This window comes from Diaphorobacter oryzae DSM 22780 (genome assembly GCF_059568935.1).
The window spans coordinates 507,825-563,744 of sequence record NZ_JCANUL010000001.1 but is presented as its reverse complement, the minus strand read 5'-3'; the positions used below and the strand labels follow the sequence as shown (position 1 = coordinate 563,744).

General features: G+C 67.0%; 52 protein-coding genes and 1 riboswitch (1 of these 53 cut by a window edge). Of the genes, 24 read left to right on the top strand and 28 right to left on the bottom strand.

Features of this window, described 5'->3' with window-relative positions:
- Positions 1–56: 56 nt before the first annotated feature.
- Positions 57–1,196 carry a 3-phosphoserine/phosphohydroxythreonine transaminase gene (serC, locus tag BP68_RS02580; protein ID WP_496368785.1) on the bottom strand — a complete coding sequence of 380 codons (1,140 nt, stop codon included), beginning with the start codon at positions 1,194–1,196 and terminating at the stop codon, positions 57–59.
- A gap of 131 nt (positions 1,197–1,327) precedes the next feature.
- Between serC and asd the strand changes: the two genes are divergently transcribed.
- The gene (gene asd / locus BP68_RS02575; RefSeq protein WP_496368783.1) at positions 1,328–2,182 is read left to right on the top strand and encodes an archaetidylserine decarboxylase; all 855 of its coding nucleotides are present in this window, start codon (positions 1,328–1,330) and stop codon (positions 2,180–2,182) included.
- Positions 2,183–2,237: 55 nt separating this feature from the next.
- Here asd and BP68_RS02570 read toward each other — a convergent pair whose 3' ends face one another.
- Both BP68_RS02570 and BP68_RS02565 read right to left on the bottom strand, forming a co-directional pair.
- On the bottom strand, positions 2,238–2,714 hold the full coding sequence (locus tag BP68_RS02570; RefSeq protein WP_496368781.1) for a DUF1543 domain-containing protein: 477 nt from the start codon (positions 2,712–2,714) through the stop codon (positions 2,238–2,240).
- Between the two features lie 144 nt (positions 2,715–2,858).
- Positions 2,859–3,584: a glutamine amidotransferase gene (locus BP68_RS02565; protein WP_496368779.1), complete on the bottom strand. Its 726-nt coding sequence runs from the start codon at positions 3,582–3,584 to the stop codon at positions 2,859–2,861.
- Positions 3,585–4,158: 574 nt separating this feature from the next.
- Between BP68_RS02565 and BP68_RS02560 the strand changes: the two genes are divergently transcribed.
- Positions 4,159–4,311 carry a DUF3096 domain-containing protein gene (locus tag BP68_RS02560; protein WP_496368777.1) on the top strand — a complete coding sequence of 51 codons (153 nt, stop codon included), beginning with the start codon at positions 4,159–4,161 and terminating at the stop codon, positions 4,309–4,311.
- 68 nt (positions 4,312–4,379) lie between these two features.
- Here the strand turns inward: BP68_RS02560 and BP68_RS02555 are convergent, their stop codons facing one another.
- Entirely contained in the window at positions 4,380–5,906 is a 1,527-nt protein-coding gene (locus tag BP68_RS02555; protein ID WP_496368775.1) for a transglycosylase SLT domain-containing protein, read from the bottom strand.
- The gene (gene gloB, locus BP68_RS02550; protein WP_496368773.1) at positions 5,903–6,679 is read right to left on the bottom strand and encodes a hydroxyacylglutathione hydrolase; all 777 of its coding nucleotides are present in this window, start codon (positions 6,677–6,679) and stop codon (positions 5,903–5,905) included. Before gloB ends, BP68_RS02555 begins: the two co-directional genes overlap by 4 nt.
- On the opposite strand from gloB, the gene BP68_RS02545 reads away from it, so the two are divergent.
- Entirely contained in the window at positions 6,678–7,490 is an 813-nt protein-coding gene (locus BP68_RS02545) for a class I SAM-dependent methyltransferase (RefSeq protein WP_496368771.1), read from the top strand. The two genes, gloB and BP68_RS02545, sit on opposite strands and share 2 nt — an antisense overlap.
- 32 nt (positions 7,491–7,522) lie before the next feature.
- Positions 7,523–7,969: a ribonuclease HI gene (gene rnhA / locus BP68_RS02540; RefSeq protein WP_496368769.1), complete on the top strand. Its 447-nt coding sequence runs from the start codon at positions 7,523–7,525 to the stop codon at positions 7,967–7,969.
- Between the two features lie 12 nt (positions 7,970–7,981).
- Here rnhA and BP68_RS02535 read toward each other — a convergent pair whose 3' ends face one another.
- The 4 genes from BP68_RS02535 to moaA are packed head-to-tail and all read right to left on the bottom strand — an operon-like array spanning position 7,982 to position 11,556.
- Positions 7,982–8,314, bottom strand: a complete 333-nt coding sequence (locus tag BP68_RS02535) for a thioredoxin family protein (RefSeq protein ID WP_496368767.1) — start codon at positions 8,312–8,314, stop codon at positions 7,982–7,984.
- 26 nt (positions 8,315–8,340) lie between these two features.
- Positions 8,341–9,699 carry a molybdopterin molybdotransferase MoeA gene (moeA, locus tag BP68_RS02530; RefSeq protein WP_496368765.1) on the bottom strand — a complete coding sequence of 453 codons (1,359 nt, stop codon included), beginning with the start codon at positions 9,697–9,699 and terminating at the stop codon, positions 8,341–8,343.
- The gene (mobA, locus tag BP68_RS02525) at positions 9,696–10,358 is read right to left on the bottom strand and encodes a molybdenum cofactor guanylyltransferase MobA (protein ID WP_496368763.1); all 663 of its coding nucleotides are present in this window, start codon (positions 10,356–10,358) and stop codon (positions 9,696–9,698) included. The genes moeA and mobA overlap by 4 nt, the downstream gene beginning before the upstream one ends.
- A 55-nt stretch (positions 10,359–10,413) precedes the next feature.
- Positions 10,414–11,556 (bottom strand): GTP 3',8-cyclase MoaA, encoded by a 1,143-nt coding sequence (moaA, locus tag BP68_RS02520; RefSeq protein WP_496368761.1) that lies wholly within the window; start codon positions 11,554–11,556, stop codon positions 10,414–10,416.
- Positions 11,557–11,702: 146 nt separating this feature from the next.
- On the opposite strand from moaA, the gene BP68_RS02515 reads away from it, so the two are divergent.
- Positions 11,703–12,545, top strand: a complete 843-nt coding sequence (locus BP68_RS02515; RefSeq protein WP_496368759.1) for a type IV pili methyl-accepting chemotaxis transducer N-terminal domain-containing protein — start codon at positions 11,703–11,705, stop codon at positions 12,543–12,545.
- A gap of 77 nt (positions 12,546–12,622) precedes the next feature.
- Positions 12,623–13,456 (top strand): type IV pili methyl-accepting chemotaxis transducer N-terminal domain-containing protein, encoded by an 834-nt coding sequence (locus BP68_RS02510; protein ID WP_496368757.1) that lies wholly within the window; start codon positions 12,623–12,625, stop codon positions 13,454–13,456.
- Between the two features lie 82 nt (positions 13,457–13,538).
- On the opposite strand, the gene BP68_RS02505 is transcribed toward BP68_RS02510, so the two are convergent.
- From BP68_RS02505 to BP68_RS02495, 3 genes are all read right to left on the bottom strand, one after another.
- Positions 13,539–14,102, bottom strand: coding sequence for a DUF2889 domain-containing protein (locus BP68_RS02505; RefSeq protein WP_496368755.1), 564 nt, complete (start codon positions 14,100–14,102; stop codon positions 13,539–13,541).
- Between the two features lie 78 nt (positions 14,103–14,180).
- Positions 14,181–15,614, bottom strand: coding sequence for an aldehyde dehydrogenase family protein (locus BP68_RS02500; RefSeq protein ID WP_496368753.1), 1,434 nt, complete (start codon positions 15,612–15,614; stop codon positions 14,181–14,183).
- Between the two features lie 106 nt (positions 15,615–15,720).
- Positions 15,721–17,805, bottom strand: coding sequence for a sodium-translocating pyrophosphatase (locus BP68_RS02495; RefSeq protein ID WP_496368751.1), 2,085 nt, complete (start codon positions 17,803–17,805; stop codon positions 15,721–15,723).
- Between the two features lie 277 nt (positions 17,806–18,082).
- On the opposite strand from BP68_RS02495, the gene ppa reads away from it, so the two are divergent.
- Positions 18,083–18,613, top strand: coding sequence for an inorganic diphosphatase (gene ppa / locus BP68_RS02490; protein ID WP_496368749.1), 531 nt, complete (start codon positions 18,083–18,085; stop codon positions 18,611–18,613).
- A gap of 219 nt (positions 18,614–18,832) precedes the next feature.
- Positions 18,833–19,342, top strand: coding sequence for a chemotaxis protein CheW (locus BP68_RS02485; RefSeq protein ID WP_496368747.1), 510 nt, complete (start codon positions 18,833–18,835; stop codon positions 19,340–19,342).
- A gap of 64 nt (positions 19,343–19,406) precedes the next feature.
- On the opposite strand, the gene BP68_RS02480 is transcribed toward BP68_RS02485, so the two are convergent.
- Positions 19,407–20,627 (bottom strand): GNAT family N-acetyltransferase, encoded by a 1,221-nt coding sequence (locus BP68_RS02480; RefSeq protein ID WP_496368745.1) that lies wholly within the window; start codon positions 20,625–20,627, stop codon positions 19,407–19,409.
- 113 nt (positions 20,628–20,740) lie between these two features.
- Between BP68_RS02480 and BP68_RS02475 the strand changes: the two genes are divergently transcribed.
- Positions 20,741–22,405: an NAD+ synthase gene (locus BP68_RS02475; protein WP_496368743.1), complete on the top strand. Its 1,665-nt coding sequence runs from the start codon at positions 20,741–20,743 to the stop codon at positions 22,403–22,405.
- 71 nt (positions 22,406–22,476) lie between these two features.
- Positions 22,477–22,815, top strand: coding sequence for a P-II family nitrogen regulator (locus tag BP68_RS02470; protein ID WP_496368741.1), 339 nt, complete (start codon positions 22,477–22,479; stop codon positions 22,813–22,815).
- Positions 22,816–22,840: 25 nt separating this feature from the next.
- Here BP68_RS02470 and BP68_RS02465 read toward each other — a convergent pair whose 3' ends face one another.
- The 6 genes from BP68_RS02465 to BP68_RS02440 all read right to left on the bottom strand — a co-directional run bounded on the left by BP68_RS02465 (position 22,841) and on the right by BP68_RS02440 (position 26,398).
- The gene (locus BP68_RS02465; protein ID WP_496368739.1) at positions 22,841–23,434 is read right to left on the bottom strand and encodes an LOG family protein; all 594 of its coding nucleotides are present in this window, start codon (positions 23,432–23,434) and stop codon (positions 22,841–22,843) included.
- A complete protein-coding gene (locus BP68_RS02460; RefSeq protein ID WP_496368737.1) occupies positions 23,427–23,822 on the bottom strand; it encodes a diacylglycerol kinase in 396 nt (131 codons plus the stop codon). Before BP68_RS02460 ends, BP68_RS02465 begins: the two co-directional genes overlap by 8 nt.
- Positions 23,823–23,904: 82 nt before the next feature.
- Positions 23,905–24,483, bottom strand: coding sequence for an RDD family protein (locus tag BP68_RS02455; RefSeq protein ID WP_496368735.1), 579 nt, complete (start codon positions 24,481–24,483; stop codon positions 23,905–23,907).
- A gap of 27 nt (positions 24,484–24,510) precedes the next feature.
- Positions 24,511–25,344: a DUF3106 domain-containing protein gene (locus BP68_RS02450; protein WP_496368733.1), complete on the bottom strand. Its 834-nt coding sequence runs from the start codon at positions 25,342–25,344 to the stop codon at positions 24,511–24,513.
- A gap of 26 nt (positions 25,345–25,370) precedes the next feature.
- Positions 25,371–25,832: a DUF3619 family protein gene (locus BP68_RS02445; protein ID WP_496368731.1), complete on the bottom strand. Its 462-nt coding sequence runs from the start codon at positions 25,830–25,832 to the stop codon at positions 25,371–25,373.
- Positions 25,829–26,398, bottom strand: coding sequence for an RNA polymerase sigma factor (locus BP68_RS02440; protein ID WP_496368729.1), 570 nt, complete (start codon positions 26,396–26,398; stop codon positions 25,829–25,831). The genes BP68_RS02445 and BP68_RS02440 overlap by 4 nt, the downstream gene beginning before the upstream one ends.
- A gap of 285 nt (positions 26,399–26,683) precedes the next feature.
- On the opposite strand from BP68_RS02440, the gene BP68_RS02435 reads away from it, so the two are divergent.
- From BP68_RS02435 to BP68_RS02405, 7 genes are all read left to right on the top strand, one after another.
- Positions 26,684–28,477: an acetolactate synthase 3 catalytic subunit gene (locus tag BP68_RS02435; RefSeq protein ID WP_496368727.1), complete on the top strand. Its 1,794-nt coding sequence runs from the start codon at positions 26,684–26,686 to the stop codon at positions 28,475–28,477.
- A 141-nt stretch (positions 28,478–28,618) separates the two neighbouring features.
- Positions 28,619–29,110, top strand: a complete 492-nt coding sequence (ilvN, locus tag BP68_RS02430; RefSeq protein ID WP_015013659.1) for an acetolactate synthase small subunit — start codon at positions 28,619–28,621, stop codon at positions 29,108–29,110.
- A gap of 56 nt (positions 29,111–29,166) precedes the next feature.
- On the top strand, positions 29,167–30,183 hold the full coding sequence (gene ilvC, locus BP68_RS02425) for a ketol-acid reductoisomerase (RefSeq protein ID WP_496368723.1): 1,017 nt from the start codon (positions 29,167–29,169) through the stop codon (positions 30,181–30,183).
- A gap of 177 nt (positions 30,184–30,360) precedes the next feature.
- A complete protein-coding gene (pssA, locus tag BP68_RS02420) occupies positions 30,361–31,194 on the top strand; it encodes a CDP-diacylglycerol--serine O-phosphatidyltransferase (protein ID WP_496368721.1) in 834 nt (277 codons plus the stop codon).
- Between the two features lie 222 nt (positions 31,195–31,416).
- Positions 31,417–33,078 (top strand): 2-isopropylmalate synthase, encoded by a 1,662-nt coding sequence (gene leuA, locus BP68_RS02415; protein WP_496368719.1) that lies wholly within the window; start codon positions 31,417–31,419, stop codon positions 33,076–33,078.
- A gap of 34 nt (positions 33,079–33,112) precedes the next feature.
- Positions 33,113–34,654 (top strand): 2-isopropylmalate synthase, encoded by a 1,542-nt coding sequence (locus tag BP68_RS02410; protein ID WP_496368717.1) that lies wholly within the window; start codon positions 33,113–33,115, stop codon positions 34,652–34,654.
- A 114-nt stretch (positions 34,655–34,768) separates the two neighbouring features.
- Positions 34,769–35,857, top strand: a complete 1,089-nt coding sequence (locus tag BP68_RS02405; protein ID WP_496368715.1) for a serine hydrolase — start codon at positions 34,769–34,771, stop codon at positions 35,855–35,857.
- A gap of 13 nt (positions 35,858–35,870) precedes the next feature.
- On the opposite strand, the gene BP68_RS02400 is transcribed toward BP68_RS02405, so the two are convergent.
- The 4 genes from BP68_RS02400 to hemH form a co-directional block, all read right to left on the bottom strand.
- Entirely contained in the window at positions 35,871–36,038 is a 168-nt protein-coding gene (locus tag BP68_RS02400) for a hypothetical protein (RefSeq protein WP_496368713.1), read from the bottom strand.
- 27 nt (positions 36,039–36,065) lie between these two features.
- Complete coding sequence (locus tag BP68_RS02395) at positions 36,066–37,163, bottom strand: YeeE/YedE thiosulfate transporter family protein (RefSeq protein ID WP_496368711.1); 1,098 nt, start codon at positions 37,161–37,163, stop codon at positions 36,066–36,068.
- An 89-nt stretch (positions 37,164–37,252) separates the two neighbouring features.
- On the bottom strand, positions 37,253–38,197 hold the full coding sequence (locus BP68_RS02390; protein ID WP_496368709.1) for a sulfurtransferase: 945 nt from the start codon (positions 38,195–38,197) through the stop codon (positions 37,253–37,255).
- 124 nt (positions 38,198–38,321) lie between these two features.
- Positions 38,322–39,365 carry a ferrochelatase gene (gene hemH, locus BP68_RS02385; protein ID WP_496368707.1) on the bottom strand — a complete coding sequence of 348 codons (1,044 nt, stop codon included), beginning with the start codon at positions 39,363–39,365 and terminating at the stop codon, positions 38,322–38,324.
- 75 nt (positions 39,366–39,440) lie between these two features.
- Here hemH and BP68_RS02380 point away from each other — a divergent pair, with 75 nt between their 5' ends.
- The gene (locus BP68_RS02380) at positions 39,441–40,211 is read left to right on the top strand and encodes an HAD family hydrolase (protein WP_496368705.1); all 771 of its coding nucleotides are present in this window, start codon (positions 39,441–39,443) and stop codon (positions 40,209–40,211) included.
- Between the two features lie 137 nt (positions 40,212–40,348).
- On the opposite strand, the gene BP68_RS02375 is transcribed toward BP68_RS02380, so the two are convergent.
- Both BP68_RS02375 and BP68_RS02370 read right to left on the bottom strand, forming a co-directional pair.
- On the bottom strand, positions 40,349–41,173 hold the full coding sequence (locus BP68_RS02375; protein WP_496369058.1) for an alpha/beta fold hydrolase: 825 nt from the start codon (positions 41,171–41,173) through the stop codon (positions 40,349–40,351).
- Positions 41,173–42,495 carry an O-acetylhomoserine aminocarboxypropyltransferase gene (locus BP68_RS02370; protein ID WP_496368703.1) on the bottom strand — a complete coding sequence of 441 codons (1,323 nt, stop codon included), beginning with the start codon at positions 42,493–42,495 and terminating at the stop codon, positions 41,173–41,175. The genes BP68_RS02375 and BP68_RS02370 overlap by 1 nt, the downstream gene beginning before the upstream one ends.
- A gap of 98 nt (positions 42,496–42,593) precedes the next feature.
- On the opposite strand from BP68_RS02370, the gene BP68_RS02365 reads away from it, so the two are divergent.
- Both BP68_RS02365 and aroC read left to right on the top strand, forming a co-directional pair.
- On the top strand, positions 42,594–43,049 hold the full coding sequence (locus BP68_RS02365; protein ID WP_496368701.1) for a CBS domain-containing protein: 456 nt from the start codon (positions 42,594–42,596) through the stop codon (positions 43,047–43,049).
- A 128-nt stretch (positions 43,050–43,177) separates the two neighbouring features.
- A complete protein-coding gene (gene aroC, locus BP68_RS02360; protein ID WP_496368699.1) occupies positions 43,178–44,278 on the top strand; it encodes a chorismate synthase in 1,101 nt (366 codons plus the stop codon).
- 65 nt (positions 44,279–44,343) lie between these two features.
- Here the strand turns inward: aroC and nrdR are convergent, their stop codons facing one another.
- The 3 genes from nrdR to BP68_RS02345 form a co-directional block, all read right to left on the bottom strand.
- Positions 44,344–44,793 (bottom strand): transcriptional regulator NrdR, encoded by a 450-nt coding sequence (nrdR, locus tag BP68_RS02355; protein ID WP_496368697.1) that lies wholly within the window; start codon positions 44,791–44,793, stop codon positions 44,344–44,346.
- A 24-nt stretch (positions 44,794–44,817) separates the two neighbouring features.
- On the bottom strand, positions 44,818–46,062 hold the full coding sequence (glyA, locus tag BP68_RS02350; RefSeq protein ID WP_496368695.1) for a serine hydroxymethyltransferase: 1,245 nt from the start codon (positions 46,060–46,062) through the stop codon (positions 44,818–44,820).
- Positions 46,063–46,096: 34 nt separating this feature from the next.
- A riboswitch (ZMP/ZTP riboswitch) is annotated at positions 46,097–46,254 on the bottom strand.
- 42 nt (positions 46,255–46,296) lie between these two features.
- Positions 46,297–47,115, bottom strand: coding sequence for a lytic transglycosylase domain-containing protein (locus BP68_RS02345; protein WP_496368693.1), 819 nt, complete (start codon positions 47,113–47,115; stop codon positions 46,297–46,299).
- 737 nt (positions 47,116–47,852) lie between these two features.
- On the opposite strand from BP68_RS02345, the gene BP68_RS02340 reads away from it, so the two are divergent.
- The 4 genes from BP68_RS02340 to ftsH all read left to right on the top strand — a co-directional run.
- Positions 47,853–51,614: a DUF748 domain-containing protein gene (locus BP68_RS02340; protein ID WP_496369056.1), complete on the top strand. Its 3,762-nt coding sequence runs from the start codon at positions 47,853–47,855 to the stop codon at positions 51,612–51,614.
- A gap of 272 nt (positions 51,615–51,886) precedes the next feature.
- A complete protein-coding gene (locus BP68_RS02335; protein ID WP_496368691.1) occupies positions 51,887–54,550 on the top strand; it encodes a DUF349 domain-containing protein in 2,664 nt (887 codons plus the stop codon).
- 190 nt (positions 54,551–54,740) lie between these two features.
- A complete protein-coding gene (locus BP68_RS02330) occupies positions 54,741–55,403 on the top strand; it encodes an RlmE family RNA methyltransferase (RefSeq protein WP_496368689.1) in 663 nt (220 codons plus the stop codon).
- Positions 55,404–55,556: 153 nt separating this feature from the next.
- Positions 55,557–55,920 carry the beginning of an ATP-dependent zinc metalloprotease FtsH gene (gene ftsH, locus BP68_RS02325; RefSeq protein WP_496368687.1) on the top strand. Its footprint extends 1,556 nt past the window's final position, so only the first 364 of its 1,920 coding nucleotides appear in the window; it begins with the start codon at positions 55,557–55,559; the stop codon falls past the right edge of the window.

Sequence of the window (55,920 nt, the reverse complement as noted above, 5' to 3'; positions counted from 1 at the left end):
ACAGCTCCAGGCTCCGGGTCGCTGCCACGCCAATGGCCGATATGACCCGCATCGGTTCATCCCTCGCACCGTTCGAAGTCGCGAAGATATGCCACCAGCGCATCGACTCCTTCATCGGTCATCGCGTTGTAGAGACTGGCGCGCATTCCCCCCACAGAGCTGTGACCCCTGAGTTGCAAGAGTCCCCGCTGGGCGGCGCCGTCCAGAAACGCAGTCTCACGCCGCTCATCCGCCAGGAAGAACGGCACGTTCATTCGTGAGCGAACGGCCGGCTGCACCTTGTTTTCATAGAGACCGCTGGCATCAATGGCCGCGTACAGCTTGTTTGCCTGCCGTTCGTTGCGGGCGCGCAGCGCGGGCACGCCGGTCAGATTCCCTTCCCGTTGCCTGAGCATCCATTGCGCCATCAGACCGACAAGGTAGATTCCCCAGGTCGGGGGCGTGTTGTACATCGACTGATGACGTGCGACCAGCTCGTAGTCGAAGGCGCTAGGGCAAATGGATAGCGCGCGCCCAAGCAGTTCCTCGCGGACGAAGACCAGTGTCAGCCCGGCGGGGCCCAAGTTCTTCTGTGCGCCGGCGAAGGCCATTCCCACACGACTCCAGTCGAGAGGGCGCGAGGCAATGTCTGAGGAGCAATCCACGACGAGCGGCGCACGTGAGCCCAAGGCCGCCAGGTCGGGCAACTCGGGAAACTGAACGCCCTCGATGGTCTCGTTGCTGCAAATATGCACATAGGCCGCATCCGTGCTGACCCGCCAGGCCGAAGCAGAGGGAATGTCGGTGAAACCCGCCGGTTCCGAACTGGCCGCGACACGGGCGGCGTGGACGTACTTGCCCGCTTCGCTGCGGGACTTCTTGCTCCAGCTACCCGTCAGCACGAAGTCGACGACCCCTGCCTGGGACAGATTGAGGGGTGCGATCGCATTCTCACCAATGCCGCCGCCCTGAAGGAACAGGATGTGGAACTCGTCGGGCACTTCGAGCAGCGTGCGCAGATCTGACACCGCCTGCTCGTAGATCGAGATGAACTCGTTGCTTCGGTGGCTCATCTCCATCACGCCCATGCCGCAGCCGTTCCAGTCCAGCATGTCATTGGCCGCCTGTCGGAGCACCTCTTCAGGCAGCACTGACGGCCCCGGACTGAAGTTGAACGGTCGCCTCCATGCGACAAGTCCGGTGTTCATGTGATTCATGGGATTCCGCTTCCTTTCAAGCTCAAAAACCTCGATGCGACAACTGCATATTGCATGCTTGTTTATATTGTCATGTGACATAGTGTGTTGTGTCTAGGTACAATTGTGGCAATCCATGAATCTTTTGCCCAATGACTATGTCGGTCCTGCTGCAGCGCCACGCCCCCATGCACCTGTTGACGCGATGTGCTGGTCGCTTGGCGCAATGCCGCCACCCCTGGGTCGCGCAGTTGCTGATACGCACGTTCGTGCGCTGGCACGGCATTGACCTGCATGAGGCCATGCGCAGTGACCCGTGTTCTTATCGAGACTTCAACGACTTCTTCGTCAGGACGCTGCGGCCGGGCGTTCGCCCTTTGGCCGCGGCGGATTGGACGAGCCCCGTGGATGGAACTGTGAGTCAGATGGGGCGAATCCAGGCGGGGCAGATGATCCAGGCCAAGCAGCGTGCATACAGCGCAGCGCAACTGTTGGCGGATGCTTCCCTTGCGCATCAGCTTGAAGGTGGGAGCTTCACCACCGTATACCTGAGCCCACGTGACTACCATCGGGTTCACATGCCTTGCGAAGGGCGGTTGCTGGGTATGCGCCATGTGCCGGGCAAGCTGTTCTCCGTCAGACCAGAGATCGTGCAGGGCATTGACGGATTGCTAGCCCGCAACGAACGGCTCGTTTGCTGGTTCGAGCACCCTTGGCATGGCGTCTTCGCCATGGTGCTGGTAGGCGCCGCCATCGTCGGCAGCATCGGCACCGCGTGGCACGGGGTCGTAGCGCCCCCCAGGCATGCGCGCATCCAGCAATGGAATTACGCCGATGCGGATGCTTGCTCGCCGCCCATGCATTTCGCCCAGGGGGAAGAGATGGGGCTTTTCCAGCTGGGCTCCACCGTCGTCCTGCTGATGCCGCAAGCGGCATGGCAATTCGATGCCCAATGGCAGGTGGGAGAGGCGGTGCGGCTCGGACAGGCGATCGCCAGGCTGGCCTGAGCCGCGCGCTCAGGACCTAGCGGCTATCGCCGGAGGGCAGGGGAAGACCAATCGGTTAATAGCCCTGCCATGCGGGAGCGGCTGGCTTGCCATGCGGGTTCTCCTGCAAATGCACATGCCATGGCCCCAGACAATCCAGCAGCAAGCAATCGTCCACGCTGGCCAGGTTGTCCTTGTGCCGAGTTTGTGCACCGGCGAGCAGGCATTCCAGGGCCCGCTGCTTGGCTTGTGCGGCATCTTCGGCGACGAAGAGCCCAAACGCATGCTGCTCCACAAGGGTTTCCGGCAGGTATCCGCCGACATTGACGAAGTACAGGTGCTTGCCGCTTTGCGCCGGCGCCTGTGACAACCGTATGTCATGCCCGTCCGCCCAGGTGATGACGCTATAGCCGTCAATATGCAGCTTGTGCTTGTTGCCGAACCAGGCCTCGCGCAGAAGGGGCCATGCGTCCCGAGGACAGCGGACAGCGGCAAACTGCACGTCATGCACTTCAATATTCGACCTTCCGGCACCGCCGCCCAGGTAGAACATGTGCAACTCCGTGGAGGTCTGTGGCGAGCCGGCTTCTCTCAAGGTCATGGCCACGCCTCATCGCAGATGAGCGTGGATAGCAGGCGGCTGGACCTTTCCCGCTTCGTTGTGATGAGCGGCAAAGCTCCTCCGTACGTTCCCTGGTCAAACATAGCGGACTTCTTTTTTCGGCGTGCTCTCGATTCCATCAAGCCACGCTTGGAACACCTCGATGGAGGCCGTGGCCAGACGTTCCCGCACTTGCCGTGCCTGGGCACGCAGCGTGCGTGGCTCCATGCCGGCTTGCCCGAGCTCGCAAGCATGGCCGACCAGCCAATGTTCGATATGGCGGGTGTCGGCCTCCAGGTGGAACTGAAGCCCCAGCACCGTGTCGCCCATTGAAAATGCCTGGTTCGTACCGATCGCCGTGCCGGCCAGCCGCACGGCGCCAGGGGGAATGTCGAACTGGTCGCCATGCCAGTGCAGCACCGGCGTCTGCCCCAGCGCGGCCAGCACGGAATGCCGGCCCAACTCCGTCAGCTGGAGCGGACTGAACCCGATCTCCTTGGTGCCCAACGCGTAAACACGGGCGCCCAGGGCGCGGGCCATCAGCTGTGCGCCCAGGCAGATGCCGAGTATGGGTCTCTGGCTGGCGAGCCGGCCCCGCACCAGTGCGAGTTCGTCCGATAGGAATGGGTAGATCGCCTCGTCAAAGGCACCGACCGGACCGCCCAGCACCACCAGCAGGTCCGGCGCCTGCGCGTCCAGTCGGCGCAGGTCGTCCACAGGTGCATCGACATACTGCACGGCATAGCCCCGCTCGCGCAGCAGGGGCCCCAGCGTACCCAGATCCTCAAAATGGACATGGCGGATGGCAAGGGCGGTTTTCATGGTCGATATGGCTCCTGGATATGTGCGATGGACCAAGTTGGCGAGCCAATTTATATCTCTGAGATGGCTCGATGCTTCAGGCCATTTCTTCCTGGAGGCGCAGACCAATTGTTCGGGTGCGCCCCAACAGTCGGTACCAAGGAAGCTCAGGCCCTTGGCTCGATCAAGGCCGTGTGCCCGGAAACTCCAGAAGGTCGCGCTCCACCTGTGCGCGGCGACCGATGACCAATGCATGCCCAGCGTGCGGACACTCCACGTCGTTTGCAGGGCGAATGGCCTTGGCGGCCATGCGTCCACTCGGAACGCCCAGTGTCGTATCCCGGACGGTCGTATGGTCGTCTGCGCTGAATGCAGGCGGTAGCCCACACATGATGTCTTCAAGTCCACTGTGCGCTTCGGACATGAGGGCGCCGTACACTCGCCGGTTTGCTTCTTGCTGAGCGCCCGCTCCACAGGACAGGCAGGGCCGTGTGCTCCTGGCCCTCGCAGTGCTCAAGCTGCCGACAGCCTGTCCGGGTCTTGGCTGCTACTCGTTCACAACACGCTCAAACCAACAACAAGGATCTTCTGCACCATGTCGCTCCATCTCAGCCTTGGCCCCCTGGTCTCCCTGATCGCCGGTATCCTGATCCTCATCAGGCCCAAGCTGCTGCACATCATCGTTGGCCTGTACCTGGTCGTGATGGGCGTGCTGGGGCTGCTGGGGATCCACACATTGCGGCTGTGAACCGTGAGGGGCGGCTGAGCTGGCCGCCTCCTCACGCCGGGCACTGTCCCGAGGGGCAGCGCGAGGGCTCAGCGCTTGCGCTTGGAGGGCGTGCCGCCCTTGCGCGAGGGGCTGGCCTGGGCCGTTCGGGTGGATGAGCGGCCGGAGGGCTGCTTGGCGCTGGCCCGCGTCTTGGAGGCGGTGGTCAGGCGCACGGGCAGGTACATCACCACGCTTTCGCCGGCCCTGAAGCTGCTGGAAGTTTTCACGTCGTTCCAGTCGGCCACATCGGCGGCGCTGACCCTGTAGCGGCGGGCGATGCTGGCCACGGTGTCGCGCTTGCCGGCACGCACCGTGGTGCGGCGCGTGACGCTCTCGGGCGTGAAGGCGATCTGTCCGTTGTCGGCCAGGTGGCTGGAAACATCCTGGTGCGTGGTAGCGGCGCGCGGCACCATCAGGGCCGATCCGGCCTTGATCATCATGCGTGGCGGAATGCCGTTCACCTGCCGCAGGTCGCCCTCGCTCATGCCGGTGCGATGGGCGGCGGCGGACACGCTCATGGTGCTGGGCACGGTCCACACCGTCCAACTGGCGTACTGGCCTTCGGTGTAGGCCTCGAGGTTCTTGCGAAACACCTGCGCGTTGTCCCAGGGCAGCAGGATTTGCGGCATTCCCGCGGCCAGGATCACGGGCCGGTGCAGCGAGGGGTTGAGCGCCCGGAAGTCCTCCAGGCGAATACCTGCCAGGTTGGCGACCAGCGACACGTCGATGTCGCGCGTGATCTCCACGCTCTGGAAGTAGGGATGGTTCTCGATCAGCGGCAGTTCGGTGCTGAACTTTTGCGGGGCCGCCACGATGTTCTTCACCGCCTGCAGCTTGGGCACGTACATGCGCGTCTCGGCGGGCATGCTCAGCTCGGTATAGCTCGTACCCAGGCCCTGCTTTTCGTTGCGGGCGATGGCGCGCGCCACGCTGCCTTCGCCCCAGTTATAGGCGGCCAGCGCCAGGTGCCAGTCGCCAAACATGCCATAGAGCTTCTGCAGGTAGTCCAGCGCGGCGCGGGTGGAGGCCAGCACGTCGCGCCGGTCGTCGCGGAAGGCGTTCTGCTTGAGGTCGAAGTAGGTGCCGGTGGCCGGCATGAACTGCCACATGCCGGCCGCCTTGGCGCTGGAGACGGCCTGCGGGTTGAAGGCGCTCTCGATATAGGGCAGCAGGGCCAGTTCGGTGGGCATGCCGCGGCGCTCCAGCTCTTCGACGATGTGAAACAGGTACTTGCTGGAGCGCTCGGTCATGCGCTGCATGTAGTCGGGGCGGGTGGCATACCACTGCTCCCGGTCGCGCACCAGGTCGGTTTCCAGGTCGGGCATGGCGAAGCCGCGGCGGATGCGGTCCCAAAGGTCGGCGGGGGCGCTGATGCCGGCCACGGCGTAGCTGCCGGCGGCTCCTGCCGTGATGGGCCGCAGCGGGCCCGAAGGGTACACCGGCGTGTGGCTGGCGGTGGTTTCGTTGGTGCTGCCGGGCGAGGTGCCGGCGGCGGAATCGCCCGGGGTGCCGGTGGTGGCGCAACCGGTCAGCCACAGCAGGCTTGCCAGCCACAGAATGTGCAGGATTCTCATTGGAACTCGTTCTTCCATTGGCGCAGCGCGGCCAGCACGGCCACGGGTTCGCGAAGGTCCACGTGTGCGTCATAGCCACGGGCCGCCTGGGCGACCGTGGTTTCGCGCGTGCGCAGAAAGGGATTGATGGCGCGTTCCGTGGCCATGCGCGAGGGCAGCGTAGGCTGCCCGGCGCGGCGCAGGGATTCGCAGTCGGTGATGTACTGGAGCAGTGCCGCGTTGCAAGGTTCCACGGCGCGTGCAAATTTCAGGTTCGACAGCGTGTACTCGTGGGCGCAGCACACGCGGGTGTCGCCGGGCAGGGCCGCCAGCGCATCGAGCGACGCCTGCATCTGCGCGGGCGTGCCCTCGAACAGGCGCCCGCAGCCGCCCGAGAACAGCGTATCGCCGCAGAACAGCAGCGGCGTGCCGTCCACATCGGGGCAGTAGTAGGCGATGTGGCCCGCCGTATGGCCGGGCACGGACAGCACTGCAAAGTGCAGGCCCAGCACCTGGACCGCATCGCCGCCGCTCAGGCGCGTGATGGGTTCGGGCATTGGCTCATGGGCGGGGCCGTACACCGCGGCGCCGGTGGCTTCCCGCAGGGCGGGCACGCCGCCGACATGATCGCCGTGGTGGTGCGTGACTAGAATCGCCTGCAGTGACAACCCCATGTCGCGCAGCGCCTGCAGCACCGGCGCTGCATCGCCTGGGTCCACCACGACCGCATGGTGCGCGTCGTGCAGCATCCAGATGTAGTTGTCGGTAAAGGCGGGCAATGGCAGCAAGGTCATGAGCGGCGAAATTATAGGTTTGCACCGTTGGTTCGACTCTCCACCGGGCCGCTACCTGATGGCCTGGGAGCAGGAGCGTTACGACGAGCTGGTGGCCGACATCTTCGGCTACCACGCGCTGCAGCTCGGCATGCCGGGCTTGGCGGGCCTGCGCAGCAACCGCATGCCGCACCGCTGGCTGGCGGTGGGCGAGGGCGAGGCGCAACTGCTGAGGCAGGGCGGGGTGCCTGCCGGGGCAGACGCAGTGGCGCCGGCACTGCTGGCGGAGTCCGTGGCCCTGCCGTTTGCCGAGGGCAGCCTGGATCTGGTGGCCATGCCCCACACGCTGGAGCTGAGCGTGGACCCGCACACCGCGCTGCGCGAGGTGCAGCGCGTGCTGGTGCCCGAAGGCCGCGCCGTGATCAGCGGCCTGAACCCCTGGAGCCTGTGGGGTCTGCGCCAGCGCCGTGCGCGGCTGTACCAGCGCTGCGGCGCGGGCTGGCAGCCGTACCTGCCGGACGTGGGGGAGTTCTTCGCGCCGGGCCGCCTGCGCGACTGGCTGCGCCTGCTGGGCTTCGAGCTGGAGTCCGTGAGCTTTGGCTGCTACCGGCCCGCGGTGACCAGCCAGCGCTGGCTGCAGCGCTATGACTGGATGGACGGCCTGGGGGCGCGCTGGTGGCCGATACTCGGGGCCGCCTATGTGATCGTCGCGGTCAAGCGCGTGCAGGGCATGCGCCTGCTGGAGCCGTCCTGGCGCAAGGCGCCGCAGGCGGCTGCCGCGCAGGTGCAGGTGGCGCGGCGCCAGCGCGCCGGCGCCGACAACCCGCCCTGAAGGGCGGGCTTTTTGTTTTTTGGGAGCTTTTTTTGAATCAGGTGGTGATCTATACCGACGGTGCGTGCAAGGGCAATCCGGGCCCCGGCGGTTGGGGGGCGGTGCTGCGTTCGGGCACGCTGGAAAAGGAACTGTTTGGCGGCGAGCTGGGAACCACCAACAACCGCATGGAACTGATGGCCGTGATCCAGGCGCTGGGGGCGCTCAAGCGCCCCTGCCAGGTCGCGCTGTACCTGGACAGCCAGTACGTGCGCCAGGGCATCACCGAGTGGATCCACGGCTGGAAGAAGAAGGGCTGGCGCACGGCCAGCGGCCAGCCGGTGAAGAACGTGGAGCTGTGGCAGCGCCTGGACGAACTGGCGCACCAGGCGGGTCACCGCATCGAGTGGCACTGGGTCAAGGGCCATGCGGGCGACCCGGGCAACGAGCACGCCGACGCGCTGGCCAACAAGGGCGTGGAGCAGGCACTGGGGCGCTGAGCGCGGGCGCCTTCAGGCGCCGGCCGTGATGCTGTGCACGGCCTCCAGAATGCTCTGCGCCGTCTGCGGGCGCACCAGGCGCGCGGCCTCTTGGCCGTCGCGCAGAAAGACCAGCGTGGGCCAGAGCTTCACGCCGAAGCTGCGCCCCAGGCGCTGGCCGGGGCCGTCTTCCACCTTCAGGTGCTGCACCTCGGCGCGGTCCTGCAGCGCCTGCGCGATGAGCGGCTGGGCGCGCTGGCAGTGGCCGCACCAGGGCGTGCCGAACTCAATCACGGCGGCGCCCGGGAGCCGGTCCACGGCCTCGCGCGTGGGCGGGGTGGCCAGGTGGGTGGCGGCAAAGGGCATGGCGATCCTTGCGTGGGGCGCGCGCCTTATATCGCGCCGTCGAACATCATCACATCCACCAGGTCGCCCGGGGCCACATGGCCCTGGCCGTGGTGCAGCACGATGAGGCCATTGGCCTGCACCATGGAGCTGAGCACGCCCGAGCCCTGGTTGCCGGTGGTGCGCACCTGCAGCGAACCGTCCGCCGCCGTGGTGACCAGACCGCGCTGGTACTCGGTGCGGCCGGCCTTCTTGCGCATGGCCTCGGTGCTGGTGGCGCGCAGCAGGGGCGGCGCGCCGCGCGTGCTGCCCATCATGCGCAGCAGCGCGGGCCGCACGAAGGCGAGGAAGGTGACCATCACGGCCACCGGGTTGCCCGGCAGGCCGAACAGCACGCTGCCGCCCGATGTGGTTACATTGCTATTATTTTGGTAGCTATTCGCGCTTGATGGATGGGCGTCAGGTGCCGATTTGGCTTGTATTTCTGGCCGGATGCGGCCCACGGCCATGGGCCGGCCCGGGCGCATGGCGATGCGCCAGAAGGCCACGTCGCCCAGTTGCTTCATCATGCTGCGCGTGTGGTCGGCCTCGCCCACGCTCACGCCGCCGCTGGTGATGACGGCGTCGGCCTCGGCGGCCGCACGGCGGAAGGCCGCCAGCAGCAGCGCGGGCTCGTCGCGCACCACGCCCAGGTCGATCACCTGCACGCCCAGGCGCGTGAGCAGGCCGAACACCGTGTAGCGGTTGCTGTCGTACACCGCGCCCTCGCGCGGCGGTTCGCCCAGCGTCAGGATCTCGTCGCCCGTGGAGAAGTACGCCACGCGCAGGCGGCGGTACACGGTCACCGTCTTCAGGCCCAGACTGGCCACCAGGCCCATGGCGGCGGGCGTCAGAAGCTCTCCTTTTGGTAGCGCCACGCGGCCCTGCAGAAGGTCCTCGCCCCGCAGCCGGCGGTTGTCGCCACGGCGCAGCACGTCGGCGGCGATGCGCAGGGTGCCGTCGGCTTCGGTGGTGGTGAACTCCTGCGGCACCACGGTGTCCAGCCCGGCGGGCATGATGGCGCCGGTCATGATCTTCACGCACTCGCCCGCGGCCACGTCGCCCGCCCAGGCCGTGCCGGCGAAGGCCGTGGGGCCCACGGGGCGCAGCAGCAGCGGCTGGCCGGCTTGCAGCTGCGCGCCGTCGAAGGCGTAGCCGTCCATGGCGGAGTTGTCGTGCGGCGGCACGCTGATGGGCGACACCACGTCCTGCGCCAGCACGCGGCCCAGGGCGTCGAAGATGCCGACCTGCTCGGTCTCGGTGACGGGTGCCACCAGGCGCTCCAGAAAGGCGTTCACGTCGGCGGCGCGCAGGGACTGCGGGTCGTAGCCCTGCAGTTCGGCGGCGATCTGGTCAATGGTCTTCATGGGGTAGGGGCCGTGGGCCGGGCTGGAGGGCGGGCGTGCAGCCCTTCCAGGGCCTGCAGTTCGGCCAGGGTGTTGGCGTTGTAGAAGGCGTGGCCGTCGTCACCCGGCTGGTCGAAGGGCTCGACGGCGCAGGGGTGCAGGGCGGTCCAGCGGTGGATCGTGCGCCCGCCGTCGCCCGTGAAGCGGGCCAGGCTCTCGCGCAGCGACGCGCGCAGCAGGCAGAACACGGGCTGGGGGCGCACCTGCATGGCGCCACTCTCGTCGGCTTCGGGGGCGGAGGCGATGGCGATGTCGGCGCCCTCGCGCTCGGCGGCCCGGGCCAGGCGCGCGGCCAGGTCGGGCGGGAACAGCGGCGTGTCGCAGGGCACGGTCAGCAGCCAGGGCGTTGTGCAGCGCTCCAGCCCCGTGAGGAAGCCCGCCAGCGGACCAGCGTAGCCGGCCAGGCCGTCGGGCCAGACCGGCAGGCCGAACGCCTCGTAGGCCGGCAGGTTGCGGTTGGCGTTGATCGCCACATGGCCCACCTGGGGCAGCAGCCGCGCCAGCGCGTGCTGCGCCAGCGGCAGGCCGCGAAAGGGCTGCAGGCCCTTGTCCACCCCGCCCATGCGGGAGCCCCGCCCGCCGGCGAGAAGGAGGCCTGTGATGTCGTGGGTGTCGATCATGGGGCGTGTCGAGGACGGCGGGGGGCTGCGGCGCCGGTGCGGCGCCCCGGCCCGCTCAGCCGCCGATGTAGCTCATTTCCACGCGCCGCTGGCCCTGGCCCGCGTCGGGCGGCAGGCTGGCGCGCAGTTCGGAATAGCGGTCGCCGCGGCCCTGCCAGATGTGGGCGAGGGCGGCGCTGACCTGCGCATCGCTGGCGTTGCCGCGCAGCAGGCTGCGCAGGTCCCAGCCCTGCGAGGCGAACAGGCACAGGTACAGCCGCCCCTCCATGGACAGGCGGGCGCGGTTGCAGTCGCCGCAGAAGGCCTGGGTGACGCTGCTGATCACGCCCACCTCGCCCAGCGACGGGTCGTGGCGGCCGTCGGCGCCCGTGTAGCCCCAGCGCTTGGCGGTTTCGCCGGAGGACTGGGCGGCCAGGGGCACCAGCGGCAGCTCGGACTGCAGGCGTGCGATCACCTCGGCCGAGGGCAGCACCTCGTCCATGCGCCAGCCGTTGGTGGCGCCCACGTCCATGTACTCAATGAAGCGCAGGGTGATGCCCGTGCCGCGGAAGTGGCGCGCCATGGCCAGGATCTCGTGGTCGTTCGTGCCGCGCTTGACCACCATGTTGACCTTGATGTGGGCCAGGCCCGCGGCCTGTGCGGCCTCGATGCCGGCCAGCACCTCGGCCACGGGGAAGTCCACGTCGTTCATGCGGCGGAACACCGCATCCTGCAGGCTGTCCAGGCTCACGGTGACGCGCTGCAGGCCCGCGGCCTTGAGCGCGCGCGCCTTGCGCGCCAGCAGCGAGCCGTTGGTGGTGAGCGTGAGGTCGGGCGTGCGGCCGTCCAGGGTGCGCAGCTCGGCCAGCTGGGCGACGAGGTTCTCCAGGCCCTTGCGCAGCAGGGGCTCGCCGCCCGTGAGGCGGATCTTGCGCACGCCATGCGCCATGAACAGGCGCGCCAGCCGCGTGATCTCCTCGAAGCTCAGCAGGTCGCTGTGCGGCAGGTAGCGGTAGTGCTTGTCGAACACTTCCTTGGGCATGCAGTAGCCGCAGCGGAAGTTGCAGCGGTCGGTGACGCTGATGCGCAGGTCGCGCAGCGGCCGCCCGAACATGTCTTGCAGCAGTCCGGTGGCGGGCATGGCATCTGCGCCGGCGGGCACGGTGGGCAGCAGCGCCATGCTGCGCTGGTCCACGAGAGGAATGACACGTTCAGCCATGGCCAAATTGTGCCCCATGGACGCCGTAGGGGTATGGCGAGAGGCGGGCAAATTGATGTGTGTCAATCCGCTGTCGCAGGCGGGACAGCGCTGCCATTTGACAAGGGTCAGTGGCGGTGCAGGGGGGCAATTTGAGAATCGGACGCATGCACAACCCTTGCCCCCACCCCACCCCTTCTTCCTCCGCCTCCTGCCGCCGGGGCCGCCGCACCGCCGTGCGCGCGCTGGCCACCGTGCTGCTGGTGCCGGCGCTGCCGCTGTCGGCCCAGGCGCGCATGGCCCTGGCCACGGCCATCAACCGCACCGCGCGCTTTCGGGCGCTGTCGCAGCGCGCGGCCAAGGCCTATGGCCAGCTGCACCTGAACGTGGCGCCCGAGCGCGCCCGCGAGGTGCTGGAGCACACGCGCCGCCAGGTGCGCTCGGGGTTCGAGGACATGGACCGCCAGAGCTGGCCGCCCGAGGTGGCGCGCCTGCTGGGCGACGTGCGCCGCAACGCGGACCGCCTGGATGCGCTCACCGCCCAGGCGCCCTCCAAGGAGGGCTTCCATGCCGTGTCGGCCCAGGCCGACCAGATGATGGCGGCCGCCAACACCGCCACCGAGGCCCTGGAGCGCCTGGCCCAGGCGCCCACGGCGCGGCTGGTGAACACCGCCGGGCGCCAGCGCATGCTCTCGCAGCGCCTGGCCAAGAACTACGCGCTCACGGCCGCGGGCCTGGACGGCCGCGCCGTGCGCGAGCAGGTGGCGGGTGACGCCGACGAGTTCCAGCGCGCCCTGGCGCAGCTGACCAAGGCGCCCATCTCCACCCCCGCCATCCGCTCGGCGCTGGAACTGGGCCAGGCCCAGTGGCTGTTCTTCGACGCGGCCCTCAAGCGCCAGCCCGACGCGCGCGGCCTGGAGGCGGTGGCCACCACCAGCGAACGCCTGCTGGAGGTCATGGACAGCCTCACCTCGCTGTACGAGGTCGCCCTGCAGGACGTGCTGGGCTGACCCCGCGCACCTGACGCACCCGGGTGCAGCGCACCGCGGCCACGCATGAATTTCGCACAACCATTGGAGACCATCGCATGCCCCTGCCCAGCCATTCCCTTGTGACCACCGCCGCACGGCGGCGCGCCTTCCTGGCCCTTGGCGCCGCAGTGGGCGGCGGGCTGGCCCTGGGCGGACCCGCCTGGGCCGCGCCCCGGGCGCCGCTGGCCGCCGCCATCAACCGCGCCGCGCGTTTTCGCGCGCTGTCGCAGCGCATGGCCAAGGCCTATGCGCTGCTGCTGCTCGACGTGGAGGCCAAGGGGGCGCAGGCGGCACTGGGCACGTCACGCAAGCTGGCGGCCGCGGGTTTCGAGGAGCTGGACCGCGGCGGCTGGGGCGCCGAGGTGGCCGCGCTGCTCACCCCGCTGCACCGCAGCTTCGACGCCTTCGACGCCGCACTGGCGCGCCCCCTCAGCCGCGAGGGGCTGGCGGACGTATCCCGGCATTCCAACCAGGTGCTGGTGGCCGCGGATCTGCTGACCGAGGCGCTGGAGCGGCAGTCCAGCTCCGCGGGCGACAGGCTGGTAAACCTGGCCGGGCGCCAGCGCATGCTGTCGCAGCGGCTGGCCAAGAACTACTGCCTGGTGGCGGCGGGCCTGGACGATGCAACGGTGCAGGAGCAGCGCCGGCTGGACGTCGAGGAGTTCCGCCGCACGCTGTCCGCGCTGGCCCAGGCGCCGGCAACTACCGGCGCTATCCGCGCCGACCTGCAGGCGGGCGAGGCGCAGTGGGTGTTCTACGAGGCTGCCCTGGTGCGCACGCCCGACCCGCGCGGCGTGCGCAACGTGGCCATGGCCAGCGAGCGCATGCTGGAGATCATGGACGGCATGGTCGTGAAGTACGAGGCGGCGGCCACCGCGGCCGCGGCCTGACGGGCAGGTTGGATGCAAAAACAGCACCTGGTGCTTGTGCATCAAGCGTTGGGCGCTATTGTTTTGGGAGTGTTTCGCGCGTTCAGGCCGCCGTCTTGGCCGGCAGCGGCGCGCGGCCGTGGAACTGCGGGTAATGCACCTTCACGCCATCGCCGTTGAAGTCCCAGCCCGTGCACTGACCCAGGTGGCGCGGCGGCTCGTCGCCCTCGCTCTTGAACGCGGCATGGATGGTCTGGAACGTGGCCGTGGCCAGGTTGAACAGCAGCTCGCGCAGGTGGGTGCAGCTGGCCACGCCGCCCAGGTGCGTCTGGATGGCCTGGCGCCAGCCGCGCACCATGCTGCAGCCCACCATGGCCTGCAGGGCGCGCTGGGCCTCGGAGCAGCCGGCCAGGGGATGGGAGTCCATGGCGGACTCGATGGCGCGCACGACCAGATGGCGGTCCACCGTCACGCGCAGCCACAGGTGGTGCACGGGCTCGCCCGCGCGGCGCACCCGGGCGGGGTCGCGCAGCGAGGGCAGGTCGTGGGTCTTGCTGTCGTGCAGCTCGCCCTCGATGTCCCATAGGCCATCCTCGCGTTCGAAACCCTGGTAGGTGACGCGGCGGACATGCTGGGCGGTGCGGGGAACGGGAGGCGACAGGGGCATGGGAAAAACGCGGGAAACAAAAAAGGCGGGACAAACCGGGGCGGGCCGGCACCGCGGTGCCACGGCCCGCCACGAAGATCAACCGTGGCGGATGGCCACGGTCTTGAGCGTGGTGAAGCCGTAGAGCGCCTCGAAGCCCTTCTCGCGCCCGTGGCCGCTGGACTTCACGCCGCCGAAGGGCAGCTCCACCCCGCCGGCCGCACCGTAGTTGTTGATGAACACCTGGCCGCTGGCGATGCGCCGCGCCATGCGGAACTGGCGCGCGCCGTCGCGCGTCCACACGCCGGCCACCAGCCCGAAGGGCGTGCCGTTGGCCAGTTCCACCGCGTGGTCTTCGTCATGGAAGGCCATGGCGGCCAGCACGGGGCCGAAGATCTCTTCCTGCGCCAGGCGGTGCTGCGCCGGCACGTCACGCAGCAGGGTGGGGGCCTGGTAGAAGCCGGTGTCGGGCGCCTCGTCCACCACCGTGCCCTGGGCCACCAGGGGAATGCCGGCGACCTGCGCGTCGGACAGAAAGTCCCACACGCGCTGCTGCTGGCTCTGGCGGATCAGCGGGCCCAGGTTCAGGTCCATGGCCGCGGGGCCCACGCGCAGCGCCTCGAAGGCCTTGCCCAGGCGTTCAAGCAGGGGCTCGTAGATCAGCGAGTCGATCAGCACGCGCGAGCCGGCCGAGCAGGTCTGGCCGGCGTTCTGCACGATGCCGTTGACGATCATGGGCACGGCAGCGTCCAGGTCGGCGTCGGCAAAGACGATCTGCGGGCTCTTGCCGCCCAGCTCCAGGGTCACGGGGCAGTGGCGCTCGGCGGCGGCCTGCTGGATCAGCGTGCCCACCGTGGGGCTGCCGGTGAAGCTGATGTGCTGGATGCCCGGGTGGCGCGCCAGCGCGTCGCCCACCTCATGCCCGTAGCCGGTCACGATGTTCAGGGCGCCGGCCGGGAAGCCCACCTCGGCCGCGAGCTGGGCCACGCGCAGCAGGGACAGGCAGGCGTCCTCGGCCGGCTTGACCACGCACACGTTGCCGGCGGCCAGCGCGCCGCCCACGCAGCGGCCGAAGATCTGCATGGGGTAGTTCCACGGCACGATGTGGCCGGTCACGCCATGGGGCTCGCGCCAGGTGAGCACGCTGAAGCCGTCGGGGTAGGGGATGGTCTCGCCGTGCAGCTTGTCGCAGGCGCCGGCGTAGAACTCGAAGTAGCGCGCCAGCGCATGGGCGTCGGCGCGGGCCTGGCTGGTGGGCTTGCCGCAGTCGCGCTGCTCGATGGCGGCCAGCTCTTCGGCATGCTCGGTGATCTTGTGGGACAGGCGCATCAGCAGGCGGCCGCGCTCGGCCGGTGCCAGCTTGCGCCACACGCTTTCGTAGCACTGCTGCGCGGCGCGCACGGCGGCGTCGATGTCCTCGGGCGTGCCGCGCTGGATCTCGTCGTAGGGCTGGCCGTCGGAGGGGTCGATGACGGCGATGGTGCGCCCGGAGGTCGAGGCCACGCCCGCATTGGCAATGTAGTGGAGCTGCATGCCCTGATTGTGCGGCAGGCGCGCGCGGCGCGCTGGGCTGAAGCCAAACTGGCCTCTGGCGCCCAGTGGTAAAGCGCTGGCAGCTCTCTTTTTGATAGCTTTCTGTTCAGCCCGCGTGGAACTTCACCACCAGCGGCACGATGAGCAGCGCCACGATGTTGATGATCTTGATGAGCGGGTTCACCGCCGGGCCGGCCGTGTCCTTGTAGGGGTCGCCCACGGTGTCGCCGGTCACGGCGGCCTTGTGCGCGTCGCTGCCCTTGCCGCCGTGGTGGCCGTCCTCGATGTACTTCTTGGCGTTGTCCCAGGCGCCGCCGCCGGTGCACATGCTGATGGCCACGAACAGGCCCGTGACGATGGTGCCCATGAGCAGGCCGCCGAGCGCCTGCGGGCCGAGCGCCAGGCCCACGACGATGGGCACGGCCACGGGCAGCAGGCTGGGGATCACCATCTCCTTGATGGCGGCGCTGGTCAGCATGTCCACGGCGCGGCCGTATTCGGGCTTGGCCGTGCCGTCCATGATGCCGGGAATGTCGCGGAACTGGCGGCGCACCTCCACCACCACGCTGCCGGCCGCGCGACCCACGGCCTCCATGGCCATGGCGCCGAACAGGTAGGGAACCAGCCCGCCGATGAACAGGCCGACGATGACCATGGGGTCCGACAGGTCGAAGCGCACCGCCATGCCGTAGCTCTCCAGCTTGTGCGTGTAGTCGGCGAACAGCACCAGCGCCGCCAGGCCCGCCGAGCCGATGGCGTAGCCCTTGGTCACGGCCTTGGTGGTGTTGCCCACGGCGTCCAGCGGGTCGGTGATGTCGCGCACGCTGCTGGGCAGCTCGGCCATCTCGGCAATGCCGCCGGCGTTGTCGGTGATGGGGCCGTAGGCGTCCAGCGCCACCACGATGCCCGCCATGCTGAGCATGGACATGGCGGCCACGGCCACGCCGTACAGGCCGGCCAGCATGTACGACACGATGATGGCCGCGCACACGAAGAGCACCGGCCAGGCCGTGGAGCGCATGGATACGCCCAGCCCGGCGATGATGTTGGTGCCGTGGCCGGTGGTGGAGGCCTGGGCGATGTGGCGCACGGGCGAGTACTGGGTGCCGGTGTAGAACTCGGTGATCCACACCAGCGCGGCCGTGAGCACCAGCCCCGTGGCGCAGGCGCCGAACAGGCGCGCCTGCGCCCCCGTGCCGCCCAGGGCGTTGTCGGGAATCACCCAGGCGGTGACGAACCAGAAGGCGACGAGCGAGAGCACGCCCGCAATGGCCAGGCCGCGGTACAGCGCGGGCATGACGTTCTTCATGCCCGGGCCGGCCTGCACGAAGAAGCAGCCGATGATGGAGGCGATGATGGAGACCGCCCCCAGCGCTAGCGGGTAGGCCACGGCCGCCACGGGCGCCGTGCCGACCAGCAGCGCGCCCAGCACCATGGTGGCGATGAGCGTGACGGCGTAGGTCTCGAACAGGTCGGCCGCCATGCCGGCGCAGTCGCCCACGTTGTCACCCACGTTGTCGGCGATCACGGCGGGGTTGCGCGGGTCGTCCTCGGGGATGCCGGCCTCCACCTTGCCCACCAGGTCGGCGCCCACGTCGGCGCCCTTGGTGAAGATGCCGCCGCCCAGCCGCGCGAAGATGGAAATCAGCGACGAGCCGAACGCAAAGCCGATGAGCGGGTTGAGCAGCGCCGGCAGATTGGCCGTGGGGGTTAGCCGGCCGTTGCCCACCAGCACCCACGCGAAGGCCGTCACCCCCAGCAGGCCCAGGCCCACCACCAGCATGCCGGTGATGGCGCCGCCGCGAAACGCCACGTCAAGCGCCGGCCCCATGCCCCGCGTGGCCGCCTGCGCCGTGCGCACGTTGGCCCGCACCGAGACGTTCATGCCGATGAAGCCGCAGGCGCCCGAGAGCACGGCGCCGACGACGAAGCCCACGGCGGTGGTGGCGTCGAGGAACACGCCGATGAGCACGGCCAGCACCAGGCCCGCCAGGGCGATGGTCTTGTATTGCCGCGCCAGATAGGCGGATGCGCCGGTCTGGATGGCGGCGGCGATCTCCTGCATGCGGGCGTTGCCCGCGTCCTTGGAAAGAATCCAGCTGCGGGCCCACAGGCCGTAGGCCACAGCAATCAGTCCGCAAACCAGAGCCAGGATGAGAGGGGCAGTCAGCGCTGAGGTGGTGCCAGCCATGCGTGTATCTCCATCGGTTGTCAGTTGCACGGAAAGGAAACACGCAACGCGGGCGGTGGTGCTTCCGCAGCGTTGCTTCCTCGCCATGACCGGCACCGCAGCGCGCGGGAGACGATTGGCCAACGCAGCCAATTTACTGCGAAACATCTGTTTGCAAGCCGGCTGCAAGGAGCATGGGCCTAAAATCAGGGTTAATCCCGACCGAATACATGGGGCACTTTCGATGGTGCGGCCCGTGCGGGACCCGTGTCATTCCAACCACTCGCTTACTACAACCATGTCGCTGAACAACGTCAAGCCTGGCAAGAACCTTCCCGAAACCTTCAACGTGGTGGTCGAGATTCCGGCAGAGTCCGATCCGATCAAGTACGAGGTGGACAAGGAGTCGGGCGCCGTCTTCGTGGACCGCTTCCTGACCACGGCCATGTACTACCCCTGCAACTACGGCTACGTGCCCCAGACCCTGTCGGGCGACGGCGACCCCGTGGACGTGCTGGTGATCACGCCGTACCCGCTGCTGCCCGGCGTGGTCGTTCCCTGCCGCGCGCTCGGCATCCTCAAGATGGAGGACGAGGCCGGCGTGGACGGCAAGGTGCTGGCCGTGCCCACCACCAAGATTCTCAAGATGTACGAGAACTGGAAGACCGTGGAGGACGTGAACCCCATGCGCCTGAAGGCCATCAGCCACTTCTTCGAGCACTACAAGGACCTGGAAGAAGGCAAGTGGGTCAAGGTGCTGGGCTGGGAAGGCGTCGAGGCCGCCCACAGGGAAATCATGGACGGCATCGCAAACTACGCCAAGGGCTGAGCCCCAGGCGGCCGCCGTGGCCGCCGGTCTGTCAAAAAGCCTGCAGGCTCCTGGCCCGCAGGCTTTTTTGTGTCGCCGCCAGCGCGTGCCGCCACCCCGGTTTTGCACAATTGTCAGCATAGGTAACATCCGACTGCTATGCTGCCGGGGTTTGCAGCGCCGAGCGCCGGCACGGGCCGGCCCGCGCGTTCGCCCGAGACCATTTCCCTAGGAGTTGCCATGTTGTCTTCCACCGCCCAGCGTTCTTCCTCCGGCAATGCCAATGGCAGCGGCGCCGCGGAATACCTGACCTTCCGCCTGGGCCAGGAGGAGTACGGCATCGACATCCTGCGCGTGCAGGAGATCCGCTCCTACGAGCAGCCCACGCGCATGGCCCATGCGCCGGACTTCATCAAGGGCGTGATCGACCTGCGTGGCGTCATCGTGCCCATCGTCGATTTGCGCCTGAAGCTGCACTGCGCGACGGCCGAGTACACCGACTTCACCGTGGTCATCATCCTCAACGTGGGCGGCACGGTGCTGGGCGCGGTGGTGGATGCGGTGGCCGACGTGGTGGCCCTGCCGGCCGACGCGATCAGGCCCGCGCCGCAGTTCCAGAGCCAGGTGGATGCCTCGTTCGTGCGCGGCATCGCCTCGGTGGGCGAGCGCATGCTGATCGTGGTGGACATCGAGTCGCTGCTCAGCAGTTCCGAAATGGGCCTGGTGCAGCAGGCGGCCGTCGCCGCCTGAGGGCCCGCTCCCCGGCTTCAGCAAGGCGCGCCCACCGGGCGCGCTTTTTCTTGGTGCCAGGGCTTCAACCCGCCTGCCGGAAGGGGTTGCGCGCGCGCAGGTCCTCCAGGTAGTGCGCCATACCTTCGCCCTCGCGCGCCAGAAAGCGGTCCACGGCGTCGGCGAAGGCCGGGTGGGCCAGCCAGTGCGCGCTGCTGGCCTGCACGGGCAGCAGGGCGCGGGCCATCTTGTGTTCGCCCTGGGCGCCGCCCTCGAAGCGTTGCACGCCCTGCGCGATGCACCAGGCGATGGGCTGGTAGTAGCAGGCCTCGAAATGCAGGCAGTCCACGCGCTCCAGCGCACCCCAGTAGCGGCCGTAAGCAACAATGTTTTGGTCTTTTTGGCCTGTGGCGCTTGATAGATAAGCGCTGATAGCTATCAAACTGCTAGCGATTGGGCGGCCCGCGCGTTCCGCCACGAACAGCACCCAGGCCTCGGGCATGTGCCGCTGCATCTGCGTGAAGAACGCGCGCGTGAGGTAGGGCGGGTTGCCGTGTTCCAGGTAGGTGCGTTCGTAGCAGCGGTAGAAGAAGTCCCAGTCGGCGGCCGTGATCTCGCCGCCACGCAGCACGCGGAACCGCACGCCGGCCTCCGCCACGCGGCGGCGTTCCTGCCGGATCTTCTTGCGCTTGTCCTGCGACAGCGAGGCCAGGAAGTCGTCGAAGTCGCGGAAGCTGCCGCCGTCGGCGCCGTGGATTGCGGGGTGCCGGTTGTGCCAGTGGAACTGCACGGTGTGGCGCAGCATGAGCCCGGCCGCGCTTGCGGCGGCCACATCTTCCTCGCCAGCGAACAGCAGATGCAGCGACGACAAGCCGGCCTCGCCCGCCCAGGCCAGCAGAGCCTGCAGCAGCGCGGCCCGTGCAGCACTATCGCGCGCCAGCAGCCGCGTGCCGGGCACGGGCGTGAAGGGCACGGCCGCCACGGCCTTGGGGTAGTACGCCAGGCCGTGGCGCGCGTAGGCATCGGCCCAGGCCCAGTCGAAGACATATTCGCCGTAGGAATGCGCCTTGACGTAGAGGGCGCAGGCCGCGCACAGGGTGCTGCCTTGCCACAGGGTCACGAAGCAGGGCGTCCAGCCCGTGCGCGGCGTGGCGCTGCCGCTGGCCTCCAGCGCGGCCAGGTAGGCGTGGCGCATGAACGGCGTGGCCTGCGCCTGCATGTCCAGCAGGGCATTCCAGGCGGCGGCATCGACCTGGGTGGCCGAATCATGCAGGCGAAGTTCGTAGCGGGGGGCGGGGGCGGACAAGGGCGGCGGACGGGCGTGGAATGCGGGGCGCCCATCATGGCGCCAAAGCCGTTGCCCCGCGGGGCATGGGGGCACCGGGTGACATAATGGATCGAGTCTTTTCATCTCCCCGTATGCCATTCGTCATCAGCATCGCCCAGCTCAATTTCGTGGTGGGTGACGTGCAGGGCAATGCCCAGAAAATCATCCACGCCGCGCGCCAGGCCCATGCCGCCGGCGCCCGCCTGCTGCTCACGCCCGAGCTGGCCCTGTGCGGCTATGCGGCCGAAGACCTGTATCTGCGCCCGGCCTTCCTGACCGCCTGCGAGCAGGCGCTGTCCGAGATCGCCGCCGCGACGGCCGAACTGCCGGGCCTGGCCGTGGTGGTGGGCCATCCGCAGCGCATGCGCCACGCCGTGGGCGAGGCCGACCACAGCCTGTGCCACAACGCCGCCAGCGTGCTGCGCGCGGGCCGCGTCGAGCAGACCTATGCCAAGCAGGAGCTGCCGAACTACGGTGTCTTCGACGAGCGCCGCTATTTCGTGCCGGGCCAGAGCAGCTGTGTGTTCGAGGTCGAGGGTGTGCGCATGGGGCTGCTGATCTGCGAGGACGCCTGGTTCCCCGGCCCCGCCCGCCGCGCGCGGGAGGCGGGGGCGCAGATGCTGCTCACGCTCAACGCCTCGCCCTACCACCTGGGCAAGGGCGCCGAGCGCGAGCAGGTCATGCGCGAGCGCGTGCGCGAGACGGGCCTGCCCCTGGTCTACGCCCATCTGGTGGGCGGGCAGGACGAGGTGGTGTTCGAGGGCCGATCGTTCGCCCTGGCGGCCGACGGCAGCGTGGTGGCACGCGCGCCGGGATTTGAAGAAAAATTGCTGTTTGCGCAGGTGGATAAAGCGCAAGCAGCTATCAATATTGAAGCAGAGGTGGCGCCGCAAGAAAGCTGGGAGGCCGAGCTGTGGTCGGCCCTGGTGCTGGGCGTGCGCGACTACGTGGGCAAGAACCGCTTTCCCGGCGTGCTGCTGGGGCTGTCGGGCGGCATCGATTCGGCCCTGGTGCTGGCCATCGCCGTGGACGCCTTGGGCGCGGACAAGGTGCGCACCGTGATGATGCCCTCGCCCTACACGGCCGACATCAGCTGGATCGACGCGCGCGACATGGCCGAGCGCCTGCAGGTGCGCTACGACGAGATCGCCATCGCACCGCAGTTCGAGGCCTTCCAGGCCGCGCTGGCGCTGCATTTCGCCGGCCTACCCGAAGACACGACCGAGGAGAACCTGCAGGCGCGCATCCGCGGCACGCTGCTCATGGCGCTGTCCAACAAGTTCGGCAGCGTGGTGCTCACCACGGGCAACAAGAGCGAGATGGCGACGGGCTACTGCACGCTCTATGGCGACATGGCCGGCGGCTTTGCCGTCATCAAGGACGTGGTCAAGACCCGCGTGTTCGCGCTGGCGCGCTGGCGCAATGCCCATGACCCCTACGGCACGGGCGCCAACCCCATTCCCGAGCGCATCATCACGCGGCCGCCCAGCGCCGAGCTGCGCCCCGACCAGAAAGACCAGGACAGCCTGCCGCCTTATGAGGTGCTCGATGCAATCGTCGAGCGCTACATGGAAAATGACGAACCCATCGACGACATCGTGCGCGCGGGCTTTGACCGGGCCGACGTGGAACGCGTGACCCGCCTCATCAAGATAAACGAGTACAAGCGCCGCCAGGCGCCCGTGGGGGTGCGCGTCACGCGCCGCAGCTTCGGCAAGGATTGGCGCTACCCCATCACCAACCAGTTCAGGGCCTGAGCCGCCGCCACGTTGCTGCGCTGCCCGGGGCCATGCCCACCGCCTTTACCCACCATTCAGGAGTTCCCGCCATGCAAATGATCACCGCCGTCATCAAGCCCTTCAAACTGGAAGAGGTGCGGGAGGCGCTGGCCGAATGCGGCGTGACGGGCCTGACCGTGACCGAGGTGAAGGGCTTCGGCCGCCAGAAGGGTCATACCGAGCTGTACCGCGGTGCCGAATACGTGGTGGACTTTCTGCCCAAGGTGAAGATCGAGGTGGTGGTGCGCACCGAGGACGTGGACCGCTGCGTGGACGCCATCGTGAATGCCGCGCGCACCGGCAAGATCGGCGACGGCAAGATCTTCGTGACCGCCGTGGAGCGCGTGGTGCGCATCCGCACGGGCGATCTGGACGACGCGGCCGTGTGACGACGCGGCGGGCGCCGCCGTCTGTTCAGATCACGCTGCGCAGCGGAATGGCCTCGGCGTTGGCGCCCGCGTCCTGCACCAGCGAGGCGAGCAGGGCATCGGGCTCGCTCCCCGTGCGGATCAGTCCCATCTGCCACTCGCCCATGAGGCCGCTGCGCACGGCGTGCTGCAAGAAGCCCAGCATGTCGGTGTAGTAGCCATCGGTGTCGAGCAGGCCGATAGGCTTGTCGTGGTAGCCCAGCTGGCGCCAGGTCCAGACCTCGAACAGCTCCTCCAGCGTGCCGATGCCGCCGGGCAGGGCCACGAAGGCGTCGCTGCGCTCTGCCATCATGGCCTTGCGCTCGTGCATGCTCGTGACGATGTGCAGCTCGTCACACTGGTGGTTGGCCAGCTCCTTGTCCACCAGGGCCTGCGGGATCACGCCCACCACGCGGCCGCCGGCCTGGCGGGTGGCCTCGGCCACCGTGCCCATGAGGCCACTGCGGCCACCGCCATAGACCAACTGCCCGCCATGCTCGCCAATCCAGCGGCCCACGGCCACGGCGGCCTCGGTGAACAAGGGGTTGTTGCCCGGGCGGGAGCCCAGGTACACGCAGATCGAAAAAGCGACGTCAGCCATGAAAAAACCTTTGATAGAGCGCTGCAGCCCAGATGCCGGCGCACAGCAGCAGGCTGAGCAGCACGGCGGCGCTGCCCATGTCCTTGGCGCGTTTGGACAGGTCGTGCAGTTCGAGGCCGATGCGGTCAATCGCCGCCTCGATGCCGGAGTTGAGCAGCTCGGTGATCAGCACCAGCACCACGGAGCCTGCCAGCAAGGCCACCTGCACCCAGTCCTGCCCCAGCCAAAGCGATAGCGGCAGCAGCACGGCGGCCAGTAGGACTTCTTGACGGAAGGCCTTTTCCCCCCAGCCCGCGCGCAGGCCCACCAGGGAATAGCCCGTCGCATGCCATAGCCGGTTCAGGCCGGTGCGGCGCTTGTGGGGGTGGACGGTCGAGTCGTTGGGCATGTGTTGGAGATGGTCGCGCCGGCAGCAGGTGTTCTGGGTGGGAACGGGGTTGTGCCCGCGCGGGAAAGGGAAAACCTGCCCGCTATTTCTTCTTGCGTGGACGTGGCGGCACCTCGTGGTGCACCAGGCGGGTGCCCGCCAGCGCGTCGTGCCAGAACTGGCGCTGCGGGTGGAAGCGGCTCAGCAGGGCCCAGACGGCTACCCAGCCCAGGACGAGTACGGTGGATTCTCCGCCCGACAGATGGAACGGTGCGATGGCCGCAAGTGGCGGCAGGAACCACAGCCAGCTCAGCACGTAGCGCAGCAGGGCGCGTGGCTGGCTGATGGCGCGGCCCTGGCGGTCCACCATGCGGATATGCCAGGTTTTCATGGCCAGGGTATGCCCCCGGGACCAGAACCAGACGAAGTAGATGCCGAAGATGACGAACAAAAAAGCCTGCAGCGCATGGCGGTTGTCCAGCGCATGGCGCGTCTGCGTCAGCGTGCCGAACAGGTAGCCGGCGATGAACACCACGCCGAACATCAGCATGCCCTCATACAGCCAGCAGGCCATGCGCCGGCGCAGCGGCGGCGCCATGCCGCTGCTGGTCATCGGGGTCTGCGCGGATGGGGCTCCGGCGGAAGGTGGCAGGGCGGTGCCTGGCTGGCTGGAGGCGGGCATGCGATGCGGGAACAGGTCGACGGGCGTTTACTGGGGCGGGTGCAACGGCGTGAGGTCGTGCAGCGGCTCTTCCTTCACCTCTGGCTCGGAGGCGGGTGGCAGCGGCGGCAGCGGCGCAGGCACGGCCGATGGGGCTGGAATCGCCATGGTTTCTACCACGACCGGTGGGGGCGGGGGCGGTACGGGCAGGGCCTGGGGGGAGTGGAACTCCGCAGGTGCCTGGATTTTCGGCGGGTTGAGCACGGCGGGCGGCGCGCTGGTGGCCGCTGGCACGCGTGCCAGCTTCTTGGGCGAAACCGGGCGTACGGAGGTGGCGGCGCCCGTGGGCCTGGGGGCGGCCTTGGCCGCCAGTCGTTTCTTTTCCTCTGCGCTCAGGGCCTGGTATGCCTCCCACTGGGCGCGCTTGCTGTTGGGGGTGAGCTTGCTGGCTGCCGCGTAGTTCAGCCGTGCCTGGCTGCGCTGCTGGGCACTCAGGCTGGCCCAGTCCGTGATGCGGTCGAGCATCTTGGCTTGCTCTTCCGGGGATAGCGCATGAAAGCCCGCCGCCAGGGTCAGCCAGTTGCGCTTTTGCACCTCGCTCAGCACGCTCCAGCGCTCGGCCAGCGGGTAGAGCGCTTCCTTCTGGGCAGTGTTCAGCGCGCTCCACGGCGGGCCTGCCTCCGGCTGGGGGGTTGCCCGGGCTTCGCCATGGACCTTGTGCTTGCCCCCGCCCAGCGCCTCCACGGGGACGGGAGTGCTGGGCGCGACGCGCACATAGGCCGCCATCTTCCAGCCAGCCACCGCCAGCAGACCCAGCAACACAAAAGCCAGCAGGATTGCTGGCGACTTGTGGGGGGGGGCGTGCGGAGGCGAGACGTGCATGCAGACGGCGGCAAGTGGGTAGGGTGTTACTGGGTCTGGGTGTCAGACTTGAGGAACTGAAGGAAGCCCGGATCGGCGTAGGCCGAGGGGGGCAGGTCGTCCGTCAGCAGAGCGGCGTCCACCTCGGCAATTTCCGTGGCTACTGTCTCATCTTGCACCATGTTGATGAAAACCAGACCCGCGAACAGGGCTGTCAGCGGAACGGCGGACACCAGTGCGCGCCACCAGTTGCCGCCCTCGCTGCCCCAGCCGCCCAGGGTGGCGGTGGAGCCTTGCGAGGTGACCTGCGTGGCCACCGGGGCGTGCCTGACGGTCTGGGCCGCGGGCATCTTGCGCTTGCCCAGGGCCTGCATGCGGGCGGCGCGCAGGCGTTCGGTGATGTCGTAAGGCAGATCCGCACTGCCGTGCGTGAGGCGCGTGGCGATGCGGCGCGCGTACGCGTCGGCCGCCTGGGATGCTTCCATGGTGGGTTCTGAGGTGCGGTTCATAGCACGATTCCTTTGGCCTTCAGTGCCTTGCTGAGGGTTTGGACGGCACGGAAACAATGTGTCTTGACGCTGCCTTCTGAGCAACCCATGGCGGCAGCCGTTTCCGCGACGTCCATTTCTTCCCAGTAACGCATCAAAAATGCCTCGCGTTGACGCGCGGGCAATTCCTGGATTTCCGCTTCGATGCTGCGCAGGACTTGCGTGCGCCGAACGGCATCTTCCGCGCTTTGCGCCAGTTCGCCCTCGGGCGCGGCGGCGTGGACCTCGAGAAGATCGAAATCGGCGCCATCCTCGCCGGGGCCCTCGAAGTCGCTGAGGCTGGAAAACAGCGCGTTGCGGGTCTTTTGCCGACGAAACCAGTCCAGGGTGCAGTTCGTGAGAATGCGCTGAAACAGCATGGGCAGTTCGCCCGGCGGCTTGTCTCCGTAGTGCTCCGCGAGCTTGAGCATGCTGTCCTGGACGATGTCCAAGGCGGCTTCCTCGTTGCGGACGTGGTAGAGCGCGCGCTTGAAGGCACGCTTGTCCACGCTTTTGAGGAAGTCGGAAAGCTCTTGTTCTGTAGCCAAGGAACGAAAGGCCCCTGAGGGGCGGGCTGAAGCGTCAAAGGGGCACGCGGCGCAGGCTGAAGCCGGCCATTATGGCATTGGCGCGGTTTTTTTTGCGTATGGCCGCGCCAGGCGGTGTGTGCAGTGCAATAATCGGCCCTGCAATTCAAAAAGGCAAACGGGTCCCGGTCCGGCGTAGCACTCATAGCGCCCATGGCCGAGGCCTCAAGTCCCAAGGCGGCTTCACAAGAGCACGCACGAGGGGCACCCAAGGTTTTTCGTTAGAGAAATTCGCAAAGGTTGATCATGGAAATCTCTAAGGCCGAATTGACTTCGGCGGCCGCTGCATCGCACGGCAACAATCCCTCCGCATCGGGCTCCCAGGAACTCATGGGCGCCGAAATCCTCGTCAAGGCCCTGCAGGCCGAGAACGTCCAGTACATGTGGGGCTACCCTGGCGGTGCCGTGCTCTACATCTACGATGCGCTGTACAAGCAGGACACCATCCAGCACGTGCTGGTGCGTCACGAGCAGGCTGCCGTGCACGCCGCCGATGGTTACGCCCGTGCCACGGGCGAGGTGGGCGTAGCGCTGGTCACGTCCGGCCCCGGGCTGACGAATGCCGTCACGGGTATTGCCACGGCCTACATGGATTCGATCCCCATGGTCATCATCTCCGGCCAGGTGCCCACGCCCGCCATCGGGCTGGATGCCTTCCAGGAGTGCGACACCGTGGGCATCACGCGCCCCATCGTCAAGCACAACTTCCTGGTCAAGGATGTGCGCGATCTGGCAGTGACGCTGAAAAAGGCCTTCCACATCGCGCGCACCGGCCGGCCCGGCCCCGTGGTGGTGGACATTCCCAAGGACGTCTCGTTCAAGAAGACTGCCTACCAGGGCTACCCGCAGAGCGTGGAAATGCGCTCCTACAACCCCGCGAAGAAGGGGCACGGGGGCCAGATTCGCAAGGCGTTGCAGCTGCTGCTGACGGCCAAGCGCCCCTACATCTACACCGGCGGCGGCGTGCTGCTGGGCAATGCCTGCAATGAACTGCGGACCCTGGTGGATATGCTGGGCTACCCGGTTACCAACACGCTGATGGGCCTGGGCGCCTATCCGGCCAGCGACCGCAAGTTCCTGGGCATGCTGGGCATGCACGGCACGATCGAGGCCAACAACGCCATGCAGAACTGCGACGTGCTGCTGGCCGTGGGTGCGCGCTTCGACGACCGCGTGATCGGCAACCCCAAGCACTTTGCGCAGAACGACCGCAAGATCATCCACATCGACATCGACCCTTCCTCGATCTCCAAGCGTGTGAAGGTGGACATTCCCATCGTGGGCGACGTGAAGGATGTGCTGACCGAGCTGATCTCCATGGTCCGCGAGACGACCACGCGCCCCGAAGCCGGCGCGCTCGCGGCCTGGTGGGACCAGATCGAGGGCTGGCGCAGCCGCGACTGCCTCAAGTACGACCGCGGCAACCAGGAGGTCATCAAGCCTCAGTATGTGGTCGAGACGCTCTGGAACATGACCAAGGGTACGGACACCTACGTCACGTCCGACGTGGGCCAGCACCAGATGTGGGCCGCGCAGTACTACCGCTTCGACGAGCCGCGCCGCTGGATCAACTCGGGCGGCCTGGGCACCATGGGCGTGGGCATTCCCTACGCCATGGGCATCAAGCTGGCCAAGCCCGATGCCGAGGTGTTCACCATCACCGGCGAAGGCTCGGTGCAGATGAACATCCAGGAGCTGTCCACCTGCCTGCAGTACAACACGCCGATCAAGATCTGCTCGCTGAACAACCGCTACCTGGGCATGGTGCGCCAGTGGCAGGAGATCGAATACTCCGGCCGCTACAGCCACAGCTACATGGACGCGCTGCCCAACTTCGTGAAGCTGGCCGAGGCCTACGGCCACGTGGGCATGCTGATCGAGCACCCTCGCGATGTGGAGCCCGCGCTGCGCGAGGCGCGCAAGCTCAAGGACCGCACCGTGTTCCTGGACTTCCGTACCGACCCCACCGAGAACGTGTTCCCGATGGTGCAGGCCGGCAAGGGCATTACCGAGATGCTGCTGGGGTCGGAAGACCTTTAAGCACAATCGGCCTCCAGCGCTTGTTCATCAAGCGCAAGAAGCTATCAAATGGATAGCATTCACTTTTGACGAATCTATTGCCTGCCGAGCCTGCGCATTACCGTGCGCGGGGGAGGGCAGCGAAAAGAGGAATCTGCACCCATGAAACACATCATTGCCGTTCTGCTCGAGAACGAACCCGGCGCGCTGTCGCGCGTGGTCGGCCTGTTCTCGGCCCGTGGCTACAACATCGAGTCGCTCACCGTGGCGCCCACCGAGGATGCATCGCTGTCGCGCATGACCATCCAGACCACGGGCTCCGACGACGTGATTGAGCAGATCACCAAGCACCTGAACCGCCTCATCGAGGTGGTGAAGGTGGTCGACCTCACCGAGGGTGCCTACACCGAGCGCGAGCTCATGATGGTGAAGGTGCGCGCCGTCGGCAAGGAGCGCGAGGAGATGAAGCGCATGGCCGACATCTTCCGCGGCCGCATCATCGACGTCACCGAAAAGAGCTACACGATAGAGCTGACCGGCGACCAGTCCAAGAACGACGCCTTCCTGCAGGCCATCGACCGTACCGCCATCCTGGAAACCGTGCGCACGGGTGCCAGTGGCATCGGCCGTGGCGAGCGCATCCTGCGCGTGTAAGACAATCCCCGTTTTCCCCTCATTTCCACCTGAACAGAATTTCAACCGGAGCGATCATGAAAGTTTTCTACGACAAAGACTGTGACCTGAGCCTGATCAAGGGCAAGACCGTGGCCATCATCGGCTATGGCTCGCAAGGCCACGCCCATGCCCAGAACCTGAACGACAGCGGCGTGAAGGTCGTGGTCGGCCTGCGCAAGGGCGGCGCATCGTGGGACAAGGTCGGCAAGGCCGGCCTGAACGTTCTGGAAGTGAACGACGCCGTGAAGGCCGCCGACGTGGTCATGATCCTGCTGCCCGACGAGCAGATCGCTGAGGTCTACAAGAACAACGTCGAGCCCCACATCAAGCAGGGCGCCTCGCTGGCCTTCGCCCACGGCTTCAACGTGCACTACAACCAGGTCGTGCCCCGCGCTGACCTGGACGTGTGGATGGTGGCCCCCAAGGCCCCCGGCCACACCGTGCGCAACACCTACACCCAGGGCGGCGGCGTGCCCCACCTGGTGGCCGTGCACCAGGACAAGTCCGGCAAGGCCCGTGACTTGGCCCTGTCCTACGCCATGGCCAATGGTGGCGGCAAGGCCGGCATCATCGAGACCAACTTCAAGGAAGAGACCGAGACCGACCTGTTCGGCGAGCAGGCCGTGCTGTGCGGCGGTGCCGTCGAGCTGATCAAGATGGGCTACGAAACCCTGGTCGAGGCCGGCTACGCCCCCGAGATGGCCTACTTCGAATGCTTGCACGAGCTCAAGCTCATCGTGGACCTGATCTACGAAGGCGGCATCGCCAACATGAACTACTCGATCTCGAACAACGCCGAGTTCGGCGAGTACGTGACCGGCCCTGAGGTGATCAACGAGCAGTCGCGCGTGGCCATGCGCAACGCCCTGAAGCGCATCCAGAACGGCGACTACGCCAAGATGTTCATCCAGGAAGGCCGCCTGAACTACCCGAGCATGACGGCCCGCCGCCGCAACACCGCCGACCACAGCATCGAAGTGGTGGGTGCCCAGCTGCGCGCCATGATGCCCTGGATCGCCAAAAACAAGCTGGTCGACCAGACCCGCAACTGATGCGCAGCACGCGGCCCACGCCGCGTGCCTGCCGCGCTGACACAAGGCCACTTCGGTGGCCTTTTTTGCGTGGGTGCAGCGGATACACTGCATCTTTTCCGCCGGTGCGCGGAAAGACGGTTACTATAAATTTAATAGCTATTCGCGCTTGATGGTAGGGCGCTGGAGGTCAATTGAATGCATGATGGCAATGACGCTGCCGAGGGCGCAGGCGTGATGGTGCGCAAGCGCCGCAAGGGCATCTACGTCCTGCCCAACCTGTTCACGCTGGCGGCGCTCTTCGGCGGGTTCTACGCCATCGTCATGGCCATGGATGGCCGCTTCGATTTCGCGGCCGCGGGTGTGTTCTGTGCCATGGTGCTCGACAGCCTGGACGGGCGCGTGGCACGCATGACCAATACCCAGAGCGCGTTCGGCGAGCAGATGGATTCGCTGTCCGACATGGTCTCGTTCGGGGTGGCGCCGGCGCTGATCGCCTACGAGTGGGCGCTCAGCGGCCTGGGCCGCTGGGGCTGGATCGCGGCCTTCGTCTATTGCTCCTGCGCCGCGCTGCGCCTGGCGCGTTTCAACGTCAACACGGGCACGGTGGACAAGCGCTGGTTCCAGGGGCTGCCGTCGCCGGCGGCGGCGGCGCTGGTGACGGGCTTCATCTGGCTGCTGGCCGACGCCGGCCTGGAGCGCGGCCAGGACGGGCTGCTGACCTGGGAGCAGCTGACCTGGGTGATGTTTGCGCTGACCCTGTATGCCGGGCTCACCATGGTCACCAATGCGCCGTTCTACAGCTTCAAGGATCTGCACCTCAAGCGCAGCGTGCCCTTTACCGCCATCGTGCTCATCGTGCTGGGCATCGCCATCATCAACATCCATGCGCCCACCGTGCTGTTCAGCATCTTCGTGTTCTACGGCGTGAGCGGCTATGGCGTGTATTGGTGGCGGCGCGCGAAGGGCCATCGCGCCAGCGTGATCAGTACCTCCAAGGACGAACCCGAAGAGCGGGGCCTGCATGAGTGAGGCGGGCTGGCGGCGACGGGCCGTGTTTTGTGCTAGAGTTCCCCGCATGCAATTCCTGTCGCTAGCCCTACTACCGATCTTGTCCAACGGGCAGGCATAGTAGCGCGCGCGTACACACACCTACTTCCACGGCCCGTGAGCACCAGCGACGGGCCGTTTTTGTTTCTTGGAGTCGCTGGGGCACAGGCCAGATTCACTGCTGTTCCACGAAAGAGAGCTCCAATGTTGCAGAACCCCTCCACCAAGTACCGCCCCTTCACTCCCGTGCGGCTCAAGGATCGCACGTGGCCCGACGCGCAGATCACCCGTGCACCCATCTGGCTGTCCACCGACCTGCGCGACGGCAATCAGGCGCTTATTGAGCCCATGGATCTGCAGCGCAAGCTGCGCATGTTCGAGATGCTTGTGCGCATCGGCTTCAAGGAAATCGAGGTGGGCTTCCCCGCCGCGTCCCAGATCGAATGGGACTTCGTGCGCAAGCTCATTGACGAGGACCGCATTCCCGACGACGTGACCATCCAGGTGATGACGCCGGCGCGCGAGGAGCTGATCGGGCGCACCGTCGATGCCGTCCAGGGCGCGCGCCGGGTCATCGTCCACGTATACAACGCCGTGGCGCCCGTGTGGCGTACGGTGGTGTTCGGCATGGAGGTGCCCGAGGTCATGGCGCTGGTGGAGCGCCACATTCACCAGGTGCGCGAACTCACCGATGCACGGCCCGAAACCGAATGGGTGCTGCAGTATTCGCCCGAGACCTTCAGTCTGGCCGAGCTCGACGTGTCGCTGCAGGCCTGCGAGACGGCGATCACCGCCTGGGGCCCGGGTCGTCCCATCATCCTGAACCTGCCAACGACCGTGGAGGCGTCCACGCCCAACATCTTTGCCGACCAGATCGAGTGGATGGCGCGGCGCTTCGCAGGCCGGCCCGAGGTGGTGCTGTCCGTGCACCCGCACAACGACCGCGGTACCGGCACGGCCGCTGCCGAGATGGCGCTGATGGCCGGCGCCCACCGCGTGGAAGGCTGCCTGTTCGGCAACGGCGAGCGCACTGGCAACCTCGACATCGTCAACGTCGCGCTCAACATGTACGTGCAGGGCGTCTCGCCGGAGTTGGATTTCTCGGACATCGACGCCATCCGCGCCGAGGTGGAGCACTGTAACCAGTTGCCTGTGCCGGCGCGCCATCCCTATGCGGGCGACCTCGTCTATACGTCGTTCTCGGGTTCGCACCAGGACGCCATCAAGAAGGGCTTCGCCGCGCGCCGCCCGGATGACGTGTGGGAGATTCCCTATCTGCCTATCGACCCCAAAGACCTGGGCCGCAGCTACGAGGCGGTGATCCGCGTCAATAGCCAGTCGGGCAAGGGCGGCATGGCCTACCTGCTGGAGACGGAATACGGTATGCAACTGCCGCGTCGCCTGCAGATCGAGTTCAGCCAGGCCGTTCAGCGCGAGATGGACGCCAGCGGCAAGGAGTTGACGGCGGCCGATCTGTGGGAACTTTTCCAGCGTGAATACCGCTTCGGTGCCGCGGTGACGCCGGCCTACCGCATGCAGGGTGAAAGTGGCACCGTCGCTTTGACGGCCAGCCTGCAGTGGCAGGACGAGAGGCTTGAGATCGAAGGCGAGGGGACCGGCCCCATAGATGCCTTTGTGCAGGCTCTGTCCTCAGCGCTTGGCCGAGGAGTGCGGGTGCTGGACTTCAACGAACACGCCATCAGCGAGGGCGCCAACGCCAAGGCCGTGGCCTACGTGGAGATGCGGATCGACGAGCAGTACACGGTGTACGGTGTCGGCATGGATGCCAACATCGTTTCCGCGTCCATCCGCGCCATTCTCTCGGGCATGCAGCGTGCGCCGCAGGCGCAGGCCGTTGCGGCATAGCCATTCATTCCCACCAAAACGACAGAGGCAACCCATGACCACCGACAAACTCATCATTTTCGACACCACCTTGCGCGACGGCGAGCAGTCTCCGGGCGCATCGATGACGCGCGACGAGAAGCTGCGCATCGCCCGGCAGCTGGAGCGTCTGAAGGTGGATGTGATCGAGGCCGGCTTCGCCGCCAGCTCCAATGGCGACTTCGAGTGCATACAGGCCATCGCCAACGCGATCAAGGATTCCACCGTGTGCTCGCTGGCGCGCGCCAACGACCGCGACATCGCGCGCGCCGCCGAGGCGCTCAAGGGCGCCAACCGCGGGCGCATCCACACCTTCATCGCCACCAGCCCGCTGCACATGGAAAAGAAGCTGCGCATGACGCCCGAGCAGGTGCTGGAGCAGTCCATCCAGGCCGTGCGCTTCGCGCGCAACCTGGCGGGAGACATCGAGTACAGCGCGGAAGACGGCTATCGCAGCGAGATCGACTTCCTGGCCCGCGTGTGCGAGGCCGTCATCAAGGAAGGCGCCACCACCATCAACATCCCCGACACCGTGGGTTACGCCATTCCCGAGCTGTACGGCAACTTCATCAAGACGCTGCGCGAGAAGGTGCCCAACAGCGACAAGGCCATCTGGAGCGTGCACTGCCACAACGACCTGGGCATGGCCGTGGCCAATTCGCTGGCGGGCGTGAAGATCGGCGGGGCGCGCCAGGTGGAGTGCACCATCAACGGCCTGGGCGAGCGCGCGGGCAACTGCTCGCTGGAAGAGGTGGTCATGGCCGTGAAGACGCGCAAGGACTACTTCGGCCTGCAGGTCAACATCGACACCCAGCACATCGTGGCCGCCAGCCGCATGGTGAGCCAGACCACAGGCTTCGTCGTGCAGCCCAACAAGGCCGTGGTGGGCGCCAATGCGTTCGCCCATGCCTCGGGCATCCACCAGGACGGCGTGCTCAAGGCGCGCGACACTTACGAGATCATGCGCGCCGAGGACGTGGGCTGGAGCGCCAACAAGATCGTGCTGGGCAAGCTCAGCGGCCGCAACGCCTTCAAGCAGCGCCTGCAGGAGCTGGGCGTGCAGTTGGAGAGCGAGGGCGAGATCAATGCCGCCTTCGCCAAGTTCAAGGAACTGGCTGACCGCAAGAGCGAGATCTTCGACGAGGACATTCTGGCCCTGGTGAGCGACGAGAGCGTCACCAGCGAGAAGGAGCAGTTCGGCTTCGTGTCGCTGGCGCAGCACAGCGAGACCGGCGAACGCCCGCAGGCCACGGTGGTCTTTACCGTGGACGGGAAGGAGGTGCGCGGTGCGTCGGACGGCAACGGCCCGGTCGATGCGTCCCTGAAGGCGATTGAGTCGCACGTGCAGAGCGGGGCGGAGATGGTGCTGTATTCGGTCAACGCCATCAGCGGCTCCACCGAGAGCCAGGGCGAGGTCACCGTGCGCCTGCAAAGCGCCGGCCGGGTGGTCAATGGCGTGGGCGCGGACCCGGATATCGTGGTGGCATCGGCCAAGGCTTACCTGAGCGCCCTGAACAAGTTACAAAGTAAAGCCGAGCGCGTGGCCGCCCAGGGCTGAGTGGCAGTCTTATAATTGAGGCTCTTTCTAAAAGAGTCGCGCAAGGTATTGATCTTGCGCGACTTTTTTCAGTTCTGTACACTGCCATACAGTTGTTGCTGCTTGGAGCAAATGATGCACGTCCGCTTTCGCATCGCCTCCCGTCTTTCCCAGGCCTTGGCCCTGGCGCTCGTAAGTCTTGCTCTCGCATCGCCTGGTGCGCATGCGGCCGAACGCAAGAAGGCCGTTGCCAAGAAACAATCCACGTCGGCCGTGGCCAAGCGGACGGCGGCCAAGTCGGCCGCCAAGGCCCCGCGCAAGGCCGTGACGGCCAAGGTCACCCGTGTGTCTGCGCGCAGCGCAAGGGCGCCGGTGCGCATGGCGGCGGAGCCGGCGCGGCTGTCCTACGGCCAGTTGGCGGGCCTGCATGAGGTGAGTGATCCGCTGGACCTGAAGTCCAGCGTTGCGCTGGTGATCGACCAGGACACCAAAGAGGTCCTGCTCAGCAAGAACGACCATGCCGTGCTGCCGATCGCCTCGCTGACCAAGCTCATGACAGGGTTGCTGATTTCCGAGGCGGCCCTGCCCATGGACGAACCCATCACCATTACGCAGGACGATGTGGATACCGAGAAGGGCAGCGGCTCGCGCCTGACGGTCGGTGCCACGCTGTCGCGGGGCGAGCTGCTGCATCTGGCCCTGATGTCCAGCGAAAACCGGGCGGCCCATGCCCTGGGCCGCACCTTCCCCGGCGGGATGGGCGCCTTCGTCGAACGCATGAACGCCAAGGCCAGGCTGCTGGGCATGACGGACACACGCTATGTCGAGCCCACGGGCCTGTCCAGCAGCAACCAGTCCAGCGCCCATGACCTGGCCACGCTGGTCAATGTGACCCACAGCGACCCGCTGCTGCGCGAGCTGTCCACCTCCCCGAGCCATGAGGTGGCCGTGGGCCGCCGTGTCTTGCAGTACAACAACACCAACCGCCTGGTGAAGAGCCCGGCGTGGGATATCGGTCTGCAGAAGACCGGCTACATCTCCGAGGCGGGGCGCTGCCTGGTCATGCAGGCGCAGGTAGCCGGCCGCAAGCTGATCATGGTGTTCCTCGATTCCGCCGGCAAATTCAGCCGCCTGGGCGATGCCGAACGGGTGCGCTCCTGGGTGGAGAAGGCGCACCCGGTCGGGGGCGCCATCCTCCACGCCAGCACCGGCCCCAAGAGCTGATTCGGCGCCGCCCTCAGTCCGGCATGGAGCAATGTCCGCCCGAGGCGGCCTTGCCCGAGCCGGCGGCGATCAGCGGAGGCTCGAAGCGCAGGTCCACCGGCTTGGAGTGGGACCAGTCCCAGGCCAGGAAGGCGGCAAGCACTGCCCAGAAGGCCAGGCGCAGCGTGGTGTGTCGTGTCATGGTCGATCCTTGTGTTCCAAACGGCGCTCAGAAGCCGAAATGGCGGCGGATGCGCAGACCGAAGATCGTGCCCGCGAAGGCCAGCGGCACCCAGATCCAGCCGTGGATGCTGCCCGTGGAGATGCCCGACAGCATGGCTCCCACGTTGCAGCCGAAGGCCAGGCGCGAGCTGTAGCCCAGCACCAGTCCCGCAACCAGCGCCACGGCCCATTGCGTGCCGTTCAAGGCCTTGGCGGAAGCCGGCTTGCCGGCCGACACCCACAGCGCGCCGCCGAGGATGCCGATGTTGGTGATGCTGGTCACGTCCAGCAGCACGCTCTCTTGCAGGCGTGCGGCGTTGCCGGGCTGGCTCCAGAACCAGTTGCCGGCCAGATCGACCGCACCGGTGGCGCTGGCAATCTTGGCGGCCCACAGGCCGAAGCCGTAGACCACGCCCCAGGGCTGGCCGGCGATCACCAGGTTCAGCGTGGCCAGCAGCGCCAGCAACACCGCACCCAGCATCCACTTGCGCACCAGCAGCGGCTGGGCCGCGCGGCCCAGGCGGACGTTGGCGCGGCCCGCGTACCAGCGCACGGCCACGGCAACCACGGCCAGCGCGGCCAGCGTGAGCAGCAGCGCCTGAACCCAGCCGAGGCGGCTGACCAGGCCCACGGGCTGGGTGCGGCCCAGATCGAGCCAGAAGCCCAGGTGCATGGAGCCCAGAAAGCTGCCCAGGGCGAACAGCGGCAGGATGGCGGCATTCATCGGAATGCCCAGGCCGGCCTTGTACAGCGTGCCGCTGCCGCAGCCGTCGGCGATCTGCATGCACAGGCCGAACACAAAGGCGCCGATCAACAGGCTGACGCTGGGCGGGCCCAGTGCGGCCGTGAGTTCGGGGTAGTGGCCCAGCAGTGGCATGGCCAGCGCCGCGGCCAGCGCCAGCAGCAGCAGCTGGCCCATGACGCCGCTGGCGTCCTTGTCTTCGATGAGCATGCGCCAGCCCGTGGTGAACCCGAAGCGCTGGCCCGCCAGTACCGCGCCCAGGCCCAGGCCCACGGCGAACAGCGCGGCCTGGCGCGCCGAGACGGCCCACAGCAGCCAGCCGAAGAAGACGGCCAGCAGGGCCGCGAGAGGGAGTCGTTTCATGGAGTTATCAAAAAAGTGAGCTGCTAGCGCTTGTGTATCAAGCGCTAGAGGCCGATTTGAGCATCAATCTGCTGCGCGGGCGCGTGGGCCTACTTGAACTTGCGTTCCCACCACTGCTTGGCGTCATAGGCCAGCGATTGCATGCGGCCGGGCTGGTTGGCCATGGGTGGCGGCTCCGGGGACTGGGTCCAGTCCACCATCGAGCCGGCGTAGAGCTTCACGCCGGGCAGGCCCGCGACCTCGGACAGGCCGAACCAGTCGGTGGCGGCCCAGTGGCCGGTGTTGCAGAACGCGACCATGTCCTGGCCCTGCTCGCGCTTGACCTGGGCGGCGATCCGCTGGGCCGTGGCCGTGTCCACGAAGGTGCTGGTGCCGGGCACGAACCACTGGTTGAAGTCGAGCTGCTGCGCGCCGGGCAGGGTGCCCGAGAGCTTGGCCGCCGGTGCACGCACCTTGCCCTGGTAGAAGGCGTCGGGGCGCGAATCGACCAGCGCCGCATTGCTCAGGCGGACATGCTGCTGCACGTCCTCGCGCGTGGCGAGCAGGCCGGTGTCGAGCCGGGGTGCGTACTGGCTGGGCGTTGCCTGCGGCACCTCTGCCGTCTGCGGCAGGCCGGCCTGGTCCCAGGCCTTCATGCCGCCGTTGAGGATGGACAGCTCCTTCAGGCCCAGCAGCTTCAGCGTCCAGTACACGCGGGCGGCGGCGCCGAAGTCGGTCGCATCGGCCCCCGTGGAGACGACCACGGCATGGGTGGAGGGCGTGAGGCCCAGCGACTGCACGAGCGCCGTGAGCTTCGGTGTGTCGGGCAGCTCACCCGGGTTGCTGGCCGGGCCGCGCCACTTGCCGTAGGGGGCGTTCACCGCGCCGGGGATGTGCCGGGCGCCATAGCTGGCGGGATCGCGGATGTCGATCACGCGCGGCGGCGTGGCCTGCGCCGCCTGGGCGTTCAGCTCGGCGGGCGTCAGCAGGGGCTGGGCGGCCCACGCGCCATGGGCGGCAGTGGCGATCACGGCGAGGGCAAGCAGGTGTTTCATGGCAAATACCGATGGACAAGGGGCAAAGACGGCCCGCGATTGTCCCGCCCCAGCACCCACGGCCCAACGACAAAATGGGATTGACCTTATGTGCGAGCGTCATAACGCCATGGCGTTACATGCGCTACGTGCGCGGCCAGCCCGCCAGATGCTCCTGCGCGATGCGGCTGAGCGCCGTAATCCACGCATGGCTGTCGTTCAGGCAGGGGATGTAGCGGAACTCCTGCCCGCCCGCCTGCAGGAAGGCGTGGCGCGCCTCCTGGTTGATCTCCTCCAGCGTCTCCAGGCAGTCGCCGGTGAAGCCGGGGCACATCACGTCCACGCGGCGCGTGCCCGCCTGGGCCAGCGCGACCAGCGTGGGCTCGGTGTAGGGCTCCAGCCATTGGGCCTTGCCAAAGCGCGACTGGAAGGTCAGCTGGTACTGCTGCGGCGCCAGGCCCAGCGCATCGGCCAGCAGGCGGGCGGTGGTGTGGCACTGCTCGGCGTAGGGGTCGCCCAGGCGCACATTGCGCGCGGGAATGCCGTGAAAGCTCATCACCAGCTTGTCCGCGGGCCCGCCCTCGCGCTGCCAGTGCGCGCGCACGGACTGCGCCAGGGCGCCGATGTAGTCCGGGTGGTCGTGGTAGCTGTTGACGAAGCGCAGTTCGGGGAAGTGGCGCGAGCGGCGTACCCAGGCGGCCACGTCGTCCACCACGCTGGCGGTGGTCGTGCCCGAATACTGCGGGTACAGCGGCAGCACCAGCACGTGCTCCACGCCCTCGGCCTGCAGGGCCTGCAGTTGGGCGGCGATGGCGGGTTGCCCGTAGCGCATGGCGGGCAGCACGCGTACCTGCTGGCCGGCCTCGCCCAGCCAGCCGCGCAGCATCGTGGCCTGCTTGGCCGTCCACACGGCCAGGGGCGAGCCCTCGGGCGTCCAGATCGTGGCGTACTTGGCGGCCGACTGGGCCGGCCGCGTGCGCAGGATGATGCCGTGCAACAGCGGCAGCCAGAGCGCGCGCGGGATCTCGACCACCCGCGGGTCGCTCAGGAACTGCGCTAGGTAGCGGCGCAGCGCGGCGGGCGTGGGAGCATCGGGCGTGCCCAGGTTGCACAGCAGGACGGCGGTACGTGGCTGGGGTGCAGAAACGGTGGAAGCTGGGGCAAGTTCGGCAGAGGATGGGGAGCGCATGGGGTGATTGTGGCAAATGGCCGGGGCCTGCCAACGGCTGCGCTGGAGTATCCGTGGAGTATTCTTGGCGGCGCCATGTCTACCGCACCCTCTTTCGCTTCGCCCCCTGCCGCCACGCCCGCTGCTGGCACGACACGGCCCGCCACCGCGCATGCGCTGGACCCGTCGCGCATACGCGCCATCACACTGGATCTGGACGACACGCTGTGGCCCGTCTGGCCCACCCTGGCGCGGGCCGAGTCTGCGCTGGCCGGCTGGCTGGCCGCGCATGCCCCGGCCACGGCGGCGCTGTTTACCGACGCGCAGGCGCTGCGCGCCATTCGCCTGCGCATGGCCGACCTGCGCCCCGATCTGCGGCACGACCTGGGGGCGCTGCGGCGCGAGTCGATTCGGCTGGCGCTCACGCAGGCGGGCGACGATCCCGCGCTGGCCGAGCCGGCGTTCGAGTTCTTCTTCGCCGAGCGCCATCGCGTGGACCTGTTTGCCGACGCACTCGAGACGCTCGATTTCCTGTCCACGCGCTACCCCGTCGTGGCCGTGTCCAACGGCAATGCCGACGTGCACCGCATCGGCATCGGCCACTATTTCAAGGCCAGCCTGAGCGCCGGCGCGCTGGGCATTGCCAAGCCCGACGCGCGCATCTTCCATGCGGCGGCGCAGGCCGCCGGCGTGGCGCCCGCGCAGGTGTTGCATGTGGGTGACGATGCGTTGCTGGACGCGCAGGGCGCGCTGGACGCGGGCATGCAGGCCGCGTGGCTGAACACGGCGCGGGCCGAATGGCCGCACGGCGCGGCGCCCCATGCCACGGTAGACAGCCTGCGCGCGCTGTGCCGGCTGCTGGCCTGACGGGCAATGTTGCGCCGCGCCAGGTGTTGGCCATTTTTGCTATGTTATTAATAGCTATTGGCGCTTGCTAGGCGGGCGCTGTGGCCTGAAAAGCCACCGGCCTACCCGGTGTGCGCGGGCGCGGCCGGTGGCGGAGCTCAGGCGGCCACGGGCTTGCGGGCCAGGAAGTCGCGGATGGCGAACAGCGTCTCGTCCGGCGCCTCGGTCATCTGGTGGTGGCCCACGGGCAGACTGGCCGTCTGCACGTCCTTGCCAGCGGCGCGCGCGGCGCTGATCAGGCCCTGCGCGGCCTTGGGCGCCGTCATCTGGTCCTGCGCGCCCAGCGCGAACAGCACCGGGCACTGGATGGCGGCCATGGCCTGCTCGCCATTGGCATAGCTGTCGCAGGCCACGAAGCCGCGGTGGAACACGTTGACCTGCGGATTGCTGCGCAGCACGCGCCGGCCCAGTGCCATGCCCGCGCCAAACACCCAGAAGCCGGCCCCCGACGGCGGCGCCAGGGTACTGCGCGAGAACACGTTGACCATGCGCAGTGCCTGCTCCGGGTTGGACTGGGCGGCCTCGATGAGCGCGGGCGACACCTTCATGGGATAGGCCGTGCCCACCAGCACCAGGTGGCTGACGCGCGCACCCAGGCGGGCGGCGGCCTCCAGCGCGATCAGCGAGCCCCAGCTGTGGCCCACCAGCGCGGCTTGGGCGATGCCCAGCGCGTCGAGCAGGGCGCCGATGAAGTCGGCCGCCTGCTCCACGCTGGCGGGCGCATCGCCGCCGCTGCGGCTGTGGCCGGGCAGGTCCACGGCCAGCACGTTCCAGCCGTGGTTGGCCATGTAGCGGCTTTGCAGGGCCCAGACGCTGTGGTCGTTGAGCACCCCGTGGATGAACACCACCGTGGGCTTGGCCGCGTAGAAGGGCTTGCCGCCGGTGTAGCAGTAGGTCTGTGCGCCGTTGACTTGCACGTACATCACGCACCTGCCTTTCCGCCGAGCTTCTCCGCGGCCTTCAGGGCGCGCTTGAGGTCGTCGATCAGGTCGTCGGGATCTTCCAGGCCGATGGACAGGCGGATCGTGCCCTGGCCGATGCCGGCCTGCGCCAGCGCCTCGTCGCTCATGCGGAAGTGCGTGGTGCTGGCCGGGTGGATCACCAGGCTGCGGCAGTCGCCCACGTTGGCCAGGTGGCTGAAGACCTTGAGCGTCTCGATGAACTTCTTGCCCTGCTCGCGGTTGCCCTTGAGGTCGAAGCTGAACACCGAGCCCGCGCCGCGCGGCAGCAGGCGCTGCGCCAGCTGATGGCTGGAGTGCGACTCCAGCAGCGGATGGCCCACGCGCGCCACGAACGGCTGGCTGGCGAGAAACTGCACCACCTTCTCGGTGTTGCGCATATGGCGTTCCATGCGCAGCGGCAGGGTCTCGATGCCCTGCAGGATCAGCCAGGCCGTGTGCGGGCTCATGCAGGCGCCGAAGTCGCGCAGGCCCTCGCGCCGCGCGCGCAGCAGGAAGGCGCCGACGGTGCTTTCCTCGGTGAACACCATGTTGTGGAAGCCGTCGTAGGGCTGGGTCAGCTCGGCAAACTTGCCTTGCGAGCGGGGGCCGTCCCAGTCGAAGCTGCCGCCGTCGACCACGATGCCGCCGATCACCGTGCCGTGGCCCGACAGGAACTTGGTGGCCGAGTGGTAGACCAGGTCGGCGCCATGCTCGAAGGGCTTGATGAGCCAGGGCGAGGTGAGGGTGGAGTCCACCAGCAGCGGCACGCCGGCGTCATGGGCGATCTGCGACACGGTGGGGATGTCCAGCACGTCCAGGCCGGGATTGCCCACGGTTTCACCGAAGAACAGCTTGGTGTTGGGGCGCACGGCCGCCTTCCAGCCGTCGATGTCGCCGGGCTTCACGAAGGTGGTTTCGATGCCGAAGCGCGCCAGCGTGTAGTGCAGCAGGTTCTGCGAACCGCCATAGAGCGCGGTGCTGGCCACGATGTGGCTGCCCGCGCCCATCAGCGTGGCGATCGACAGGTGCAGCGCCGCCTGGCCGCTGGCCACGGCGATCGCGCCCACGCCGCCTTCGAGCGCGGCCACGCGCTGCTCCAGCACCGCGTTCGTGGGGTTGCTGATGCGGCTGTACACATGGCCCGGGCGTTCCAGGTTGAACAGGGCGGCGGCGTGGTCGCTCGACTCAAAGACGAACGAGGTGCTCAGGTGGATCGGTACGGCGCGCGCTCCTGTGGCGGGATCCGGCTGCGCGCCCGCGTGCAGCGCGAGCGTGTCGAAGCCGGGGTCGGAATATCCGGGCATCCATGTCTCCAAAGTGGTGAATCAACGCACCATTGTGGGCTATATTTCCCAGAGGAAAGGGCTGCACGCAGCGCCTGCGGAACCATTCGGAGATACCCATGAAAGTCAGCGACATCCTCCGCCTCAAAGGCAACACCCTGTACACCGTGCATCCCGACGAGCCGCTGGCCCGTGCAGTCGAGGCCATGGCCGACAAGGACATCGGCTCGCTGGTGGTGATGGAGCATGGCGACCTGGTGGGCATGCTGACCTTCCGCGAGGTGATCCAGGCGCTGACGAAAAACGGCGGCAGCGTTGGCACGATGCTGGTACGCACGGCCATGGACGATGCGCCGCTGACCTGCACGCTGGAGACCGACATGGACGAGGTGCGCCGCATGATGCTGGGCCGCCATGCGCGCTACATGCCGGTGATGGACCAGCGCATGCTGATGGGCGTGGTGAGCTTCTACGACGTGGCCAAGGCCGTGGTGGACAGCCAGAATTTCGAGAACAAGCTGCTCAAGGCCTACATCCGCGACTGGCCCGCGCAAGAGGCCCGTCCCGCCAACTGAGGCGGTTTTCAAGCCAAATGGGCTGCCAGCGCTTACCTATCAAGCGCTTGCAGCTATTTTTTTGATAGCGTTGTGCGCTGCGTGCACCGCACGGTGCGCGGCCTGGCCCTCTGGGATAATCGCGGCCCATGAGCGGCAACACACTTGGCACCCTTTTCTGCGTCACCAACTTTGGTGAATCCCACGGCCCGGCCATCGGCTGCGTGATCGACGGCTGCCCGCCGGGCATGGCGCTGTCCGAGGCCGACATCCAGGCCGACCTGGACCGCCGCCGCCCGGGCACCAGCCGCCACGTCACGCAGCGCAACGAGCCCGACGCGGTGGAAATCCTCTCGGGCGTGTACGAGGGCAAGACCACGGGCACGCCCATCGCGCTGCTGATCCGCAACACGGACCAGCGCAGCAAGGACTACTCCAACATCGCCCAGAGCTTCCGCCCGGGCCATGCCGACTACGCCTACTGGCACAAGTACGGCCTGCGCGACCCGCGCGGCGGCGGCCGCTCGTCCGCGCGCCTCACCGCGCCCACCGTCGCAGCCGGCGCGGTGGCCAAGAAGTGGCTCAAGGAAAAATTCGGCACCGAGTTCCGCGCCTGCATGACGCAGCTGGGCGAGCTGCCCATTGCCTTCGAGAGCTGGGACCATGTGCCCCACAACCCCTTCTTCGCCCCGGTGGCCGATGTGCAGGCCTACGAGGACTACATGGATGCACTGCGCAAGAGCGGTGACTCCTGCGGCGCCCGCATCCGCGTGCAGGCCTCGGGCATGCCCGTGGGGCTGGGCGAGCCCTTGTTCGACAAGCTCGACGCCGACATCGCCCATGTGATGATGGGCCTGAATGCCGTCAAGGGCGTGGAGATCGGCGCCGGCTTCGCGAGCGTGGCCCAGCGCGGCACCACGCACGGCGATTCGCTCACGCCCCAGGGCTTTGCGAGCAACAACGCGGGTGGCGTCGTGGGGGGCATTAGCACGGGGCAGGACATCGAGGTGTCCATCGCCATCAAGCCGACCAGTTCCATCATCAGCCCACGCGAGTCCATCGACATCCACGGCCAGAGCACGGAGGTCATCACCAAGGGCCGCCACGACCCCTGCGTGGGCATTCGCGCGGCGCCCATCGCCGAGGCGCTGCTGGCACTGGTGGTCATGGACCATGCGCTGCGCCACCGCGCACAATGCGGCGACGTGGCGCTGCCCGTGGCGCCCATTGCGGCCGCGCGTATCGGTTGAGTGCCAAAAATGGCTGCAGCGCCCGTCCATTGGGCGCTGGCAGCTATCAATAGGGGAGCGCTGGTTTACTTGCGCACTTCATCGACCAGCGCGCGGAACTCGTCGATGTCCTCGAAGCTGCGGTACACGCTGGCGTACCGCACGTAGGCCACCTTGTCGAGCTTCTTGAGTTCGCGCATGACCAGTTCGCCGATGCGGCTGGAGATCACCTCGCGTTGCGCGAGGTTGAGCAGCTTTTCCTCGATGCGCTCGATGGCCGAGTCGATCTGCACCGTGCTCACCGGGCGCTTGCGCAGCGCCAGTTTGAAGGAGCCGAGCAGCTTGTGGCGGGCGTACTCGACGCGGCGGCCGTCCTTCTTGACGATGGTGGGGAAGTTGACTTCCGGCCGCTCGTAGGTGGTGAAGCGCTTGTCGCAGGCGCCGCACTGGCGCCTGCGTCGGATGAAGTCCCCGTCCTCGGACACACGGGTTTCAACGACCTGGGTGTCCGGATGGCTGCAGAAAGGGCACTTCATCGCTGCGGCTGTTCCGGCGGCGGATCAGCGGTAGACCGGGAAGCGGCTGGTCAGTGCGTGCACCTTGGCGCGCACGGCTTCCAGGTTGGCCTCGTCGTGCGGGTTGTCCAGCACGTCGGCCAGCAGGTTGGCCGTGATGCGCGTTTCCTCTTCCTTGAAGCCGCGCGTGGTGATGGCGGGCGTGCCCACACGGATGCCGCTGGTCACCATGGGCTTCTCGGGATCGTTGGGGATCGCGTTCTTGTTGATCGTGATGTGGGCCTTGCCCAGGGCGGCCTCGGCCGCCTTGCCCGTGATGCCCTTGGCGCGCAGGTCCACCAGCATGACGTGGCTCTCGGTACGACCGCTCACGATGCGCAGGCCGCGCTGGATCAGCGTTTCCGCGAACACCTTGGCGTTCTTGGTCACCTGTTGCTGGTAGGCCTTGAATTCGGGCGACAGCGCCTCCTTGAAGGCCACGGCCTTGGCGGCGATCACATGCTCCAGCGGGCCGCCCTGCAGTCCGGGGAAGATGGCGCTGTTGATGGCCTTCTCGTGCTCGGCCTTCATCAGGATGATGCCGCCGCGCGGGCCGCGCAGGCTCTTGTGCGTGGTGGAGGTCACCACGTCGGCGTGGGGCACGGGGTTGGGGTACTCACCCGCGACCACCAGGCCTGCGTAGTGGGCGATGTCCACCCAGAAGATGGCGCCGACTTCCTTGGCGATCTTCGCGAAGCGCTCGAAATCGATGCGCAGGGCGTAGGCGGAGGCGCCGGCGATGATCAGCTTGGGCTTGTGCTCGCGGGCCTTGGCTTCCAGCGCGTCGTAGTCGATCTCTTCCTTCTCGTTCAGGCCGTAGGAAACGACGTTGAACCACTTGCCGCTCATGTTCAGCGGCATGCCGTGGGTGAGGTGGCCACCTTCGGCCAGGCTCATGCCCAGGATAGTGTCGCCGGGCTTGAGGAAGGCCATGAGCACGGCCTGGTTGGCCTGCGAGCCGGAGTTGGGCTGCACGTTGGCCGCCTCGGCGCCGAACAGCTGCTTGATGCGGTCGATGGCAAGCTGTTCGATGACGTCCACGTTTTCGCAGCCGCCGTAGTAGCGCTTGCCGGGGTAGCCTTCGGCGTACTTGTTGGTGAGCTGCGAGCCCTGTGCGGCCATCACGGCGGGCGAGGCGTAGTTCTCGCTCGCGATCAGCTCAATGTGCTCTTCCTGGCGGCGGTCTTCGGCCTGGATGGCGGCCCACACCTCGGGATCGGTTTGTTCGACAAGAATATTGCGTTGGTACATGGCAGTCCGATGAACTAAGTGTCCCTTGGCAATCAAGGGCTGCCCAGGCGAACGACGGATCGCTGCGGGGCTACTGCCGTCCGCGCGGCACGCTCCCCAGTGGTTTGCAGAAAACAGGGTTTCTGCCGGTTTCCACGTCAGCGGCGGAGCCCTGTGGGCCTTCCGCGCCTATCGCCAGTTGCGTGCACCGTTAGTGTAGCTGACGGCGCACGCTGCAACGCGGGTGAGCGCGCCTCACACCTTGCCGAGCAGGGCGACTTCTTCGCTGGCGGTCTGTGTCGTTGTGGGGGCCTCAGGCGTTGCCGGCGCCTTGGTGGACAGCACGGGCGGCGTCGTAGGATGGCTGCCGGCCACTTGGCGCAGGCGGAAATGCTCGGCCAGCACCTTGGCGGCGTAGCCGCCGTCATCCGGCAGGTTGGCGGCGCCCACGTAGTAGCGCAGTCCACCCTCCAGCGACCCTGCGCGCGCTATGCATTCCTGCAGCACCTTCACGCCCACGCGCAGGTTGGCCACGGGGTCGAATGCGGCTAGTTTGCCGCCGAAGCCCTCGTACTTTTCGGTGTGCACGCGCGTCATCACCTGCATCAGGCCCTGGGCGCCCACGGAGCTTTGTGCAAAGGGGTTGAAGCTCGATTCCACGGCGATGATGGCTAGAATCAGCGTCGGGTCCAGCTTGGTGCGCGCGCCAATGTCATAGGCCTCGGTCACCAGGGCCGCCAGGGGTTCGGGGGCGACGCGGTACTTTTTGCTAAGCCAGAAGGCCACGGCGGCCTGATCGCGCGGCAGGTCTTTGGGGTTGATCGCCGTCGCGCGGTCGCTGGCGATCGGTTCCATCGGAAAGCCGACTTCCGCGACCTGGCGGGCCTGGAGCCAACCCATGAGCTGCTCCTCGCCCGCCTCGCGCAGATCGGGGCGCGCCGTCAATGTGATTGCCGCAAAGGCAACGGCCAGCCCAAGTAGGGCGAAGCCGCTGTGAGTCACTTCAAGGAAACCGCTGATCACATCGGCCGCGAAGGTGCGCACGCCGGCAATCATTCTTCCTGATGCTGTCATAGCTTTTCCTTTCTGAGCCGAGTCCTGAGAAGGGAGCGCCATGAACGGGCTCGTGAGGACTCGGTCTTGCCAGGCTCTCTTGCCTGGATTGGTGTGCCATCCAGTCCATGCCCGGCGCATGGCACCGTGGGCTTTTGGTGGACTGTCGTAGCCGAAGGTGGCAACGGCTAGGGTTTTTACTAGGCCTGAATTTTGAGGCTGGCGGATTCTAGAAGCTCTCTAAATTCATGGTCAACACTAACATTTCTATTTTTTAGATTAAAAAATTCTAAAGATACTGTAAAAATCCACAGAAATGAGGCTACCCAGGCGTGTTTTTGGGGCGGAGTCCAATTGAAGCAGTTGCGGCGAAATGAAACTCCCAATCATGGGTTCCTCATCATTGAGAAAAGCTGTTGGAAAGTGCCCGTCAAGTTTGCTACCTTAGAAGCGCCTGAGTGATTCAGGCATCCGCCGGAAGAGGCGAAACCAACTTGATGAAAGGCATGTAGTGCTGCATCAGGCAATTGGTCCATCGCTTTCAAGGCAAACCCTGGAGGCAATACCTTGCCTCCTGCACCGGGGACGACCATCTCCACGGTGCAAAAGATGGCTAAAGACCTTTGTGTCAGCCGTCAAGCCCGGTGAGCGGAGTGTTTCCGTTCACCGGGCTTTCTTTTTGCTGTTTTTTACATTGTTGTGGTGGCGTTCACTGATCCAATAGCGTGGGCAGTTCAGAGAGTCGCGTGTTCCGCATCATGCAAACAATCAAGAATCATCGATGGGCGAAGCGCCTGGCGTGGCCGTTGGGCGGCTTGCTATTGCTCTGGGTATTGGCCTGGCTGATCATTCCTCCCGTCGCTCGGGGGCAGATTGAGCGGCATGCCTCGGCCCTGTTGGGGCGTACGGTTACCGTTGCCAAGGTGGAGTTTCTGCCCTGGACGCTGGAGGCCACGGTGCACAGGCTGTCCATTGCATCCCAGGACGGCAAGACCTCCCAGGCCCAGATTGAGCGTATCTATATAGATGCCGAGTTGCAGTCTCTATGGCGGCTGGCGCCGGTGATCGATGCACTGCAGGTGGATGGCCCAGTGCTGCATGTCACGCAGACTGCGCCCGGTCGCTACGACTTCGATGACGTCCTGGCGCGCCTTGCGCAGCCGCAGCCCGAACCGGACCAGGCATCGCCGTTGCGTTTTGCGCTCTACAACATTGCGCTGCAGGGTGGCTCGGTGGATTTCGATGACCGAACGGTGGGCAAGGTGCACACATTGCGGCAGATGCAGCTCCATGTGCCGTTTTTGAGCAATCTTTCGGCGGATCGCCAGGTCAAGGTGGCGCCCAGGCTGGCTTTCGAGTTGAATGGCAGCCCATTCGATTCGGCCGCTCAGACCTTGCCTTTCGCGGAGGACCGCAAGACCGAGGCCAGCATGCAGATCAAAGGCTTCGACCTGGGGCCTTTTGCCGGTTACATACCGGATAGCGTGCCTGTGCGGCTCAAGGCGGGCGTGCTGGATGCCGATCTGAAGCTGGGTTTTGAGCAGGAGGCCGGGCCCCTGCTCAAAATCAGCGGCGTGGTGGATCTGCGTGGCGTGGAAACGACCGATGGTGAGGGGGAGCGGCTGTTGGATTTCGACGCCCTGCATGTGGCGATCAAGGATGTACGGCCCTTGCAGCGCAGCGTGGACATCGAAGCCATTAACTGGCGTGGTGCGCACGCGCGGCTGCGCAGGGATGCCGCTGGTGCCTTGGCGATTCCCGGTCTGGCGCAGACCCCGGCCAAGGGCGGGGCCGCCGAAGCCGGAGCGGCGCCGGCCTCGCAGCCTGCTGGTGCGGCAGGGGCTGCTCCATGGCAGTTCCGGCTCGGGCGGCTGAGCCTGCGCAACAGCACGGTCGATTGGCTGGATGCCAGCTTGCCGGGTGGGAAGGCGGCCTGGATGGCCAAGAACCTGCAGCTGGATGCTTCGGCCATTGCATTGCCGTTCGCGCAGCCGCTGCAATTTCAAGCCAGTGCAGAGTTGTCAGGCGGCGGTGCCGATGGCGATGCGGCCCGGTTGGCGGTCCAGGGCCAGGCGACCGATGTGCTGGCGCAGGCCGCCGTCTCCATTCGCGGATTGTCCCTGGGCATGGCAGCGCCGTATCTGGCGAGCGTGCTCAAGCCATCGTTGATCGGCATGCTGGACGCGGACGTAGGCCTGGCTAAGAACGGTGACGCCATGGCGGCCAAGCTCGCAACGTTGTCGCTGGACAAGCTTGCCTTGGGTTGCGCGGGAGGCGACAAGTGCCAGACCCTGCGCAGGGCCGGAATGGTGGATGTGGCTCAGACCTCGCTGCTTGAGCTGGGGCGCTTGGAGATGAGCGATACCCTGGTGTCACTCTCGCAGCGGCAGCTGACCTTGGGACCAGTGACCCTGAAGCAGCCGCGTGTGCTGGTCGCGCGCGCGGCGACGGGTGGTTGGATGTTCGAGGATTGGTTGGCCGAGGCGCCCGCGGCATTGCCGCAGTCCCGGCCTGCTGTTGCGCAGGCAACCGAACACAAGCCGTGGACGCTGAAGTTGGCAGCCGTGGATGTGGAGGGCGCAAGCCTTGCGTTTCGCGATGCCACGGCGGTGAGGCCGGTAGCGCTCAATCTGTCCGGACTGCAGGCACAGGTGAAGAATGTGGCCCTGGCCGATGGCCGGCTGGCTCCGGCCATGGTGCGCGTGGATACGCGGGTGGCGGCTGGCCGTGCCGAGCCGGGGCGACTGAGCTACGAGGGTTCGCTGGCCATGGCCCCTCATCTGACCGTTCAGGGCAAGCTGCGTGCGCAGCACGTGCCGCTGCACGCGTTCGAGCCCTATGTGGCGCCGGCCTTGAATGTGGACATTCTCCGTGCCGATGGCAGTTTCACGGGGGATATGCGCTACGTGCAGGAGACCGCGGGCCCCATGGTGTCGGTGGCGGGGGACGTCTCCCTGGATGAGGTGCGAGTGCGCGCCGCGGCCGATGACGCCAAGGATGACCAGGAAGAGGGCGGCTCGCGCGTGGCAGCGCCGGGCGAGGAGCTGCTGCGCTGGAAGTCCCTGGGCCTGCGTGGAGTGGCCGTGGACCTCAAGCCGGGAAAGCCGCTGGTGCTGGATGTGAAGGAGACGGCGCTGAGCGATTTCTTCGCGCGCATCATCGTGCAGGAAAATGGTCGCCTCAATCTGCAGGACATTCGCAAGGCGCCTGCGCCTGAGCAAGCCGTGGCCGCGGCAACCCAGGCGCCTGCCGCTACCGGAACGCAGGCTGCAGGCAGTTCGGCGGCCGTGCATCCGGCCGATCCGATGGCGCCTGAGATACGGTTCGGTCCCGTGGCGCTGACGAATGGCGCGGTGCGTTTCACGGACCATTTCATCAAGCCCAATTACTCGGCGGACCTCAGTGAGTTGAATGGCCGGCTCAGTGCATTTTCTTCGGTCGTGGCTGCGGCAGGCACGGAGCCGCAGATGGCGGAGCTGGAGTTGCGCGGCCGCGCGCAGGGAACGGCCTCGCTGGAGGTGACGGGCCGGCTGAACCCGCTGGTCACGCCCCTGGCTCTGGATATTCAGGGGCGCATGCGTGACCTGGAATTGCCGCCCCTGTCGCCCTACAGCATCAAATATGCGGGGCATGGCATAGAGCGCGGCAAGCTGAGCATGGATGTCTCCTACAAGGTGCAGCCCGATGGGCAGCTCACGGCCGCCAACAAGCTGGTGCTCAATCAGCTGGCCTTTGGCGACCCCGTGGAGGGGGCGCCCGCCAGCCTCCCCGTGCGATTGGCCGTGGCCCTGCTGGCCGATCGCAATGGCGTGATCGATGTGGAACTGCCCGTCAGTGGCTCGCTGAACGACCCGGAGTTCCGTTTGGGCGCCGTCATCCTCAAGGTCATCGGCAATCTCATCATGAAGGCGATCACGGCGCCGTTCTCACTGCTGGCAGGCGCACTTGGTGGTGCGGATGAGCAGGGCGCCATTCCCTTTGCCGCGGGCAGCGCCGTCCTGGACGAGCGTGCACGCCAGCAGCTCGACAAGATTGCCGAAGAGCTGAACAACCGGCCGGCGCTCAAGGTGACCGTGGTGGGATGGGCCCAGCCGGAGGCCGAGCAGGAGGCGTGGAAACGGCTGCGCTTGCGCGATCTGGCGCAGGCGCAGAAGCGCCGCGCGGCGGTCAGGGCCGGTGATTCGGCGGGTGATGTATTGCCGGTCAGCGACGAGGAATATCCGGTCCTCCTCAAGGAGGTCTACCAGCGTGCCGACATCAAGAAGCCCCGCAACCTGATCGGCTTGGCCAAGGACCTGCCGCAAGGCGAGATGGAGGGACTGCTCCTAAAGAGCATTGAGGTGCCCGGCAATGCCATGCCCGATCTGGCTCTGGCGCGTGGTGTGGCGGTGCGTGACTATCTTGCGAGCAGGCAGGTCGGACTGGACCGTCTGTTCGTGGGTGCCAGCAAGTTGCAGCCGGTGGAAGAGGGTGCCGCCGCATGGGTGCCCAAGGCAGAATTGACGCTCGCCACGCGCTGAGTCCAAGGCAGAAACAAGGTCTTGCAGCCTGGCCTGGGCCGAGCCGGTACAGTAGTGCTTGCCATCTGAGATGGTTCGCTCTGTCTGAGGCCATGCACCATGCCTGAGGGCTTCATGATCTGGAGCAGGCCGGGCCCGGGCCAAAACCGGGCGAAAATAGCAGTTTCACCGGGAAGCGGGCACAGGCGCGGTTTCCGGCATGGTGCTGGCGCCGCAGGCGGCCGGCCTCTTTTCCTATTGGATCCATGTTCCCCTTTTCTTCTCGCAGCAAAATGTCAGACGCACCCGAAGCGACCCCGGTCCAGGCCAAAACCAGCGAGCCGCATCCCCTCGATGCGTTGACAGGCGGTGCCTTCTCGGCCGCCACTTCTGGCGAGCGGTCAGCGCGCATCCGGGAGTGGCTTGCCACCCAGCCTGCCACCGACAAGCTGCAGGAGGTGTTCAAGGAACTGAGCGCGCGTGACAAGGGTGCCGCGCGCGCCGTGCGCGAACGCCTGGATGAAATCCGGCGCGCCGAGGGGCAAGAGGCCATCGCGGCCGAATGGGCGGCGAAGGCCGAGGCGCTTTTGGCGGCCCCCAAGCTGAACATTGCCGATGCACTGGCCTGGCAGCGCGACGCCGCCAAGGCCGGGGCGCCTCTGTCGCGTGAACCGCTGTCGGTGCTCAAGGCGCAATTGAACGACCGCGTGAAGACCATTGAAGATCTGCAGCACCGCGTGCAGGTGCAGCGCGAGGCGGCGGTGCTGCTGGCGCAGCGTATCGAGGTGCTGTCCACCAAGCCTTGGAAGGACGCGCAATCGGCGCTCGAGCTGCTGAGCGCCGATGTGGGCCGCTGGCAGGAACAGGCGCAGGAACTGGCGGGCGATGCCGCCTGGCCCAGCGTGGAGGCTCGCTTTCCCGCCTTGCTGGAGTCCTCGCGCACGCAGCTGTTGGTGGTGTGGGAGGCCTTCCAGTCGGCGCTGGCGCAGACGGTTGCCGCCGCGCAGGATGAGTCCGCCCCATTGCCACCCGTGCCGGTGTGGGCCGATGAGTTGCGCGTTGCGCGTGGGCAGCCGGCGGAAGCTGCCGCCGGCCAACCTGCTGCGCGTGTGGGCGCTGGCAAGCCGAAGGTGGACCCTGAAGTGCGTGAGAAAGCCATGCAGGCCGTGCGCGAAGCCCTGGCCAAGCTGGAGCAGGAGACCGTGCAAGGACATGGCAAGGCCAGTGTTGGCGCCGCCGCGGCACTGCGCGCCGTGCTGAAGGTGCATGGCCGGCTGATCGACGGCGATCTGGAGCAGAAGGTGCATGCCGCCCTGGTTGCGGCCGGTGAACTGGAGGGCTGGCAGCGCTGGAGCGCCGATCAACTGCGCGAAGATCTGCTCGCGCGTGCCGAAGCCCTGCTGCGCCGCCCGGAAGGGCAGGCCATTGGCGGGCGCAAGATGCAGGAAACGCTGCGCCAGTTGCGTGAGCAGTGGAAGCAGGCCGACCAAGGTGCACCGGCGAACCATGCGCTGTGGAAGAAATTCGACGAGGCCTGCAATGCGGCCCATAAGGTGGTCGAGGCCTGGCTGGAAAAGGTGCGCGCCGAAGGGGCCGAGCACCGCGCGCAACGCATGGCCCTGGTCGAAGAGGTCAAGGCCTGGGCGCAGGAACAGGCGGGTGCGGCGGCCTCTGATTGGAAGGCCGTGAACCGCGCGCTGCACCAGTTCGGCGAGCGTTGGCGCCTGGGCGGCCACGTGAGCGAGAAGGTTTTCGCCGAATTGCAACCCCTGTGGAAGCAGGCGCTGGCGCTGGCCGCGGCGCCGCTGGAGGCCGCGCAGAAGGCCAGCCTGGAGTTGCGCCACGCCATGATCGAGGAAGCCGCGTCCCTGGGAGCGGCGCCCTCGCTGCGCATCGATGCCATCAAGGCGCTGCAGCAGCGCTGGCAGGCGGAGGCGCAGTCGGTGCCTCTGGACCGCAGGCAGGAGCAGAAGCTGTGGGATGCCTTCCGCAAGCCCATAGACGAAGCCTTCAACCGCAAGTCGGCAGAGCGCGGCCGCCAGGCCGTGGAGTTGGGCGCGCGTGACCGTGCGGTGCTGGACGCCTCCAAGGCCCTGGAGGCCGCCAACGCATCGGGGGATGCACAGCAGATTCGTGCGGCCATGGCCGCGCTGGAGCTGGCCATCAAGGAGCAGGCGAACAAGGGCGCAGGGGCGGATGATTCTGATAAAAATCAGCCGCTTGCCCAGGAGGGGCAAGCGCAAGCAGCTATTGATTCAGGAGCGAGTGCAGCGGGCGACGTTGCAGATGGCGAGACGGCCGTGGCCCGGACTCCGGCGCGCCTGGTGGTGGCGGTGCGTGGCGATGACCGTCCGGGCATGCGCAAGTCCACGCCGGCGCCGGAGGTGCGTGGCGGCCGCGCAGCAGGCGAACGCCGCGATCGACGTGATGGACGCGGCCCGCGGGAGGGCATGGGACGTGAGCGTGGCCGCGAGGCCGCGGGTGAACGCGGCCCGCGCTTGGGCGATGCCGCATTCCGTGCGCAGCGTGATGCCATGGACCATGCGCAATTGGCCCTGCGCAAGCTGGCGGCGCAGGCCCATGGCGAGGCGATCACGCAGCTGATGTCGGCCTGGAAGGGCCGCGATGCCGAGCAGATGCCGAGCGTGCAGGAGCTGGGCGGCAAGGTCTCTGCCAGTGTGCGCACGGCATGGACCCAGGCCATTGGCGCACCTGCCGGAACCGGTGCCGATGCGGCGCAGGCCTTGCTGCGGCTGGAGATCGCTGCGGAAGTGCCCACGCCGGCCGATCAGCTCGCCGCGCGCCGTGCACTGCAGTTGCAGTTGCTCACGCGCCGCAATGACCCGGCACCGGCGCAGACCTGGGCGCAGGATGCGGCGCAGGTCTTTGCCGGCGTCGGCGACGAGGCCAGCGCACGCCGTCTTCAGAATGCACTGAAGGTGTTGTTGAGGAAGTGATGGCACCAAGCACGGCGATGGCATGGCCGTCCCGTGCAGTTCCGGCCCGCGCAGGCGGGCCCACCACGCCCGATGCGCTGCATCGGGCGTTTGTATTTCCAGTGATGGAGGGGGCAGGCCGGTGCTGCGCGGCTGCAGGCCCGACAGAAGGCCCCTTCTTGAAGCTGTTCAAACGACCGGGACGACCGCGATGAAAGTCCAGACGAAAAGCAAGAAAGTGAACAAGGCGTGGCTCAATGACCATGTCAACGACACTTACGTGAAGCTCGCGCAGAAAGAGGGCTACCGCGCGCGCGCGGCCTACAAGCTCAAGGAGATCGACGAGCAGCTCGGGCTCATCAAGCCGGGGCACACGGTGGTGGATCTGGGCGCGTCGCCCGGTGCGTGGAGCCAGTATGTCCGCCGGCGCCTGTCGCCGGGCGGCGCGGCCGTGGGTCAGCTCAATGGCACCATCATCGCGCTGGACATCCTGCCCATGGAGCCCATCGAGGGGGTGATGTTCCTGCAGGGGGACTTCCGTGAAGAGGCGGTGCTGGCGCAACTGCAGGAGGCGCTGCTGGGCCGTCCCGTGGACGTGGTGGTGTCGGACATGGCGCCCAATCTCTCGGGCGTGGAATCGGTGGATGCGGTGCGCATTGCCCATCTGATCGAACTGGCCGTCGACTTCTCCGTGCACCACCTGAGGCCTGAAGGCGCCCTGGTGGTCAAGCTGTTCCATGGCAGCGGCTATTCGCAGCTGGTGCAACTGTTCAAGGACACCTTCCGCGTGGTCAAGCCGATCAAGCCCAAGGCGTCGCGGGACAAATCATCCGAGACCTTCCTGGTAGGGATGGGGCTGAAGAAGGCCGCCTGAAAGGTGGTGCCGGGCCTGTGGTGACCATGGCCCGCACCGGGGTTAATGGGGGGCGCCCTCGGGTTGAAACGCCTAAAATGTTCCCCAAATGTGCTATGGCGTCTCCATGACACTGTCGTGGCCGCCCACCTACTTCTGAATCTGGAGTTCCGCTTGAACAATCAGTGGTTTTCAAAAGTCGCCGTCTGGCTGGTCATCGCCATGGTGCTCTTTACGGTGTTCAAACAGTTTGACACCCGTACCGGCGCGGGCACCGGAACCGTGGGCTACTCGGAATTCCTGGAAGAGGTGCGCAGCAACCGCATCAAGAGCGCCACGATCCAGGAAGGCCAGGGTGGCACCGAGATCGTGGCCCTCACCAACGATGATCGCCGCATCCGTACCACGGCCACCTATCTCGACCGGGGCCTGGTGGGCGACCTGATCAACAACAACGTCAAGTTCGACGTCAAGCCGCGCGAGGAAGGCTCGCTGCTCATGACGCTGCTCGTGAGTTGGGGGCCCATGCTGCTGCTGA

Excerpts from the sequence above, each read along its gene's own strand:
- BP68_RS02340 (WP_496369056.1), top strand. The coding sequence starts at position 47,853 with ATGCAAACAATCAAGAATCATCGATGGGCGAAGCGCCTGGCGTGGCCG.
- BP68_RS02570 (WP_496368781.1), bottom strand. The coding sequence starts at position 2,714 with ATGTTCTACCTGGGCGGCGGTGCCGGAAGGTCGAATATTGAAGTGCAT.
- BP68_RS02560 (WP_496368777.1), top strand. The coding sequence starts at position 4,159 with ATGTCGCTCCATCTCAGCCTTGGCCCCCTGGTCTCCCTGATCGCCGGT.
- BP68_RS02505 (WP_496368755.1), bottom strand. The coding sequence starts at position 14,102 with ATGCCCCTGTCGCCTCCCGTTCCCCGCACCGCCCAGCATGTCCGCCGC.
- BP68_RS02475 (WP_496368743.1), top strand. The coding sequence starts at position 20,741 with ATGCCATTCGTCATCAGCATCGCCCAGCTCAATTTCGTGGTGGGTGAC.
- BP68_RS02470 (WP_496368741.1), top strand. The coding sequence starts at position 22,477 with ATGCAAATGATCACCGCCGTCATCAAGCCCTTCAAACTGGAAGAGGTG.
- moeA (WP_496368765.1), bottom strand. The coding sequence starts at position 9,699 with ATGAAGACCATTGACCAGATCGCCGCCGAACTGCAGGGCTACGACCCG.
- BP68_RS02400 (WP_496368713.1), bottom strand. The coding sequence starts at position 36,038 with ATGACACGACACACCACGCTGCGCCTGGCCTTCTGGGCAGTGCTTGCC.
- BP68_RS02445 (WP_496368731.1), bottom strand. The coding sequence starts at position 25,832 with ATGAACCGCACCTCAGAACCCACCATGGAAGCATCCCAGGCGGCCGAC.
- pssA (WP_496368721.1), top strand. The coding sequence starts at position 30,361 with ATGCATGATGGCAATGACGCTGCCGAGGGCGCAGGCGTGATGGTGCGC.
- BP68_RS02510 (WP_496368757.1), top strand. The coding sequence starts at position 12,623 with ATGCCCCTGCCCAGCCATTCCCTTGTGACCACCGCCGCACGGCGGCGC.
- BP68_RS02545 (WP_496368771.1), top strand. The coding sequence starts at position 6,678 with ATGAGCGGCGAAATTATAGGTTTGCACCGTTGGTTCGACTCTCCACCG.
- aroC (WP_496368699.1), top strand. The coding sequence starts at position 43,178 with ATGAGCGGCAACACACTTGGCACCCTTTTCTGCGTCACCAACTTTGGT.
- leuA (WP_496368719.1), top strand. The coding sequence starts at position 31,417 with ATGTTGCAGAACCCCTCCACCAAGTACCGCCCCTTCACTCCCGTGCGG.
- hemH (WP_496368707.1), bottom strand. The coding sequence starts at position 39,365 with ATGCGCTCCCCATCCTCTGCCGAACTTGCCCCAGCTTCCACCGTTTCT.
- BP68_RS02335 (WP_496368691.1), top strand. The coding sequence starts at position 51,887 with ATGTCAGACGCACCCGAAGCGACCCCGGTCCAGGCCAAAACCAGCGAG.
- BP68_RS02535 (WP_496368767.1), bottom strand. The coding sequence starts at position 8,314 with ATGCCCTTTGCCGCCACCCACCTGGCCACCCCGCCCACGCGCGAGGCC.
- BP68_RS02395 (WP_496368711.1), bottom strand. The coding sequence starts at position 37,163 with ATGAAACGACTCCCTCTCGCGGCCCTGCTGGCCGTCTTCTTCGGCTGG.
- BP68_RS02465 (WP_496368739.1), bottom strand. The coding sequence starts at position 23,434 with ATGGCTGACGTCGCTTTTTCGATCTGCGTGTACCTGGGCTCCCGCCCG.
- BP68_RS02365 (WP_496368701.1), top strand. The coding sequence starts at position 42,594 with ATGAAAGTCAGCGACATCCTCCGCCTCAAAGGCAACACCCTGTACACC.
- BP68_RS02390 (WP_496368709.1), bottom strand. The coding sequence starts at position 38,197 with ATGAAACACCTGCTTGCCCTCGCCGTGATCGCCACTGCCGCCCATGGC.
- mobA (WP_496368763.1), bottom strand. The coding sequence starts at position 10,358 with ATGATCGACACCCACGACATCACAGGCCTCCTTCTCGCCGGCGGGCGG.
- asd (WP_496368783.1), top strand. The coding sequence starts at position 1,328 with ATGACTATGTCGGTCCTGCTGCAGCGCCACGCCCCCATGCACCTGTTG.
- BP68_RS02375 (WP_496369058.1), bottom strand. The coding sequence starts at position 41,173 with ATGTACGTGCAAGTCAACGGCGCACAGACCTACTGCTACACCGGCGGC.
- BP68_RS02345 (WP_496368693.1), bottom strand. The coding sequence starts at position 47,115 with ATGACAGCATCAGGAAGAATGATTGCCGGCGTGCGCACCTTCGCGGCC.
- BP68_RS02410 (WP_496368717.1), top strand. The coding sequence starts at position 33,113 with ATGACCACCGACAAACTCATCATTTTCGACACCACCTTGCGCGACGGC.
- BP68_RS02330 (WP_496368689.1), top strand. The coding sequence starts at position 54,741 with ATGAAAGTCCAGACGAAAAGCAAGAAAGTGAACAAGGCGTGGCTCAAT.
- BP68_RS02380 (WP_496368705.1), top strand. The coding sequence starts at position 39,441 with ATGTCTACCGCACCCTCTTTCGCTTCGCCCCCTGCCGCCACGCCCGCT.
- BP68_RS02450 (WP_496368733.1), bottom strand. The coding sequence starts at position 25,344 with ATGCACGTCTCGCCTCCGCACGCCCCCCCCCACAAGTCGCCAGCAATC.
- ppa (WP_496368749.1), top strand. The coding sequence starts at position 18,083 with ATGTCGCTGAACAACGTCAAGCCTGGCAAGAACCTTCCCGAAACCTTC.
- BP68_RS02370 (WP_496368703.1), bottom strand. The coding sequence starts at position 42,495 with ATGCCCGGATATTCCGACCCCGGCTTCGACACGCTCGCGCTGCACGCG.
- BP68_RS02485 (WP_496368747.1), top strand. The coding sequence starts at position 18,833 with ATGTTGTCTTCCACCGCCCAGCGTTCTTCCTCCGGCAATGCCAATGGC.
- serC (WP_496368785.1), bottom strand. The coding sequence starts at position 1,196 with ATGAATCACATGAACACCGGACTTGTCGCATGGAGGCGACCGTTCAAC.
- BP68_RS02500 (WP_496368753.1), bottom strand. The coding sequence starts at position 15,614 with ATGCAGCTCCACTACATTGCCAATGCGGGCGTGGCCTCGACCTCCGGG.
- BP68_RS02495 (WP_496368751.1), bottom strand. The coding sequence starts at position 17,805 with ATGGCTGGCACCACCTCAGCGCTGACTGCCCCTCTCATCCTGGCTCTG.
- gloB (WP_496368773.1), bottom strand. The coding sequence starts at position 6,679 with ATGACCTTGCTGCCATTGCCCGCCTTTACCGACAACTACATCTGGATG.
- BP68_RS02565 (WP_496368779.1), bottom strand. The coding sequence starts at position 3,584 with ATGAAAACCGCCCTTGCCATCCGCCATGTCCATTTTGAGGATCTGGGT.
- glyA (WP_496368695.1), bottom strand. The coding sequence starts at position 46,062 with ATGTACCAACGCAATATTCTTGTCGAACAAACCGATCCCGAGGTGTGG.
- BP68_RS02405 (WP_496368715.1), top strand. The coding sequence starts at position 34,769 with ATGCACGTCCGCTTTCGCATCGCCTCCCGTCTTTCCCAGGCCTTGGCC.
- ilvC (WP_496368723.1), top strand. The coding sequence starts at position 29,167 with ATGAAAGTTTTCTACGACAAAGACTGTGACCTGAGCCTGATCAAGGGC.
- ilvN (WP_015013659.1), top strand. The coding sequence starts at position 28,619 with ATGAAACACATCATTGCCGTTCTGCTCGAGAACGAACCCGGCGCGCTG.
- BP68_RS02435 (WP_496368727.1), top strand. The coding sequence starts at position 26,684 with ATGGAAATCTCTAAGGCCGAATTGACTTCGGCGGCCGCTGCATCGCAC.
- BP68_RS02455 (WP_496368735.1), bottom strand. The coding sequence starts at position 24,483 with ATGCCCGCCTCCAGCCAGCCAGGCACCGCCCTGCCACCTTCCGCCGGA.
- nrdR (WP_496368697.1), bottom strand. The coding sequence starts at position 44,793 with ATGAAGTGCCCTTTCTGCAGCCATCCGGACACCCAGGTCGTTGAAACC.
- BP68_RS02515 (WP_496368759.1), top strand. The coding sequence starts at position 11,703 with ATGCACAACCCTTGCCCCCACCCCACCCCTTCTTCCTCCGCCTCCTGC.
- BP68_RS02460 (WP_496368737.1), bottom strand. The coding sequence starts at position 23,822 with ATGCCCAACGACTCGACCGTCCACCCCCACAAGCGCCGCACCGGCCTG.
- BP68_RS02555 (WP_496368775.1), bottom strand. The coding sequence starts at position 5,906 with ATGAGAATCCTGCACATTCTGTGGCTGGCAAGCCTGCTGTGGCTGACC.
- moaA (WP_496368761.1), bottom strand. The coding sequence starts at position 11,556 with ATGGCTGAACGTGTCATTCCTCTCGTGGACCAGCGCAGCATGGCGCTG.